This window comes from Hoeflea sp. CAU 1731 (assembly GCF_039888615.1).
In the GTDB taxonomy this organism is placed as follows: Bacteria; Pseudomonadota; Alphaproteobacteria; order Rhizobiales; family Rhizobiaceae; genus Flavimaribacter.
On record NZ_JBDQQS010000006.1, the window covers coordinates 172,707 to 227,370 of the forward strand.

A 54,664-nucleotide genomic window follows, 5' to 3' on the forward strand; every position below is an offset into this window, starting at 1 on the left:
GCCTTGTAGAAGCTCGTTCCGGTCAACCGGCACATGGCGTCGAGAATGGCCCGGTCGAGCAGCGACTGGCCGTAGCTGGCGATCAGAGGATTGAGATCAAACCGGGCGCAATCGGAGACGTGATCGTCATAATTTTCGGCGAAGATGTCAAAGGGAGTCGCGTTTCCGGTCGCAAGATATTTGTCGGCTGCGAGCTCAAGCGCCTTGCGAAGCTGGTGATGATTATCCTCGTCGCTGAGCGCCAGGTTCTTGTCGAACCATTTGGCGCCAAGCGCTTCAGCGGAATAGCCGAATCCCTGCTTGCCGTCATCCACGCGCACGGTCGCCCGCACGATCGCCTGGCGGCCGTGAGTTGCAGTCTTGACGCCGAAACGGAAAGGCATGCGCAGCGTGTACGGACGCTCGAAAGCTTCGAACTCGATCAGGCGGACACGCAAAGCGCTCATGCGATCGCCTGTCGAGGCGTGTCAGCCGACTTTGCCTGGCCGCCGGTCAGCGTGTCATAGATGTCGAGCGTGAGCTTGCCGAACTCCGGCATCGCGCGCGTTTCCATGGCGCGGGGGCGCGGCAGGTCGACATCGACGATTTCGGCGATGCGGCCGGGGCGCGGCGACATCACCACGACACGGTCAGCCAGGAACACAGCCTCCGGTATAGAGTGGGTCACAAACAGGATGGTCTTGCGTCCTTCCTGTCCTCCCGTCTCGCCCCAGACCCGCAGCAGTTCGAGGTTCATGTCGTCGCGCGTCATGGCGTCGAGCGCGCCGAAGGGCTCGTCCATCAGCAGCAGCGGAGGATCGAGAAGCAGCGCCCGACAAAGGGCGGCGCGCTGCTGCATGCCTCCGGAAAGTTCGTTAGGGCTCTTGTTGGTGAAATCGCCGAGGCCGACGAGATCAAGCAGTTCGTGGGCCCGATCGCGATATTTGCGAGGATTGAGGCCGGCGAGCTCCGCCGGCAACAACACGTTGTCGAGAATGCTGCGCCACTTCAAAAGCACAGCCGACTGGAACACCATGCCGACTTTCTGGATCGGTTTCGTGACCGATATTCCATCGACCACCACAGAACCGGACGTCATGGGTCTGAGACCCGCGGTCACCCGCAGCAAGGTTGACTTTCCGCATCCGCTGGGGCCGACGAGGGAGATGAACTCTCCCTCGCGGACCGTCAGCCTGATATCGCGCAGGGCCTCGACCGAGCCGCTTCCGGTCTCGTAGACCATGCCGACCTGGTCGAGTTCGATGATGTTCTTCATCGTGTGCTTCCGATCGTCCTACCGGTCAGTTGGCCGGCATGTCGATTTTGGTGAGGAACTCCGTCGTGAAGACGTCGTCGCAGGAGACTTCCTTGGGCAGGCCCATATAGGTATTCACCGTGTCGACGGAGTTGCACATCTTTTCCTTTTCGATCCAGCCGATGCCGTTTTCCTTGTAACGGTCCGTCTGCATCAGTTGAAGTCCCATCGCCATGTTTGCGCCAAGCAGCTTCTCGTCGATTTCAGGAACGCGCTTCTTGAAGATGGCCATGGCCTCTTCGGGATCGGCCATGACGTCCCGCCAGCCCTTGTAGGAAGCTTCGAGGAACTTCTTCAGAGCTTCAGAACGTTCCGTCATCGTCTTTTCACTGGCGATGATGGACATGGAATACATGTCGAAGCCATTTTCGGCCCACGGCATCATGATGACATTGCCTTCGCCCATCGGCTTTTCGTACAGCGGCAGTCCGGTGGTGTAGTCTGCGACAGCGTCGACGCGCTTTTCTGCGAGGGCCGCGATCTTCGCCGCGGGCTCGACATTCACCCAGGTGACCTTGCTGGAGTCGATGCCATTGGCCTTCGCGAAGGCCGGCCAGACCTGCCGCTGGCTGTCGCCGGGAGGCGCGCCGATCGACTTGCCTTCAAGATCCTTGGGCGTCTTGATCGGATTGTCGGCGCTGGAGAATACGTTCAGCGGGGTCGTGTCGAAGACCATGCCGACGACCTTGATGGTGGTGCCGCGCGCAAGCGAGGCGATAACGACTGCGCTGTCGGCGAGGCCCGCGTCGGCTGCGCCCGTGTCGACCTTGGCGATCGAGTCACCGGAGCCCTTGGAGTTTTCGAGCGTCACATTCAGCCCGGCGTCCGCATAGTAACCCTTGTCGAGCGCAACCCAATAGGCGGCGTGGTCTCCGACGGGAAACCAGTTGAGCGCGAATTTGAAATCCTCCTGTGCGGCGGCAGGCGAGACGAGGACGCCGACGACCGCTGTAATGGCGAGTAGTTTCTTCAGCATTTCAGTTCTCCTTTATTTTAGTTCTCTTGACCTTCGGCCCATGGGGCCAGCACGCGTGACAAAGCTGCAACTGCGCCGTAGAGCACCAGGCCCAGGATTGAGATCCACACCAGCGCCCCGAAGGCGAGCGGCGTGTTGAGGCTGCTCTGGCTGGTGATGATCACGTATCCGAGACCGCTCTGGGAGGCGACGAATTCGCCGACGATGGCGCCGACGACTGCGGCGGTCGCGGTCACCTTGAGGGCGCTCAGGATATAGGGATAGGCGTTCGGGATTCGGATCTTGGCGAACACTTTCCACTTCGGCGCATTGAAGACCCGGCCAAGATCAAGCATCTCGTCATCAATCTGCGACAGACCGACGGCGGTGTTGATAACAACCGGAAAGAAGCCGATCAGCGCTCCGATCAGCATGTTGGGAAATATGCCGTAACCGAACCACAGAAGAAAAAGAGGCGCGACGGCGACTTTCGGCAGGGTGTTGACGAAGACCAGAAACGGCATCAAAGCGCGGCCGACCACATTCGACCACGCGGTGAGCGTGCCAAGCAAAATGCCGCCGACGGCCGCAATAAGAAATGCGCCCAGAATGGCCGTTCCCGTCACGAGAATGTGCTTGCCCCAGGGAATTTCGCTGGACAGCATGGCGTCCACCACCGAGCGCGGGCTGGGCAGCAGATATTCGCGTATGCCGAGGGTCGATACGGCGAGTTGCCAGATGACCAGCACGCCGATGAACATCAGGATAGCCGGAAACCACTCGATAAGCAGTCGCTTGACGGAACTCAACACCAACCCTCACAGTATTTTTGCGAACGCATCATCTAGGCCAGCCACCGTTTAAGGTTCTCCGAAACGAAGTCGTCATCGGCAAGGTCGCCGTGCTGCGTGAGAACGCGGTCGATCTCCTCTGCCTGGCCGGGGCTCAGGCCCTCTTCCGGATCAAGGCACCAGACGCCTTCCAGCAGACCCTGCCGGCGCAAGACCTCATGGCAGCCGGCGATGCAGCCCCGAAACGCATTGGCGACGTCAAAGAAGGCGGCGTTGCAGTCGGTGACGCGGCTATCGAGCGCCAGCAGTTCTGAAGGAACAGCCTCTTCTAACGAAACCGCGCGACAGCGGCGATAGATGTCGACGGCGGACTTCGTCCAGACCGACCAGTGGCCGAGCAGCCCGCCGACAAAGCGCACCGTCACGGGTTTTCCGTCGCGCATCGCCGTGAAGGGCGTCACCAGATCGAGAACGATATGGTCGTCATTGCCGGTATAAAGCGAAATCCTGTTCTCGGCGCCGGCCGCGACAACGCCGCGAACGACGTCGAGCGTGCGATACCGGTTGAACGGGGCGACCTTGATGGCGATCACGTTCGGGATGGCTGCGAAACGCGTCCAGAATTCCGCGTCGAGCTCCATGCCGCCAACCGCCGGCTGGAGATAGAAGCCGACTAGAGGGATTAGCTCCGACACAGCGCGGCAGTGATCGATGAGGGCGTCGGTCTCCTGGTTCTTCATCGCGGCGAGGCTGAGCAATCCGGCATTGTAACCGAGCGACCTGGCGATCCGCGCCTCCGCTGTCGCCTGTTCCGTGCGGCCGACAAGGCCAGCGACCATTGCGAGCGGCCGGTCGCTCCAGTCGGCCGCCGTCTCGGCGGCGAGCGTCAGCACATCTTCGTAAAGGCCAGCCTCACGGATCTCGAACTGCGTCGTGTGTACGCCGACGGCGAGTCCGCCCGCGCCGGCGTCGAGATAATAGCGCGAGAGCGCGCGCTGGCGGCGACGATCAAGCTTGCGATCGGCGTCGAGAGCCAGCGGGTGTGCGGGAATGACAGTTCCCTGACGAATGATCTCAATCGGATCCGGGGCGCCGGCCGGACGTTCGTCAACGGGCGATTGGGAGTGGATCGTCATCAGCCGAACTCCGGACCGGCAACCGAGAAAAGGTGTTTCGGATTTCCAAATGGCTCCGACCGACCCAGCGCCATGCGGGCAAAGCTGCGCTGGATCGTAAAGCCCTGATCGCGAAGCCATGCGCCAATCTTCGACCAGATCTGCGGAACATCGATGAAGACGGTTCCGCGGGTGGTCGCCACCAGGCGTTTCATGAGTTCCAGAGCGCTGGATTCGCTGCGCGCCACCACCGGACCCGCTTGCAGGGCGCGCCGGCCGCGGCGGACAATTGCAAAGCCGTCGGCGCCGTCGGTGATGGCCGAAGACCCCTCGCGCGCAAGGAAATCGCGCATCAGGGCGGACCGTCCGGCGCCGAAAGCTTCGGCGTCGCAATTCAGCAATGCGTTGAGACGGGCGGGTTCCGGCGTCGATGTTTCGACCAGGGACTGGATGTCCGATGATTCTCGCTGCCAGCGATCGAAGCGGAATTGTGGCTGAAAACCCTGGTTGACGTAGACCGTTTCTCCATCCGCTGTGGCGTCGAGAGCCGGCGTGAGATTGCGTGAGCGAAGCACAGCAATGCAACGGTCGACCAGGCGGGTCGCAATACCGCGGCGACGCCAGTCGGCGGTCACCAGCACCATGCCGACGAAGCCAAATGAACCGTCATAGGGCAAGGCGGCGGCGCTCGCGATCAGCCGCCCGTCGGCGTCGCGCACGCCGATGGTCTCGCCCCGTTCGATGAAATGTTTCCAGTCGTCGGCGACCTGGTTCCAGCCTGCCTCTGTCGACAAAGTCATGCCGGCCTCGATGTCTTTGTCGGCAAGACGGACGATGGGCATATTCTCAGAAATCCCCATCGCGGACCTCGAATTTCGTCGGTTTGTTGAGGCTTGGCCGGTCATGGGCCACCCAGTCCGCGACCCAGTCGAGCATCACGCCGACAGGCACGGAGGGGTAACCGAAAAGGCTTGCCGCCTGCGCGCTGTTGGTCAGCCACGCCGTTTCCGATTCGTCGCCGACCAGATTTGGTTTCTTTCCGAGCCGCGCAGACAATTCCTCGACGAGCCACCGCACCGAAAGGGTTTCCGGGCCGCTGATATTGAGCGGCGACGTCGGCGTGGTGCAGTGACGCAGTGCGCGCAGTGTTTGAGCGTTTGCGTCGCCCTGCCAGATCACGTTCACATGACCCATCATGGACAGATCGATTGGAATGTCCTGCTTGACGCGGCTGGCGAGGTCGAAGAGTACGCCATAGCGAAGGTCGATCGCATAATTGAGACGGATCAGCCGACCGGGCGTGTGGTGGCGCCCGGAGAAATATTCGAACATGCGCTCGCGTCCGAGACACGACTGGGCGTATTCGCCCCGCGGTCCGGCCGGCGTATTTTCAAGCGCGCCCTGCTGCATCACATCGACCAGGGGATAGATGTTGCCCGTTGAAAAGGCGACGATCCGTGACTCGCGGAAGACGGAAGCAACGATGCTCGGGCAGTGAACGTTCATCGCCCAGGTCAGCGGCTGATTGCCGCTCGCGCCGAACTTCATGCCGGCCATGAAGATGACATTGCGCATCCTGGGCAGGGCTTCGACCTGTTCCTGGTCGAGCAGATCGGCCTTGATCGTCTCTATGCCGCATTGTTCCAGCGTCTCGCGCTGGCCGGCTTCGCTGAAACGCGCCACGCCGACGATGCGCTTGTCCGGAGCGGCATTGCGGGCAAGGCGGGCGAGCGTCGGTCCCATTTTGCCGGCGACGCCAAGAATCAGAATATCGCCGTCGACCGACGAGAGGTCGTCGATCAGATCCGGGCTTGGTTGCGACAGGAAGGAGTCGAGCTGTTCGACACTGTCGAAGCTCTTCGGAAACGCGCCAGCCTGCGCGGCGTTTTCCATGGAAGCAGGATTGTCCTGCATCTGTGCTGTCCCCTGCATACGCGACCCCACTTTAACCGGGTGTTTCATGTACGCTATCGCGAACCGGGGAAAGTTTCAACCATTTAGTTGAAAATGGTTAAGGAAGCTTCATAATTCTTTTGAAACAAGGCCTTGCAGCCTTCTCAAAGCATCCCGGGTTGCTTTCACAGGGGGCGACAGATGGGGTTCGATGGCGATCGCGCCGGAATATCCGTCTTGTATCAGAGCGGAAATCTGACCCGTCCAGTCGACCTCTCCCGCAGCTGCGATTTCCCATCCGCCATCGGCAAAGCACCGGACATCCTTGTAGTGCACATTTCGGATCACGGACTTTGCTGCCTGGTAGCCGTCGGGAAACGGGGTGTCGCCGTCGATGCGCGCATTCGCCGGATCCCAGTTCAGGCCTATCGGAGCGCGGATGCGTTCAATCAGGTTCGCAGAGCGCAATCCGGTGTCGGCGAAATGACCTTCTTCATTCTCGATCAGCAGTTCGACGCCAGCCGCCGCAGCCGTTTCGGCCGCAAGCGTTAGGGCGTCGACCACGCCCTCCGGGGCAGGGCCTTGCTGCGCGCCGTTGCGCCCGAAGCTGAACGCAATGAGAAAACGCGCGCCGACGGATTGGGCGAAAGCGATGGATTCGGGAAGCAGGTTTTCCAGATGGTCGGCGAGAAGCGCCTGTGCTCTTGCCTGGGCGTTGGCGAATTCCGCATCCATCCAGATCAGGTTGGAATGTTTCCTTTCGGCCGAGGGGAACGGGATCTTGAAGAGGCCGGGCGAGATGGCGGTGATCGTCACGCCGTAACGCTCGATTGCTCCTAGAAGCCGTTGTCTCGCATGGCTGGAGATGCGCGGCACGCGCGTTTCATGGACGCCCCGGAGTTCGAAGCGGGTCACGCCCCATTCAAGGCCGAGCTGGAAGGCCGTTTCCGGATCGCCGGTTAGTTCGTCGGTGACGATGCTGATGTCCATGAAGCCGTGTCCTGCAGAGCCGAAGACGCAGGGTAACGGCAAATCGCTCTATCAATCAACCGGATAGTTGATTATGGTTTTAAACCTTGAAGCGTCAGCGTCACGATGTGGTCGCGATAGGAACTGACCGCTTCCTGGCGCGACAGGTCCCGGCCGAAGATCGCGGACATGGTGAGACCGTTGGCGAAATAGAAAAAGGTCATGCCGGCGATTGAGACATAGAGTTCCAGCGGATCGACGCCTTTGCGAAACGTGCCTTCCGCGACGCCGCGGTCGAGCGTTTCCGCAATCAGATCGAGCAGGGGCGAATTGGTTTTCAGCGCCATTTCAGAGGCGCGGACATGCGGCGCGCCATGAGCGTTTTCATCGGCGAGCATCCGGATGAATTCACGGTGATCATTGAGATAGTCGAGCGAGAAATCGATGAGTTTCACCATCGCTTCGCGCGGCGGCAGGTTGCTGAGGTCGAGTTCGCGTTCGCGCTCGCGGATTTCCGCGTAAGTCGCTTCCAGCGCGGCGCGGTAGAGATCGTCCTTGCTGCCGAAATAATAATAGACGAGCTGCTTGTTGGCCTTTGCGCGGCTGGCGATCTGGTCAACGCGCGCCCCGTCCAGCCCCTTGTTTGCGAACTCCACACGCGCGGCGGCCAGAATCGATGCGCGTGTCGCCTCAGGGTTGCGGCGGTTGCGGCGCGGCTTTCCGGCGGTGGTGTCGGATGCGACGGACATTATGCTCCCGGCAAGGCTATTCGGGGCGTCTGCCTATCAGACCCTTGAGATAGCCGATCGAGCGGGCGGCGCAACTGCATCCGTCCGGTTGATAGATGAAGGGCTCTACTGCAGTCGTCCCCGAATAGTCAAGTTTGCGAAGGGTTTCCACGATGGCTGCGAAATCGGTGGAGCCTTCGCCGGGGCCCCGCTTGTTGTCGTCGTTGAAATGGATATGGGAGACAACGCCGCGGCTGATCCAGCGCTCGAGCGCGCGCGCCACATCCTCGCCGTTGCTCACTGCGGCGTAGCAGTCAATCATCGTTCCAAGCGCCTGCGATCCGGTCGCCTCGATGATGGCGAGCGCTTCTTCGACCGTATTGATGAAATGCGTGTCGTTGCGTGACAGCGGCTCGATGAGATAGCGCAAGCCTGCATCTCCGGCCGCGTCTCCCATGGCGGCGAAATAGTCGAATCCGCGCTGCCGGCTGTCCGCTTCATTGCTGTCTTCAAGAACGCGCTGAAAAGGCGATCCATGGACGAGATATCCGCCGCCAAGTTCTGCGCAGAGTGCAACGAGCCGTCTGCCGAATTCAACCGTTCGCTCCGCTACGGCCGGATCCGTTGAGGTGATCGACAGGCCTTCAGGCGTAGCCATCAACCAGTGCAGGCCGGCGATTTCGACGCCTTCGCCATCCGCGATCTTGCGCAGCGCCGCGATTTTGTCGCTGCTTAGAAGCTGCGGCTCGTCCGACAGGGTGAAAGGCGCGACTTCCAGTCCGTCATAGCCGACTTCCCGGGCGAACCGGCATTGGTCGGCGAAGTCGAGTTCGCGCACCACCTCGCTGCACAGATAGATTTTCAATACCACCTCCTACATGACCTGATGCTGAAGCGGCTCTCCGGCGAGATACCGCTTCATGTTGATTTCGATCGTGTCAGCGACGCGCTGATAACTCGCGTCGCTGCCGCTGCCCGCAATGTGAGGAGTAATCATTATGTTCGGCGCAGACCACAAGGGGTGATCGGAAGGAACCGGTTCAGGCTCGACGACGTCGAGGCCGGCGCCGCCGATATGTCCTGAATGCAGCGCGTCGACCAGCGCATGCGTGTCGACGAGCGCGCCGCGTCCCACGTTGACGATCAATGCGCCGGCCTTGCAGGCCGCGAGCGTCCGACTGTTGAACATATTTCTGGTTTCGTCGTTTAGAGGCAGACTGATCAATACCGCGTCGGCCTGAGCGAGAGCGCGTTCGAGGTTTTCCACTGCGAACATCTCGTCGGCCAGAGCATCAGGCGTCGGCGTGCGTCGAATGCCGAGGACCCGCATGCCGAAAGCCTTCGCGCGGAGCGCTGCTTCGCGGCCGATCGCTCCGAAACCGACAACCGCAATCGTCCGCCCCTCAAGGCTCGTTATCGGCGCCTCGGCTTTCCGCATCCAGAGTTTTGTCGACTGGTTTTGCCAGAAATCCGGCAATCTTCTCGCAAGGGCGAGCAGCAGGGTGATGGCGTGCTCGGCTACCGGCGCGCCGAGGGCGCCGCCATTGTTGGTCACCACCACGCCATCCGGAACGCCATTGATCTCGAGACCATCGTATCCTGCCGAGGTAAGCTGGATCCAGCGAAGTTCCCGCGCGTGTTCGCGCAACATGTCGGCCAGTTCGGCGTCGAAAAAGAACCCGCCTCCCGGCATAATCAGGACTCGCGCGCCCTTGATCGCAGCGACAAGCTCGCTCCTGTCTTCAACGGGGATCACGTCGAATCCGTCGATCTGGCCCAGCCTGCTATTGATCATGTCCTTGGCGGAGAAAGGGTTGGAAACGATACGGACGGGTGTCGCGAACCTGTCGGAGCGCATGAACAAGTTTTCCTGATTGAGCATTCGAGGTGAATTGACGTGACATTCAGCCCGGTTTCTTTACCGCCATCAAGATATGAAGACCAGAGTTTGCTGCCGCATGAACCATGAAATCCATCCAGCGGCAGTAAAATGGCAAGATGAATCGCTTCATGTATTCGCCATAAAAATAATTCTATGTGTTGAATGAAATTTGTGTGTTTTAATGAGATTAAGTAGTAAGAAACCGCATGACGTTGCGTGAGTTTTGGAAAGTTCTTCAAAGTCTGTTCGCAGCCGACGGCGCTGGAGCGCAGAAATTGATGAAACAAGTGAAATAGCGAGTGAAAGCTAGTGAAATGGCGACCAGAATGATTTGCAAATCTGTCGTTGCGGCCGGTATCGTCGGCATAATGGCGACAGTTTCGAATGCGGCCGAGGAGAAGATCGTCATAGGCGTTCCCGCATGGCCATCCGCCGAAGTGACGGCGAACATCATATCGATGACGCTGGAAGACAAGTTCGGAGCAAAGCCGGAACTCGTGCAGCGTGGAACGCTGACAATCCTTAATCAGGTCGGCCGGGACACGATCCAGATCCACCCGGAAGTCTGGCTTCCCAATCTGGAAGCCGCGATGGCTCGCCTCGAAGCCGCCGACGCAACCGTGCATCTGAGCCCGAAAGGCGTTGACGCGGCCCAGAATATTTGCGCCAGCCGCGAAACGCTGGATCAGACTGGCGTAGGCAAAATCGCCGATCTCGCCAAACCCGAAATTGCCGCGCAATTCGACAGTGATGGCGACGGCAAGGGAGAAATCTGGATTGGCGCTCCCTCCTGGTCCTCCACCGCGATCGAAAAAGTGCGCGCCCACAGCTACGGCTATGACCAGACGATGACTCTTCTGGAAATGCCTGAGGACGTCGCCATGGCCGCTGTCGACGTCGCGGCGTCTCTGGGTCGTCCGATCGTATTCTACTGCTACGCGCCCCATCATGTTTTCAAGCTGCATGATATCGTGACCCTGGAAGAGCCCGCCTACGACGAAACGAAATGGAAACTGGCTGACAGCAGCAAGGACGCCAACTGGATTGAGAACTCAATGGCCGCAACGGCCTGGGACCAATCGCATTTTCATGTCGGCTACTCCGCCAGTGTGAAGGACATGCCCGAGATCGCCGGTTTCCTCGACAAGATCGCTTTCAATCCTGACGACATCATTGACATGAGCTATGCCGTCGAGGTCGAGAGAATTCCTGCCGAGGATGTTGCGCGCGCCTGGATCGAAGCCAATCCGGAGCGCATCGGGGAGTGGACAAAGTGAGTTTCAGGAAAAGTTTCATGTTTGACGTATTCGCCCGTATCCGCAGATTTCTGCCTTTGCTGCTCGTGCTGCCGTTGCTTGCCGGAACGGCAATTGCGGTAGCCCAGACGTTCAAGACACAGATCTACGATCCCGAAACACGCAAATGGTATAATTACGACCAGAAGCGGGCCATCAAATATTACCGCAAGCATGGTCAGGCGCCGGCTGATTTCCAGCGTCAGGTCGTGACCTTTCGTACGGCGGAAAAGCCTGGAACCATCATCATAGATGGCGACAAGCACTTCCTTTACTACGTGTTGCCCAACTTTCAGGCGATCCGCTACGGCATTGGCGTCGGTCGCGACGGTTTTGGCTGGGCCGGCATTGTTGAAGTGGGGCGCAAGGCCGAATGGCCGACGTGGACGCCGCCGGCTGAAATGGTCGCCCGCGACCCCAACGCCGCCAAATACGCGAATGGCATGCCGGGCGGCCCGGACAATCCGCTCGGCGCCCGAGCCATGTATCTCTATGTTGGCGGACAGGATTCGATATATCGTATCCACGGCACTACTCAGCCGTGGTCAATCGGACTCAATATTTCGTCTGGATGCATCCGGATGGTGAACGAGGACGTTATCGATCTCTACAACCGTGTTGATGTTGGAGCCCGCGTCATCGTTCTCATGCAGGGCGCTGCGCTCTACAAGGGGGTCTGACCCGGTCCGCAAAGGCTGCAAACCATGAAGGGGGATTGCAAATGACGGAATTCAAGTCTGGTCGGGCCGTTGCGCTCGTCGCGTTGATGGCGCTTGGAGTGGCGGGGTGTACAGCGAGCAAGCCGCAGCCGACTGTGCGAAGCGCCGGAGCAACGGCGCCGGCGGACCTGCAACTGCTCTGCGCTTCGGAAGCCTCGACCCGTTTCGGCGCTAACCGTGACACGATTTTGCCGGTCAGTTCCAGCCAGGAAGGTCCCAATCGTTACCGCGTTGATCTAACCATGGCCGGTGAGAGCGCTGTTTGCGTGATCAGTGACACGGGCATCGTCGAATCCCTGGATAGAGTCTGATCCAGCCGTGCCTGAAGGCTTTGACCAAGCGCGAGTCGTCGCTTTGCAAAGGATGAACGGCGGCTTATAAATGATTCGTCATTGCACGCGTCAGTGACTGCATACGATCATTATTACTCGCATTTGGAAACTGACATGAAACGTCTTGGAATTCTTTCTGTGCTTGTTCTTGCCCTCGGCCTCGCCGCTTGCGCCAATACGATCAAGGGCGCCGGTCGCGATACCGCGAACACTGTGGACGCCACCAAGCAGGCCGGCGAAGAAGTAGTCGACGCGATCGAGTAGGCTTCAGACCGTCACTGGTCATCGCGCCCTGCGAGCGCTGTCAAAAGACGACCGAACCGGGGAACCTTCCTGCGGCATTGGCGTTTCATCGTCATCGCGATTGAACTTGGAGGCTCCCCGTGAAGCAAATTAGCGTAATCATAATTCTTCTATCAGCGCTTGGACTTTCGGCATGTGCAAACACCATTCGCGGCGTCGGCCAGGATGCAGCCAACACGGTCAACGCGACGAAAACGGCCGGTAACGACGTCGCGGCTGCGGTTGAATAGTTTACCGTCGCCGCCATAGCCGGGCAGTGAATGATGAAGCTGTCCGGTCCATATCATCTGCCCCAATTCCTCGACCAGCAGATCGCCGCCTTGTTTCAAGGTGGGGAAATTCCTGCTTTCGATTTCTCGAAACCCGCAGGCGAGCCGGCCCTGGCCCCAGCGTCGTCTGTTTCGTGGGTCGTGTTCAAGAATTCGGTGTCGTTGTTTATCGGCGGCATTGCGGCCGTGATCATGGAATTCGCTTTGCCCGGCGTGCGCAGCGTCGTCTGGGACCACTATTCGGCGGCCAGCGGCAATCCCGGCTTCATACCGATGAAGGGAGAATCCCTCGATCCGACAAAGGCGCCGGACCTGAAGGAAGCCTTCAATATCGGCCTCGAACTGCCGGCTGACGATCCGGAAATCGTCTCCGGCGCGCGATTTAGGGCGCTCAATCTGTGGCCGGAGGCGCCCGGCTTCAAAGACACGATGCTTGATTTCTACAATGCCGTGTGGTCGCTCGGAAAGACGCTGCACAGCGCCTTCGCAACGGAACTCGGTATCGAATCGGACTTTTTCGACGACAAGCTGAGCCGATCACTGGCGACCCTGCGCCTTCTGCGCTATCCGCCGAGACCCGCCGCGCTTGATGAAGGTCAGCTTGGCGCCGGAGAGCACACCGACTATGAATGCGTGACGCTTCTGGCGACCGACGAAGTTGGCGGGCGGGAGGTGCACTCAAGGGACGGACGGTGGCTTGCCGCGCCCTATATCCCGGATACCTTCGTCTGCAATATCGGGGATTGTCTGATGCGCTGGACGAATGACGTCTACGTATCCACGCCGCATCGCGTGGTCAGTCCTCCCAACCGCGAGCGTTATTCGGTCGCGTTCTTCATGGGTCCCAATCCGGAGGCGATCGTGGAATGTCTGCCTGGATGTGCGACGGATGAAACTCCCGCCAAATATACGCCGATCCGTGGCGACGATTATCTCGAAAGCCGCCTCAACCCGACTTACGAGAAGAGCGGCCAGGTTTCGTGACCAAATTCAGGGTCTGGTTTGTCAGGCAAAAGAACCGGACTACCGTTCCCCGCGCTGGAGCCTCATATAGAGTTGCTCGCGTTCCTCAATGAGATTGAGAGCGACGGCGATGCCTGCCCGGTTGACGCCAAGGTCGCGCTGTAGGCGCCAGGCGGTGCGCGTCCTGCGTATGCTGGTCGCCGTAAAACGCCAGGCGGACGGCTCGCGGCCGGTCGGTTCCAGGATGCCTTCCTCAACGAGTTCAATGATCCAGTCCGCCCGAACGCTGCAGGATCTGCACAGTTCCGCCAGGGTCAGCGCTTCGATCAGTTCCGATGGGACGGCTTCCGCCGATTTCTTCGCCATGGTCGGTTAACCTCCCTATTTCGAACGGGGATTGAAGTCGAGTTCACGCGCCATTTTTTCGTAGATTTCACGCGCCTCCGGCGTGTCGGCCGGCGGCGTGACTATCTGCAGGACAGCATAAAGATCACCGGCGGGTTTCGCCGGCAATCCACGCCCCTTCAGACGAAGCTTCTGACCCGAACGCCCATTGCGGGGAATTGACAGTTCAACGGAGCCTGACGGCGTCGGAGCCTTGACCTTGCCGCCCAGCGCCGCCTCCCAGGGCGTGATCGGCAGGTCCATATAGACGTCGCGCCCGTCGATGCTGAACCCGCGCTCCGGCTTGAAGGCGACTTCCAGATACAGATCGCCGGCGCGGCCCTTGCCGATCCCCGGCGTGCCTTGCCCGGCCAACCTGATGTGCTGTCCTGGAAGAATGCCCTTGGGGATCGTGACCTTGATGGTGCGGTCCTTGACGGTGACGTGACCGGCCGGGTCAACCTGCGGCGCATGCAAGCCGATCTGCCGTGTCGCGCCCTCATAGGCGTCCTTCAAGGAGATCTCTATGCGTGCGTGATGATCCTGACCCGGGGCATGGAATTCCCTGCTTCCCTGATACCGCGGCCTGCCCGAGCGGGCCTGGCCGAAGAGGCTCTCGAAGAAATCGCTGAACGCCTCCTGGTCGGCCTCGGTGTATCCGCCGCCCGAGAATTCGAAACCGCTGTCCCAGCCCGGAGGCGGACGGAAGTCCTGACCCGCCTGCCAGTTGGCGCCGAGTTGATCGTAGGCCGCCCGCTTTTCCGGGTCCTTCAAAACTTCATAGGCTTCGCCGGCGTCCTTGAATCTGGATTCGGCGTCGGCCTCCTTGTTGACGTCAGGATGGTACTTGCGCGCCAGCTTGCGATAGGCGCGCTTGATGTCGTCCTGTGTCGCCTCGCGTTCGACGCCGAGAACCTTGTAATAATCCTTGTAATCCATGTGCTCCGTCCGAAGCAGGCCTACGCATTCGCCGCGGCCTTGACTTAGTTGATCCGGCAGCGCGACCATATCCCCTTGCCGGCGCCTGCGGAAGTGTCCGAGGCAAGAATATCCGGGTTCGCTGGATTGTGTCGCACGTCTTATGTAAGTGGAATCGTTGCCTGTTCAACGATTGTTGACAGATCATTCACGATCGGAAAATTCGTCGCCGGCTCCTTGTTATGAACTGGCGCACTGCCTATCTGGGCTGTGGCCGCGATAAAGCTGTCGGACCCCGTCCCTGATTTTGCGGACTGCGGGGCGAGAAGACTATCGCGGAGTTATCCGGACAGCAGGCAAATCGGTTTTCAGCCATTGCCTGAAACCGCTCCGGATAGTCGGTCAGGCGGCGGGTGTAGCCAAAATGCGGCTCATCCGGAAAGGAAAGTGTGTGAACCGGCGCTCTGACGCCTTGGGTTCTGCTTGCGCCTTCGCTGAACCGGCGACACAGGATGAAGGAAAAGCGATATGCACAGTATCAGGGATATTCTCGGTCTGCGGCGCCCGAATGCCGCGAGATCCAACAGGAAAGCGGCCCGAAAGATGCACGGAGGCATGAGCGAACTTTCGCCGCATCTCCTCAAGGACATCGGCGTCACCAAGGGTGTGAACGACAAATATTGGTGCGATTAGCACCTCTGGCAATATTGCAGTGCACCCTCTTGACTATTTGAGGAAGCGCCTGCAAGCTGAGACTCAGGTTTCAACAACAGAAAGGAGGTGGTCCAATGTCTAAAGCGATATTGGAGATTGAAGTCAGGAAAATCGGAGGTAACGGGATCTGAAGGCAGCCCTTCGCCTTTGTGACGTCTGATTGGGTCTTACCCTAACTGACGCATCTCCTTAGAGCTTGGAAAGAGCCGTCTGAAGCTTCGGACGGCTCTTTTTATTTGCTTTGTTTCCGGTCGTCAGCCGCCGAAATCATCGAGCATGATGTCTTCGCGATCAACGCCCAGTTCCAGCAGCATGTTGATGACCGACTGGTTCATAATGGGCGGGCCGCACATATAGTATTCGCAATCTTCCGGCGCCGGGTGGTCCTTCAGATATTCCTGCAGAAGGATGTTGTGGATAAAGCCTGTGTAACCCGTCCAGTTGTCATCCGGCAGCGCATCGGAGAGCGCAACGTGCCATTCGAAATTGTCGTTCTCAGCGGCAAGGCCGTCAAAATCCTCGACATAGAACATCTCGCGCTTCGAGCGCGCGCCGTACCAGAAGCTGATCTTTCGTTTCGATTTTAGCCGTTTGAGCTGATCGAAAATATGGCTGCGCATGGGCGCCATTCCGGCGCCGCCGCCGACAAAAATCATTTCCTTGTCGGTGTCGCGCGCGAAGAATTCTCCGAACGGTCCCGAGATCGTCACCTTGTCGCCGGGCTTGAGATTGAAGATGTAAGACGACATCAGGCCTGCGGGAATGCCTTCGGAGCCGGGCGGCGGCGAAGCAATGCGGACATTCAGCATGATAATGCCCTTTTCTTCGGGGTAGTTCGCCATGGAATATGCGCGTTCGACCGGCTCGTCGACGACCGATTCATACTGCCAAAGATTGAACTTGTCCCAGTCCTCGCGATATTCCTCGCCGACGTCGAATTCCTTGTAGCTGAGCTTGTGTTCCGGCGCCTCGATCTGGATGTAGCCGCCGGCCCGGAAATTCACGTTTTCGCCTTCCGGCAGTTCCAGCACCAGTTCCTTGATGAAGGTCGCGACGTTGTCGTTGGAACGCACCGTGCATTGCCACTTCTTGACGCCGAACACCTCTTCCGGAACTTCGACTTCCATGTCCTGCTTCACCGAAACCTGACAGGACAGCCGGTCGCCATGCGCGGCCTCGCGTTTGGTGATGTGGCTCTCCTCGGTGGGCAGGATGGAGCCGCCGCCGGAAAGCACCCGCACGCGGCATTGCGCGCATGTGCCGCCGCCGCCGCAGGCGGAAGGAACGAAGAGCTTTTCTGCGGACAGTGTCTGCAGAAGCTTGCCGCCGGCGGGAACCGAGATCGTCTTTTCGTGGTTGATCGTGATGTTGACATTACCGGTGGACACAAGCCTCGACCGCGCCAGCATGATGATCGTGACAAGCGCCAGGACGATGATGGTGAAAAGCAGGACGCCTAGTGTGAATGTCTGCATATCGATACGATCCGTCTCAGAGTTTCACGCCGCTGAACGACATGAACGCCATGGCCATAAGCCCGGCGGTGACGAAGGTAATGCCCAGTCCCTGAAGACCGTCGGGTATGTCGGAATATTTCAGTTTCTCGCGCACTCCGGCCATGGCGGTGATCGCCAGCGCCCAGCCAAGTCCCGACGCGACGCCGTAGACAGAAGCCTCGGTGAAATCGTAGTCGCGCTCCACCATGAACAGCGACCCGCCCAGAATGGCGCAATTCACTGTGATAAGCGGCAGGAAGATACCCAGTGCGTTGTAGAGCGGCGGGAAATACTTGTCCAAGACCATCTCGAGGATCTGCACGATGGCCGCGATCACCCCGATGTAACAGATCAGTCCGAGGAAGGTCAGGTCGACATCGGGAAAGCCCGCCCAAGCGAGCGCGCCGGGTTTTAGAAGGTTGGTCAGCAGAAGATTGTTCGCCGGGACCGTGATCGCCTGGACGATCGTGACGGAAATGCCGAGCCCGATGGCCGTCGATATTTTCTTCGACACGGCGAGAAAGGTGCACATGCCGAGGAAGAAGCTCAGGGCCATATTTTCGACGAATATGGCTTTGACGGCGAGGGAAATCAGGGCTTCCATCAATGCGCCTCGACCGTCTGGATGCGGTATTCGCGTTTCTCGACCTGTGCCGGTTTCCAGGTTCTGAATCCCCAGATCAGAAGGCCGATCACAAAGAACGCCGAAGGCGGGAGGAGCAGCAACCCGTTGGGCACATACCAGCCGCCATTATTAACCGTCTGCAATATGGTGACGCCGAACAGGCTGCCTGCGCCGAGCAATTCGCGAACGGTTCCCACCAGCATCAGGATCAGTCCGTAACCAAGTCCGTTTCCGACGCCGTCGACGAAGGATTCGATCGGCGGGTTTTTCATCGCGAACGCTTCGGCGCGGCCCATCACGATGCAATTGGTGATGATGAGGCCAACAAAGACCGACAGGGTTTTCGAGATTTCATAGGCGTAAGCCTTAAGCACCTGATCGACGACGATCACCAACGACGCGATGATGACCATCTGCACGATGATCCGGATCGAACCCGGAATTTGGTTGCGCAAAACAGAAATGAACATCGACGAGAAACCGGTCACCAGCGTAACGGCGATGGCCATGACCATCGAAACCTTCAGAGAGGACGTCACCGCCAACGCCGAACAGATGCCAAGGACCTGCAAGGTGATCGGGTTGTTGTCAACCAGCGGGTCTATCAACAACGTGCGTCTGGTCTGCGCCATCAGATGTCTCCTGCCTTCAGATTTTCAAGGAAAGGTCGGTAGCCCCGTTCGCCAAGCCAGAACCGCACCAGCGCGTCTACGCCGCGCGAGGTAAGCGTTGCACCGGACAACGCGTCGACAAAATATTCCCGCCCGGCCGGAGGCGGGGTTTTCGCTACAGTAATCTGCAGGTCGCCATTTTCATCGGCGAGCTTTTTGCCGCTCCAAAGGGCCTTCCAGCGTGGATTGTCCACCTCCGCTCCAAGCCCCGGCGTTTCCGCATGATCGTAGAATTGCAAGCCGTAGATCGTATTGCCGTCGTTCTCGACTGCGATATATCCGTAGAGCGTTGACCACAGCCCATAGCCGTGAAGCGGCAGAATGACCTTGTCGACGCCGCCGCTGTCGTTGCGCAGGACGTAGACGGTCACATAGCGCGCCTGCCGGCCGATGCCGGCCGGATCGTCGTCCAGTTCCACCGAGGTTTCCGGATCGTCCGCAGCGGCCCGGTCGTCGAACTCAGAGGGATCGAACTTGTCGGTGAAATTCCCCGTATCGAGATCCAGCACATGCGCCTCGAATGCGGCGAAGGCTTCGGCGACGTCTTCGCCAGGCTGATAAATGCCGGCCACCTGCAGGATGTTGACCTGTTTGTCCTTCAGCGCGTTGACTTCCTGAAGCGGCCGGAGCGCAACGGCGGTGGCGGACACGATCATCGACGCGACAAGGCAAAGCGCAACCGCCACGAAGACGGTTTTCGGCGCTGAATCGGGCGACATGTCGAGGAAGCGGCGAATGAGGCCCTTGTGAGTTTCCGGTTGATCAGGCATGGCGTCTGGCCCTCCGGCGGATATTGGCCTGAACGACGAAATAATCGATCAGCGGAGCGAAGACATTGCCAAACAGGATAGCGAGCATCATACCTTCCGGAAAGGCGGGGTTGACCACCCGGATCATGACTACCATGACCCCGATCAATACGCCGTAAATGTAGCGGCCAAGATTGGTATGGGAGCCCGAGACCGGCTCGGTGACCATGAACACCAGGCCGAAGGCGTAGCCGCCGAGCACAAGGTGCCAGTACCAGGGCATCGCGAACATCGGGTTCGTGTCGGAACCGATCACATTGAAAAGCGTCGAAAGGCCGACCATTCCGGCCAGACAACCGACCACCATGCGCCAGTTGGCGATTTTGGTGATCAGCAGGAACACCAGTCCGATGAAGCAGGCGAGCGTCGACGTCTCGCCGATGCTGCCCTGGATGGTGCCGATGAACGCATCAAACCAAGTGACGCCGTGGGTCATCAGCGCCGTGTAGCCGTCTGACGCCGAGACAGACAAGGCGGTCGCGCCTGAAAAGCCGTCCACCGGGGTCCAGATCTGGTCTCCGGACATATAGGCGGGATAGGCGAAATAAAGGAAGGCGCGTCCGACAAGCGCAGGATTGAGAAAGTTCTTCCCCGTTCCGCCGAAGATCTCCTTGCCGATCACCACGCCGAAGGAGATGCCGAGCGCCACCTGCCAGAGCGGGGTGCTTGGCGGCAAAATCAGGGTGTAAAGCATGGAGGTGACGAGGAAGCCCTCATTGACCTCGTGCCTGCGAACCGTTGCGAACAACACTTCCCACAGGCCGCCGACGACCAGGGTGGTGATGTAGATCGGCAGGAAATAGAGGGCTCCGTGCAAGAAATTGGCGATCGGATTGGCCGGGTCGAAACCAATGCCGAGAAATTCGACGATGGACGCGCGCCAGCCGGAAGCGCCATAGACGCCGATCGCGGTGTTGACCTGCAGGCCTACATTGTAAAGCCCCATGATAATCGCCGGGATCGTAGAAAGGACCACATAGGTCATGATCCGCTTCATATCGACATATGAGCGCGCGTGCGGAGCGGCCGTCGTCACGGTTTTGGGCGTGTAGATGAAGCTTTCCACCATCTCGTAGACGGGGAATAACCGCTCCCATTTCCCGCCTTTCAGGAAATTGGGTTCAATTCGGTCGAAGAAATCTCGCAGACCCAAGGCCTCAGCCCTCCTTCTCGATCTTTGTCAGGCAATCACGCAGAGCAAGGCCGTATTCGTATTTGGCGGGGCAGGCGAAGCCTACGAGACCGAGATCTTCTTCATCGAGTTCGAGCGCGCCGAGCGCCTGCGCCTGATCTGAATCCATGACGAGAAGCGCGCGCAGCAATTGCGTCGGCAGGAAATCCTGCGGCATGAGTTGCTCGAAAGTGCCTGTCGGGACCATGGCGCGCCGGCCGCCATTGAGATTGGAGGTCAATGCATACAGTTTCCGCGAAAACGCCGAGCCAAGAACCGGCTGAACGGCGAACTTCGATGGCATGGGCCGGATCCAGCCCATGGGTATCTGCTTGTGATCCTCCTCTATGAGTGTGACCTGTCGCGCATAGCGGCCAAGATAGGCGGCGGGCCCATCGCCGGCCCTTCCGCTCAGGATCGAACCGGATATCATGCGCACGGGGAGGTTTTGTGGCAGTTCACCCTGTGTCAGATCGATCAACGACGCGCCAGCCAATGTGCGGACCAGTCGCGGATTGGCGCAAGCCGGTCCGCAAAGGGCGATCACGCGGGATGCGTCATAACGACCCGTGGCGAGCAATCGTCCGATCACGATTACATCATGGTAGCCGATCGTCCAGACGATCTTTTCGGCGGTCGGCGGCTCGAGGAAATGCATATGCGTGCCAGCAAGCCCGGCAGGATGCGGCCCGCTAAAGATTGCCGGTTCGACGCCCGGAGCGTCGGAACCGGGAAGCGTCGAGCCTGGAGCCTGGCACAGATAGACGGGACCTTCGGTCAATTGGGCGACGGCGCCAAGTCCACGCGCGAAATCGTCGGCGGAGTCGGCGATAGCGACCTCCGGATCGGCGGCCAGGGGTTCGGTGTCCATCGCCGTCACGTAGATGGCGGCTGGACGCGTCGTAGGGTCGGGTACTTTCGAATAGGGCCGCGTTCTGAAAGAGGTCCACAGTCCGGCTGCGCAGAGCTTTACCTCAAGCCCTGCCGCGGTTGTTGCGTCTCCGACGCTGGAGAAATCCACCGGCGGCGCTGCATTATCATCTACTTCGATCTCGACGCTGATAAGCCTGCGGCGCGCGCCGCGATTGATCGCCTTTATTCTCCCGGTTACCGGAGACGTGATGATCGCATCCGGCAAATCCTTGTGGACGAGCACCGGAGATCCCGCGCCGACGACATCGCCTTCCTGGACGGAGAGCCTCGGCTTGAGATCAAGATAGTCGTCTCCCAATATTGCGACAGTTCTGACAAGCGGACCGTTTTCAATGTCCTGAACAGGTGCGCCCAGGACAGGAATGTCGAGACCTTTTCGTAAGGTGAACTGCTGCACGGATGATTGTTTCCCGAGAGTTGAACTGTAAAGACGCCCGCTTATATGCAACGCGGCATCATGGGTCAAAACCGCTTTTGGGCTTTTGGGAAAAAATTTTGACTTGAAACAAATCGAAATGTCGAAGACAACCCATCCGCAAGAAGGGTCATAGACCGATCACCCCATTTTCGAAGGATTTAATCCTTGGCCAACCATATAAAATTCTCGCGACGCTCGTTTCTCCTGATGACGGCTGCTCTGGCCGCCTGCAAGCCAGGTTCATCGATACTCGAATTGTCCGGGCAGACGATGGGAACGACCTACAATCTGGTGGCCGTCGATCATGGCGGAACAGTGGACCTGGTCGAATTGCGCAAGGCCGTCGAAGCATCGCTCGTCGAAGTGAACAACCAGATGTCGAACTGGGACCGTGGGTCAGAGATCTCCCGCTTCAACGCCACGACCTCACAAGCGGCCCCGGTGTCTTCGGCGCTGGCGCAGGTCATCAAGGCTGCACAGGACGTGCACGCCGCCAGTGACGGTCGCTTCGACATAACCGTCGGACCGCTCGTCGACGCGTGGGGATTTGGCTCCGGTCGGGACCGGAGCGACGCACCGTCGGACGCCGAGATCGCAACGGCGCTGAGCCTGTCGGGACAGGACCGCACGCTGTCCTTTGAAAACGGCCGTCTGCGCAAGCTGGAGCCGGGCGTTGAACTCAACCTCGCAGCCATTGGCAAGGGCTACGGGGTCGACCGCGTCGCCGCTTCGATCGAGTCGTTCGGCGTGAGCGACTACATGATTGAAATCGGCGGCGATCTCTACACGTCGGGCAAGAATCCGGATGGTCAAAACTGGAGGATCGGCATTGAAACGCCGGACAGGAGCGGTCGTTCTGTGCTGCAGGTGGTGGAGACTTCCGGCCTCGGCATGGCGACATCCGGCGACTACCGAAACTACTTCGAGCAGGACGGCCAGCGCTATTCCCACGTTATTGACCCGACGACGGGTAGACCGATCACGCACGCCACAACATCTGCTACCGTGCTGACCGAGAACGCAATGCTGGCCGACGCCTGGGCGACAGCCATGCTCGTGCTTGGAAGCGAGCGCGGTCTGGAAATCGCGGACGAACATGGCCTTGCTGTGCTTTTCGTTGATGCTGACGGGGCGGAAAAACCCTATGCCATCAAACCCAGCAAGACGTTCGCCGCCTTGCAGGCGTAGCGGGACGGTCTGCCGTGACAACCTTTCTCTTTGCTTTCGGTCTCCTGATGCTGGTCACGCTGGGCATGTCGCTGGGCGTGATCCTCATGGGGCGCACCATCAAGGGAAGCTGCGGCGGGCTCAACGCGATCGCCGGCGCCGATCATTGCCTGGTCTGCAAGAAGGAAATCGATCCGGACAGCCCTTTGGTCGAGAGGCTTGCCTGTCCCAGGGCGCGGCGAATGCTGGAAAAGGTCGAGGCCGACTGATCCTGATCTGACCGCGTCAGGGTATGACGGGAACGAAGCCGAGGGTCAGAAACGCCGATGCGGCCGCGAGGCCGAACAGCCATAGCTGCCAGGTGGGGCCTTCCGCCTTCCATACCCGGCGATACTGATATCCCGTCACGCAACCCAGGATGAACAACAGCGTCGCCCAGATTGGCGTCAGGGTGAAATCTATCACGAAACAGGGGCTCCCACAGCTTCCCGAACAGGTTTATGGTAGGTGCCACGAAGGCGCACCAGTGTTCAAGGGAGGAACGAGGCAAATGCCGGAATCATATCAACCGCCCCTGCAGAAGGACGACGAGCACGCGACGACGCACAGTCAGTCTCTCGACACCAATATCTCCAAAGAGGCGGCGACCGTTCACAAGATCCTCACCCACAAGGGCGGCGACGTGATCGCCATACGTCCCGACGATACGCTCGGCGACGCAGTGCAGGTGTTGCGGGACAAAGGCATCGGCGCCCTGATCGTCACCGATACGGACGGCGCTTTGCTTGGAATTCTTTCCGAGCGCGACATTGTGCGCAAACTGGCCGACGCACCGGGACGGACGCTGCCGCATCGCGTGGACGAGGTGATGACCAGAAATGTGGAAGTCTGTTCATCCAGCGATGACCTCGTGTCCGTTCTGCGGCGCATGACCGACGGACGTTTTCGCCATATGCCGGTTGTTGAGGAAGGGCGTCTGATTGGCATGGTGACCATAGGCGATGTGGTGAATTACCGGCTTCTGCAGCTGGAATATGAGGCCCTGCAACTCAAGCAATTGATCGTGGGGTAGTCGTCGGCTGCCGCCGCATCGGCGGATATTGGGCTTTTTTTCGCCTGACCCTTTGGGAGTTCGCCGATGACGCGCGATCATATCCTCATCAATCGAGACGTCTGGAATGCAGACGCCGAAAACTGGATCGCCGCGGGCGAGCGCCTCTGGACTGCCGAGACGCCCGTCTGGGGCAGTTGGGGCGTGTCCGACGACACCCTGAAGCTGCTTCCCGAGGATCTGACGGGCAAAGCTGCGATCGAGTTGGGATGCGGCACGGGATATGTCTCCGGCTGGATGGCGCGGCGCGGGGCGCGGGTTACGGCAATCGACGTATCCGCCAATCAGTTGGCCACGGCGCGTCGACTGGCGCATGAACACGGCGCTGATATTACCTTCATCGAGGGAAACGCAGAGGCGACAGGGCTGGAGGACGCCTCCTTCGATTTCGCGATCTCCGAATATGGCGCTGCGATCTGGTGCCTTCCCGAAGCATGGCTGCGGGAAGCCTGGCGCCTGCTGCGCCCGGGAGGGACGCTTGTGTTTCTTGGCAACCATCCGCTGGTGCTGCTTTGCTCTCCTGAAAACGGCGCGCCCTGCGATACGACGCTGCATCGCCCCTATCGCGGAATGTGGGGCGCAGACTGGACAAAGGTCGAGTTCGACCCAAGCGGCGTGTGCTTCAATCTGACGATCTCCGGCTGGATGGAGCTTTTCGCCGCCATCGGTTTCGCCGTGAAAGGCTATCAGGAAGTGTTCGCGCCGGATTCCGTGACCGACACGCGCGCCTTTGTCCCGGCTGAATGGGCGAGGAAGTATCCGGTCGAACAAGTCTGGCGTCTCGAGAAGGGTGGATGACGATTACAGTCTACACCAAAAGCAACCGGCAATATTCACGCTGTATTATTATCGTTCAATGATGCGCCAAGACTGCAGGTGTAAAAAGTATCATTTGTAAAACATTCGGTTATACTGCATATCCATAAATGGTGATGAAGATCACACCGCCAATTTGATTGGTGGAATAAAATGGGTGGCATGTCTGAAGGCGATAGTGAAGACAAAGGCCCGTCAGGGGATTATGCAGGCTATTCCATAGCGCCGGTTACGGTGCAGTATGGACCCGTCAGTTATGTACCCGCGCCGCCTGAAAAACCGCCTGCGAAACGCGCCCGGACAGACAGGTTGAAAAGTCTCGTAGAAGGCGTCGGACGTTTCCGGTCGCTGTTCTTCGACATCCTGTTCATCCTTCTGGTCGCCTTCCTGGCTTTTCTCGCCGTCTATCTAGCGTTCTCAGAACGGAAATTGATCGTCGAGCCCATCAAGGCGCCAGCCATGCTGACGCAGCTCGGTTACTCTGGCGACGTCGCGGCGGACCGTCTCGTGGACGCCATCAATGACGTGGAACAAGCCGCCAAGGTGCGGCGCAACAATCTGGACGTCATTCCCCGGTCCCGAAACGTCGAGATCACGGTGCCGGAAGTCGGCACCCTGTTCGACACAAGCCTTTACTACGTGAAGCAACTGTTTTCGCGGCAGGACATCCAGATTGCCGGCGAGTTCATCTGCAGCACAAGAGAGTGCGACACTGAAGGAATCTATCTGCGTTTGCGGGTGCTCGGCGGCGCCGACGCAACCGTTAACCTGGAGACGATCGGCGACAGCTCGACGTCAGGTTGGGAAGATAAATATTTCCGGTCGGCGGCCATCGATCTTCTGGAGAAAATCGATCCCTACGTCGCCGCGGCCTATTATTACGATCGCAAACCCGATCGCGCAGCGACGATCATCAGGCGCATTCTTCGGGGGTCGCATACCAAGGAAGACATTGCCCTTGCGAATAACCTGCTCGGTGTGATGGACCTGCATTCAGGTCGCTATACAAGCGCTATCGACTATTTCAGCAACGCCATAGAAATCGAGCCGGAGCTGACCGAGGCCTACAGCAACTGGGGCAACGCTCTTCTTTCCCAACACCGGACGGACGAGGCGATCGCCAAATATGAAATGGCGATAAGACTGGACCCGGAGTTCGCCTCCGCGCACGCCAACATCGCCGACGCCCTGATGCGCCTTGGCAATGTTGACGAGGCGATCGAGAAATACCGGACGGCGATCAATATCGATCCCAACATCGCCTACGCCTACGCCAATCTCGGCGACGCCTTTGCGCGAAAGGGAGATGCGCTGACTGCAGTCGGCGATACGCAGAACGCCGAGGTCGCCTACGCTATGGCGTTTGACTATTTCAGGGACGCGATCGACATCGAACCCGCTCTCGTGTTTGCCTATGTGAGTTGGGGCAACGCCCTGATGAAGCAAGGCGCGTATGACGGCGCTCTGAGAAAGATAGAGGAAGGGCTCGACAACGCCACGACGCGCGACATTCCTAACCGCAATGGCACGCTCGCCTATGTGAATGCAAGCCTGGGCGATCTTCATATCCGCATCGACGACGACCCGAAAACCGCCATCAGGCACTATCGCGAAGCGCTGAAATTCCGCCAGGACAATCTGCAGGCGCTCGCCGGTCTCGGCGATGCGCTGAGTAGCCGACGACGCTACGATGAAGCGATCGAGCACTATCAAAAGGCGCTGGAAGCGAAAGAGGATTATGTCCGGGCGGCGGTGGGTCTTGGCGACGCCTGGTATCACAAGGGAAAGTCTTTCCACGAACAGGCCGAAACGGCCTATCGCCAGGCTGTCGAATACCAGGAAGACGCATTCAGGGCCCATGAGGGCCTGGGCAATATAGCGTTCAGCCGCGGTGATTATGTCGAGGCGGAGACCCACTTTGCTGAAGCGGTCAGGCACAACGTCAATGCGGTGCATTCACATGCCGGAATAGGCAACGTCGAATTCCGGCTGGGAAAGTATGCGGAGGCGAGCGATGCTTTTGCAAAAGCGTTGGAGGTAAATCCGGACGTCGCCTATATTCAGGCCGGTTATGCGAGCGCAAATGCGCGTTTGGGCGCCTGCGATACGTCCATACCGAGCTTCGACAAGGCGACGCTGCTTTCACCGACATCCGCGTATATCTATCGCGACTGGCAAGCCACACTCAGGAAATGCGGCAGGGAAATTGAAATACCGGCTGCGCTTCGGCGCTGGGCGGAGGCCAGCCCCGGTTCTGCCGAACCACAGTTTCTCCTGGCTCAAGCCTATCTGGAACTGGGCGTGACGCATGCGGCTGCGCAGCATTGCCGATTGGCGGTCCGGATCAATCCGGAACATACCGACGCGACCATGCTGCTGGCTGAACTGGACGGATCCTACAGACTATCGGGACCGCGATAGGCGCCCTCGTCCCGGACTCCGCGCTCCAGCCGGTGCACGAGGCAGACGTCTTCATCGAACATGCGCCGTCCGACCGGGTGGAAGCCCAAACGCTGATAGAACATATGCGCCCGGACATTCCTTGCGAGCGGGTCGACCAGCACCGCAGTGACGTCCGGATCTGAAAAGCAGCGTTCAAGTGCGAGACGCATCATCCCGGTTCCATAACCGCGACCGAGATCGGCTTCCTCTCCAATCCAGATGTCGATCGCGCGAAGGTTCGGGGCGACATCGCCCCAATAGCGCGTCTCCTCCTCTTTCGGATCGATGATCTGCATGAAGCCGATCGGCCGACCGGCTACCTCCGCGATCAGAAGCTGGCGCCATGGCGGATCCCGAGGGAGTTCGTTAGCCCAGTCGAACGAGTCATCGTCGCCGCCGGCCCAAACGACGTGGGGTTTAGTGTCCCAGTATTCCAGTAGTTGTCGATCTGAAGGAATTGCGGTGCGCAGATGCATTGCTGATCTCCCGATAAACGGCTCGATTTTGATCTAGTGTCGATCGGAATTTACTCAAGATGTTGTTTAGTGGATTTCGGGCGACGCTCGTACTTTCTATGCGGATGAGCGGCAAGATATTCAAATTCCATCAGAATTATTTGTTGCATTGCAATATGTTGGGGCATCTGGGTGAGGTTTTGCACACCGCGACATTTGTGGTTGCAATGTTTAGTAAATGCTGTTTAACTAAACAAACTGCTAAACATTCGCTTTTGAGAAAACAGGCGGATGACTGCGGCGGGCAGGAGGAAAATTCAGGGGTTCGGCCAGGAGGCTGACCTGCAATCGGGAGGAGCACCATGAGTAGAGCACTCAAACTCACACTAGGATTGACGACCGCGCTGTCATTGACAGCGGCAGCGAGCGTATCGGCGAAGGCCGATGAGCTGACGCTTTGCTGGGCGGCGTGGGACCCGGCGAACGCGCTTGTCGAACTGTCGAAGGACTTCGAGGCGCAGACCGGCACGGAAATGAGCTTCGAATTTGTGCCTTGGCCGAATTTCGCAGACCGCATCCTCAACGAACTTAACGCCGGCGGAAAGCTCTGCGATCTTCTCATCGGAGACTCGCAATGGATTGGCGGTTCCGCCGAAAACGGCTACTACGTAAAGCTGAACGATTTCTTTGAAGCCGAAGGCATCTCCATGGATGACTTCGCAGCCGCTGCCGTGAACGCCTATTCCACCTGGCCGAAGGGGACGCCGAATTACTGGGCGCTGCCGGCCATGGGCGACGCCAACGGCTGGTTCTATCGCAAGGACTGGTTCTCGCGCCCCGAACTGCAGGCCGAGTTCAAGGAAAAGTACGGTCGCGATCTGGCGCCGCCCCAGACCTGGGACGAATTGAAGGAAGTCGGTGAATTATTTCAGGGCCGCGAGATCGACGGCAAGACCGTCTACGGCGCGGCGATCTTCACGGAACGCGCATCCGAAGGCATCACGATGGGCGCAACGTCTGCGATGTACCCATACGGCTTCAAATACGAAAACACCCCCGGCAGCTACGACATGGAAGGCGCCGTCAATTCTCCCGAAGCCGTCGCCGGTCTGGAAGCCTACAAGGAGTTGTACAAGTGCTGTACGCCTCCGGGCTACACCGACAGCTACATGACCGAAGGGCTCGACGCCTTCAAGTCCGGTCAGGTGGCGATGGCGATGAACTGGTTCGCCTTTTTCCCCGGTCTTGCGAAAGACGAAAATGTCGGTGGCGACAAGATCGGTTTCTTCGTGAATCCGAAGCAGAACATTGCAGCCTCGACGCTCGGCGGCCAGGGCATATCGGTGATCGCCAATACCGACAACATGGACGGCGCGCTCGCCTATATCAAATGGTTCGCGCAGCCCGACGTTCAGAAAAAATGGTGGGATCTCGGCGGATATTCGGTTCACAACGACGTGCTGAACGACCCGTCGTTCAAGGACTCGCAGCCTTTCGCAGCCGACTTCCTGGTCGCGATGAACCAGGTGCAGGATTTCTGGCAGGAGCCGTCCTACGCCATCCTGCTGCAGGACATGCAGAAGCGATTGCATGACTATGTTGTCGCCGACAAGGGAACGGCCAAGGAAGCGCTCGATCAGTTGATTGAGGACTGGACCGAGACCTTCGAGGACGACGGCAAGATCAATAATTGACCGCGCGCCTCCCGGCCGTCTCGGCGTTCGCGCCGGGGCGGCATTTCGTATCTGTAGTCCGTAATGTATTTCAGGCGATCACATCGTGAACGAACGTTTCTTGACAACTCTGGAAGGAACAGCCGACGCTGCGGCGCGCTCGACGCCGCCGGCTGTGGCGCGGCGGCTCCGGGGCCTGTCCGACCGGGCGATCGCCTGGATATTCATCTCGCCGACAATCATATTGCTGCTCGCCATCAATATTTTTCCGCTCTGTTGGGCGATCTATCTGTCCTTCACCAACTACCGGGCAAACCGGCCGAACGCCGAGGTCAAAGGCGTGGGCTTGCGCAACTTCGAACGCGTGCTGACCGACGGCGACACCTGGCTCGCCATGCAGGCGACCGCGCATTTCGTGTTCTGGACGATCGTGTTGCAGACGCTGATCGGATTTACGCTGGCCTATCTGATCGACCGCAAGTTTCGCGGCCACGCTTTCTGGACGACCGTCATCCTCATTCCGATGATGCTGTCGCCTGCGGTGGTCGGCAATTTTTGGCGCTTTCTCTATCAGCCGCAGATCGGGCTTTTCAATTATATCGTCTCGTTCTTCTCCGGCGTCGAGCCGTCCTCCTTTCAGATGCTCGGCGACGTGACGCTGGCGCCCTGGGCGATCATCATCGTCGACACCTGGATGTGGACGCCCTACGTCATGTTGATTTGTCTGGCCGGACTGCGATCGATTCCGGACTATATCTATGAAGCGGCCGAGGTTGATCGCGCGTCGCCCTGGCGACAGTTCTGGTCCATCACCATTCCGATGGCGCTGCCCTTCATCATGCTGGCGGTTCTCTTTCGAGGCATCGAGAACTTCAAGATGTTCGACATGGTGGTGTTGCTCACCGGCGGCGGACCCGGATCGACAACCGAGCTGGCCTCCATCACGCTGAAGCGCGAGGCGTTTGAAAGCTGGCGAACGGGCAGGGCCTCGGCCTTCGCCATTATCCTGTTCGTCGCGGTCTTCGGTCTCGCCAACATCTACGTCAAGGCGCTGAACAGGGTGAAGCAACGATGAGCACGACCGCACATTCCGTCGTTTCGCCGGGCAGGCTTTCGAAATCGATCGCCGGAGCCGTCGTCATCATCTATGCGCTGGTGACGATGATTCCGCTGGCCTGGATCCTTCTGACGAGCTTGAAGTCGCCGCCCGATTCCATCAGCTATCCGCCGAAGGTCATCTTCGAGCCGACGGCCGAAGGCTACTGCAATCTCTTCACCACGCGCAGCCGGCAGACGGACGAATATATCGAGAGCCTTGGGCCGCCCCAGGGCATCTGCGACGAGATCACCCGCAAGCGAAACATGGTGATCGTGGGCGAGAGCAATTACTGGCCGCGATTCATGAACTCGCTGATCATCGGATTCGGGTCGACCGTGCTTGCGGTGTTTTTCGGCACGCTTGCGGCCTACGGATTCTCGCGCTTCCGGGTGCCGCTCGCCGATGACCTCCTGTTTTTCATATTGTCGACCCGCATGATGCCGCCGATCGCGGTCGCGATCCCGATTTATCTCATGTATCGCGAACTCGGTTTGTCCGACACGGCGGTGGGCATGATCCTGCTTTACACCGCCGTCAACGTGTCGCTCGCCGTATGGCTGCTGAAAGGCTTCATCGACGAAATTCCCCGCGAGTATGAAGAAGCCGCCATGATCGACGGATACAGCCGTATGCAGGCTTTCTTCAAGGTGGTGTTGCCGCAGGCGACCACCGGCATCGCGGCCACCGCGATCTTCTGTCTAATCTTTGCGTGGAACGAATACGCATTCGCCGTTCTCCTGACGTCAGGCGAAGCCCAGACGGCGCCGCCGTTCATTCCGACCATTATCGGCGAGGGCGGCCAGGACTGGCCGGCGGTCGCAGCAGGAACCACGATCTTCCTCGTGCCGATCCTCGTTTTCACCATCCTGCTGCGCAAGCAACTGTTGCGCGGGATCACATTCGGAGCGGTCAGAAAATGAGCGTGGATAGAAATGGCAACGAGTCACGCAGCGCCTGGCCCGGTTTCCTGAGGCGGGGTCCGATGGAAATGCTGGCGATGATCCTTATCGGCCTGGGTTTCCTGATGATGTTCCAGCCGTTCGCCGAAATCCTATACACATATTCCTTTGTCACGCTGCTGACGGGAACCGTCATGTTCATCATCGTCTCGAAGTTTCCGGAGTAGTCATGTCGGAGATCCGCGTTGAAAACGTTCGCAAGGTCTTCGGCGATTTCGTCGCCGTCCAGGCGTCGAGTTTTGTTGTCGAGGATGGTGAATTCCTGGCGTTGCTCGGCCCATCTGGTTGCGGCAAGACCACGACGCTGCGCATGATTGCGGGTCTAGAATTGCCGACAGACGGCAAGATTCTGCTCGACGGCGAGGATGTGACCTTCAATCGGGCGCGCGAACGCGACATCGCATTCGTCTTTCAGCTCTTCGCGCTCTACCCGCATATGAATGTGCGCAAGAATATCGGATTTCCGCTGAAGTCCCAGGGCATGAGTCGCGCCGAGATGCGGACAAGAGTCGAGGAAACGGCGAAACTGCTGCGCATAGACCACATTCTGGATCGCCCGGTGTCGGGTCTCGCCGGAGGCGACAGGCAGCGCGTCGCGCTAGGCCGCGCGATTGTTCGACGGCCGAAGTGCTTTCTGATGGATGAGCCGCTGGGCACGCTTGACGCGGAATTCCGCAGCATCATGATCCGGGAGTTGCGCGAGCTCCACAATCGTATCAGCGCCACCACGATCTATGTGACGCACGACCAACTCGAGGCGATGGCCATGGCCGACAAGATCGCTGTCATGAACCATGGCGTTATCGAGCAGTTCGGTCCGCCCCAGGAAATCTACGATCGCCCGGCGTCGATGTATGTGGCGGATTTCATCGGGTCGCCGCCGATGAATTTCATCGGCTTCAACAGCGGACTGAAGAAGGGCGGCAACGAGATCGCCATCGATCACGTCAATATTCGCCTGCCGGACCTTGCCGAGGACGTGGCGCCTGGCGAAATGGCGCTCGGCGTTCGTCCCGAACATATCCGTCTGCGTGACGAAGGCGGCCTGCGCGGCTCGGTCTACGAGACGGAATACCTGGGCACCAACCAGATTGTGTCGATCGCCACGGTGGACGGGATAGTCAAGGCGCGTGTGCCGGCCGATCGCGCCTTTTCACACGGGCAGAACGTCGGCCTTGAACTCGACAGCGATCGTCTGTCGGTGTTTGTCAAGGAAACGGGACGGTCTGTCCGGACGCGAGCAGCGGGGCCCGCCCATGGCTGAAGTTCGGCTTGAATCCGTAACCAGACGTTTCGGCGACGCCGTCGCCGTGGACCATGTCGACCTGGTTATTGCTGACGGCGAGTTCGTCGTGCTTCTCGGTCCGACCGGCGCCGGAAAGACGACGACGCTTCGACTGATCGCCGGTCTGGAAAAGCCGGATGGTGGACGGGTCGTCATTGGCGGCGAAGACGTCAGTGATCGCGCGCCGTCGGAACGCGACGTGGCTTTCGTGTTCCAACAATACTCGCTCTATCCGCATCTGACGGTATTCGAGAACCTCGCTTTCCCGCTCAAGTCACCGGCGCGTCGTATGCCCAAGGACGAGATCGCCGCCCGCGTCAACAAGGTCGCGGCCATGGTGCGCATCGATCACAAGCTTGCCAATCGTTCCACGGCGCTTTCCGGCGGTGAAATGCAGAGAGTGGCGATCGGCCGGGCGCTGGTGCGCGAACCGTCGATCTTTCTCATGGATGAGCCGCTTTCCTCGCTCGACGCAAAGCTGCGCGCCGAACTGCGGGTGGAGCTCAAGCGCATTCAGAACGAGATCGGTGCGACGCTTCTTTACGTGACTCACGACCAGGTCGAGGCGATGACGATGGCGGACCGGATCGGCATCCTCGCCGAGGGCAAGTTGCTGCAGATCGGCACGCCGCGTGAAATCTATACGGATCCCGTCAATCTGCATGTGGCCGCCCGTCTTGGGCATCCACATATCAATCTGCTGAAGCCGGGACTGCTGCCCTGCGAGAGCGTTCCAGGCGACGCGCGAACGATCGGAGCACGCACCGAGCATCTCGAAATCCGGCCATCCGCGACGAACGACGCCAACGCCAGGGTTGACTGGATCGAACATCTGGGCGACCAGAACCATCTCCATATCAGTTCGGACGGCGAAAAAATCATTACCCTGGCCGATCCCTACGCCGGCATCAATCCGGGCGACACGATTAGCCTGAGCCTGAAGAATCCGTTGTTTTTCGACGAAAACGGTCACCGGATCACATGACCGAAAGAGCTTTGACATGAGCAAGCCGATGACGCGACTGACGAGCGAGGACATGAAGGCCCTGATTGGGGCCATGCAGGCGGCGATCGCGGACAATGCCGAGCACCTGACGGCGCTCGACCAGGCGATCGGCGACGGCGATCACGGAATCAACATGAAACGCGGCTTTGAAGCGATCGCGGCGGACGCCGACGCCATTTGCGACAAGCCGGCGCCACAGGCGCTGAGCGCGGCCGGCATGAAGCTCGTCATGTCGGTTGGCGGGGCTTCCGGGCCGCTGTTCGGAACGCTGTTCATGACGCTTGGAAAATCGCTCCCGGAGGATTTCGATCGAAGTGATTTCGCTGGCGCCTTCAAAAACGCGGTCGACGCGGTCGCTGCTCGCGGCAAGTCGTCGGTCGGTCAGAAAACCATGCTGGATGTGCTCTATCCGGTGGGTGACGCAATTGCCGCCGGCAAGGGCGCCCAGGAGATAGCGACGGTTGCGACCGAGGCGGCCGAAGCGACAGTCCCGATGGAAGCCAAACGCGGCCGGGCGTCCTTTCTGGGTGAGCGGTCAATTGGTCACATGGACCCGGGATCTTGTTCCTGCAGTCTGTTGATCAACACGGTCGCCGCATGGATAAACGCAAAGGAACATGCGGCATGAATGTCAGTATCGTCATTGTTTCCCACTCACCCCTGGTGGCTGAAGGCACCACACAGATGGTGCGCCAGATGGTCGGCGACGAGGTGCGGCTTGCATGGTGTGGCGGCGATCCCGATGGCGGGTTAGGCACCAGTGTGCAAGCCATCATCGACGCCATGGAATCGGTCTGGTCTGACGCCGGCGTCGCCGTCCTCGTGGATCTGGGCGGCGCCGAATCCAATTCGGAAATGGCCATGGAGGTTATTGGCGAACCGCGCTCGGCCAAGATCAGGATCTGCAATGCGCCGATTGTCGAGGGCGCGGTGATGGCGGCGACGGAAGCCGCGGGCGGTTCATCGCTCGCAACAGTGGTCGCGACGGCCGAAGAACTGTCGCCCCTGTGAACGTGAAGAAGGAAGCCTGAGTTGAACGGCGAAGCCACAGAGGAAGTCATCATTACCCACAAGGTCGGGCTGCATGCACGGCCTTCGGTCAAGTTCACCAAGCTTGCCAAGACTTTCCCCTGCGTCATTGAGATAGCCACAAGTCCTGATGGTCCCTGGATCGACGCCAAGAGTATCGTCAAGGTGATGGCGGCGCGCGCGCCGGAGGGAACGCGCCTGTTGATGAGGGCGAACGGCGAAACAAGTCTGGAAGCTCTGGCTGCACTGAAAGGCCTTGTCGAACGGGATTTCGACGAGGCGCACAGCGATGCCAGTCTCGGCTAGCGTCAAGGGGCGTCCGGCGAGCCCCGGATACGCCAAAGGACGCATCCATCTGGCGCGGGATCCGGGCGACAGCGAATATGTTCCGGCTTCATCGGCTGAGGGCGAGATCGAGGCCCTGAAGACGGCGATCGCCATGGCGATCAGCGGATTGCAGACCCTTGTCGACAACGCGGAGGGCGACGCCGTCGACATCCTGGAATTCCAGCTCGCCATGCTCGCTGACGACACGTTTTTCGAGGTGGCCAGCGGCAAGATCGGGGAGGGCGTCCAGGCCGATAGCGCCTGGCGTGACGCGCTGGACGAGGAAATCGCGGGTTATCTCGCCTCCGACGATGAATATTTCAAAGCGCGATCGGCCGACCTGACGGATATACGCGACCGGGTTCTGGGAGCGCTTACCGGCGCTGGCGAGGCCGTCGTCCCTGCAGGATCGATCTATGTCGGCGATGACCTGACGCCCTCGGCCTTTCTTTCGCACGACTGGCGGGGAGGCGGTATTGCGCTGCGACGGGGCAGCGCGACCAGCCATGTGGCAATGCTGGCGCGGGCCGCTGGCGTTCCGTCAATCATCGGCATCGGAGCCGTGGGGCTGGAAGATGGCGCCAGCGCTCTGCTCGATGCAGAAGAGGCTATGTTGATCGCCGATCCGGACGCCAATGAGCGCGCCGAATTTCAGGCAGCGCATGAGCGCTATCTCAAGACCATCCGCGACGCCGATCGCAATGCGGTCCAGCCGGCCCTTACCGCGGATGGCGAAAGGGTGGACATCTTCGTCAACATCGCCGATCCCTCCGAGGTCGACGCGATTGATGCCGCGACGGTCGACGGCGTCGGATTGATGCGGACAGAATTCCTGTTCGGCGGCGACCACGGTCTGCCGGACGAAGACGAACAATACGCGGCCTATCGCAAGGTGCTGGAATGGGCTGGCGGCAAACCGGTCATCATTCGCACGGCCGACATCGGGGGCGACAAGCCGATTGAAGGCTATAGCGTCGTGGAAGACAATTCATTTCTCGGTGTGCGCGGCATTCGCCTGTCGTTGCAGCGAACGGCGGTTTTTCGCCAGCAGATAAGGGCGCTACTGCGTGCGGCGGGCTTTGGCAAGCTCAAGGTGATGTTGCCGATGGTGTCCGTTCCGATGGAGATCGACCGCGCCATCGCTCTTTTTGAGGAGGAAGCGCGTCTGCTGGCGGAAGAGGGCGTCGATCACGCCATGCCGGAAATCGGCATCATGGTGGAAGTCCCTTCCGTCGCTGTCCTGCCGGCGCGTTTTGCAAGGGCTGCATTCTTCTCGATTGGTTCCAATGACTTGACCCAGTATGTGCTTGCTGTCTCGCGCGACAATGCGGATCTGTCCGAACTTGCGGACCCGGCGGACCCGTCTGTCCTTGCTCTGATCGAGAATATTGTTGAAGCCGCGCGTGCGCAGGATCGGGAGGTGAGCCTGTGCGGCGACGCGGCCAGCGACACCCGTCTTGTCCCCTTGCTTCTACAGACCGGATTGCGCAAGCTCTCGGTCGCGGCGTCCCGCATCGGATTGGTCAAGGAAGTCGTACGCGAATGGCGCAAGGCGGAACCGGCGCCGGGCTTGCGGCATACGGCGTGAACGGGGACTTTTGGTGGCGAGCGATACGGAAGACGCAATCCGGGATTACAAGACCTTGTTGGGCGCGCTCATCGACCGGCGTCCTTCGGGAACGCGGCAACGGCTTGCAGACGCGCTCGGCAAGAATCGCAGTTTCGTGACGCAGATCACCAGCGCCTCCTACGCCACGCCGCTCCCGGCCCGACATCTCGCGACGATTTTTTCGGTCTGCCATATGGGGGCGGCCGAGCAGCAGCAGTTTCTGGACGTATACAACAAGGCGCATCCTGGCCGGTTGAAAAGGGCGGGCCACGGCAAGCGGTTGCGTCATTTATCTATTCTGGCGCCGGACTTCGGCGATGAAGAACAGAACAGACTATTCGATCAGGCGATCACGGAGTTCGCACACAGGATGGCGGCCCTTGCCAGCCGGAAGGACGACTGAGACGCAATTCACCCCCGGGGAGGAAATCATGAAAAAGTTCATCAACGATCCGTCAACGGCGTTGCAGGAGAGCCTGGCTGGCTTCGTTGCAGCCCACGCGGACATCGTCGCGCTTGCGCCCTCTGGCAAGTTCGTTCGCCGCAAGGAACTAAAAGAGGGCAAGGTCGCGCTGATCTCTGGCGGCGGATCCGGACATGAGCCTTTGCATGCCGGCTTTGTCGGCCAGGGCATGCTGGACGCCGCCTGTCCCGGTGAGGTCTTCACGTCGCCCACGCCCGACCAGATGGTGGAAGCCGTGCAGGACGTTGATACTGGCGCGGGCTGTCTTTTCATCGTCAAGAACTATGAAGGCGATGTCATGAACTTCGATATGGCGGCGGAAATGGCTTCCGAAATGGGCGGCGCGAAGGTTCTTCAGGTTGTCACAAATGACGACATGGCGGTTGAGGATTCGACCTATACGACCGGACGTCGCGGGGTCGCCGGCACGCTGGTGGTCGAGAAAATCGTCGGCGCCGCGGCTGAAAGCGGGATGGATCTCGAGGCGCTGCAGGAACTCGGAAAACGGGTCAACGCCAATACACGTTCCTTTGGCGTGGCGCTGACAAGCTGCACTGTGCCGGCAGCGGGAAAACCCACTTTCGACATCGGCGAAGACGAAATGGAATTCGGAGTCGGCATTCACGGGGAGCCCGGTCGGCGTCGCGGAAAGCTTGTTTCGGCCGACGAGATCGCCGAAGAAATCTGCGAAGGCATCGTCAGGGAAATGGGAGCGGCCAAAAGCAAGCCTGTTCTGTTGTTCGTCAACGGCTTCGGCGCCACGCCCCTGATGGAGCTTTATCTCATGCACAACAGCGCGCGGAAGGTGCTTGAAAAACAGGGTGTGAATATAGCGCGCTCGCTGACCGGTTCCTTTGTGACATCCCTTGACATGGCCGGCTGTTCCGTCACTGTGACGGCACTTGAGGAGGAGATGCTCACACTGTGGAATGCGCCGGTCCATACCGCGGCGTTTCGCATGGGGATATGAGCAGCAAACGAGGAGGAAATACATGGCAACGAATATCAAGGGGCCGGCGCTATTCCTGGCCCAGTTCGCGGACGATGCGGCGCCGTTCAATTCGCTTCCGGCGATAGCAAAATGGGCCGCCTCTCTGGGTTACAAGGGCGTACAGATTCCGACCTGGGACGGTCGACTCTTCGATCTGGAAAAGGCTGCTTCTTCGACGGATTATTGCGACGAAGTGAAAGGCGTCTGTGACGATGCAGGTGTGGAAATTACGGAGCTTTCAACGCATCTGCAGGGGCAACTGGTCGCCGTGCATCCTGCCTATGACAGCGCGTTCGACGCCTTTGCGCCGGAAGCCGTTCACAACAATCCAGCCGCGCGCCAGCAATGGGCGGTCAAGCAGATGCAGCATGCCGCGAAAGCCTCTCGCAATCTTGGCCTGGACGTTTCCGTTTCCTTTACCGGCGCGTTGGCGTTTCCCTATCTCTATCCATGGCCGCAACGGCCCGCCGGGCTGATCGAGGAGGCTTTCGCCGAACTCGCGCGTCGGTGGAAACCGATCCTCGACGTCTACGATGAGAATGGAGTCGATGTCGGGTATGAAATCCACCCGGGCGAAGACGTATTTGACGGCGCGACCTTCGAGATGTTCCTCGATGCGCTCGATGGGCACAAGCGTTGCACGATCAACTACGACCCATCGCATTTCCTGCTGCAGCAACTCGACTATCTGGCTTTCATCGACATCTATCACGAGCGGATTTCCGCCTTCCACGTCAAGGACGCGGAGTTTAATCCGGATGGCCGGCAGGGCGTCTATTCCGGCTATCAGGGCTGGGTCGGGCGGGCTGGCCGCTTCCGGTCGCTGGGCGACGGTCAGGTGGATTTCTCCGGTATCTTTTCAAAGCTCGCCCAGTACGATTACGACAGTTGGGCGGTTCTTGAATGGGAATGCTGCCTCAAGCATCCCGAGCAAGGCGCTGCCGAAGGCGCTCCTTTCATCGCCGACCACATCATCCGCGTGACGGAAAAGGCGTTCGACGATTTTGCCGGCGGCGAGACCGATCAGGCGCAAATCCGCAAGATGCTGGGTATTTAGGGGGGACGACATGGTCAGTGCTGCCAAAACAACAAGTGAAGCGAGTCCCATTCGCCTCGGCATGGTGGGTGGCGGGCAAGGCGCATTTATCGGCGCCGTTCATCGCATAGCTTCACGTATCGACGGCCACTACGAACTGGTGGCGGGAGCTTTGTCTTCCGATCCCGATCGGGCGGCGGCGTCGGCCGCCGAACTCGGCATCGACCCGGAGCGCTCCTATGGCAATTTCGCGGAAATGGCGAAAGCGGAAGCAGCGCGCGAGGACGGTATCGAGGCAGTGTCGATCGTCACGCCTAATCACGTTCACTATCCGGCCGCGAAAGCGTTTCTTGACGCTGGTATCCACGTGATTTGCGACAAGCCGCTGACGTCGAATCTGGCCGACGCAAAGAAACTCGCCAAACTGGTGGACAAGACCGGTAAACTGTTCGTCCTCACCCACAATTACACCGGCTATCCGATGATCCGTCAGGCCCGTGAAATGGTGGAAAAGGGCGTGCTAGGCGATATCCGTCTTGTTCATGCAGAATATCCGCAGGACTGGCTGACCGAGAAGGTGGAAGACACCGGCGCCAAGCAGGCCGTGTGGCGCACCGATCCCAAACAATCGGGCGACGGCGGCTCGATCGGCGATATTGGCACCCATGCCTGGAATCTCGCCAGTTTTGTTTCCGGCCTCGAAACGGACAGTCTTGCAGCCGATCTCGACAGTTTCGTCGAGGGGCGCCCGCTCGACGATAACGCCCACATCATGCTGCGATTCAAGGCAAAGGGGAAAGAGAAGCCCGCAAAGGGCATGGTCTGGTGCAGCCAGGTGGCGCCTGGAAACGAGAACGGGCTGAAATTGCGGATTTACGGGACGAAAGGCGGCCTCGAGTGGACGCAGGCCGATCCGAACTATCTCTGGTATACGCCCTTCGGTAAGCCGAAGCAGTTGATTACGCGCGGCGGAGCGGGTTCAGGACCGGCGGCCGGGCGGATGACGCGCGTCCCGCCAGGCCATCCGGAAGGGTATCTGGAAGGCTTCGCCAATATCTACAGCGAAGCGGCGATCGCGATCCGGGCCCTGCGTCGCAAGAAGGGCAAGGTTCCCAAGGACGTAGTCTTCCCGACGGTTGAGGACGGCGTCCTGGGCATGCGCTTCATTGAGGCGTGTGTGAAGTCATCGAAGAAGAACGGCGTCTGGGTCAAGGTCTGACCGGCTTCACGACCCCGCCCAAGGGCCGTGGAAGCTGCCTTCGCGATCAATGCGTTCGAAGGAATGCAGTCCGAAAAAATCCCGCTGCGCCTGGATCATGTTGGCCGTGCCGCGCTTCATCCGCATCATGTCGAAATAGGAAAGCGCGGAGGAGAGCGCCGGGACCGGCAGCGCCGCCGCTGCGGCTTTCGCGACAAGCGACCGCAGCGACTCCTCATTCTTTTTCAAAAGCGGGACGAAGCGCGACGCGAACATCAGGTTCGTATCGGGCTCTTCGGTAAAGGCGGACGCCATGTCGTTGAGCATCGAGGACCGAATGATGCAGCCTGCGCGCCAGACCCGCGCGACATCGGGCAATGACAGGTTCCAGTCAAAGCTGTCGCTGGCGGCTTTCAGGAGATCGAAGCCCTGTGCATAGCACAGAATCTTGCCGGCGATCAGCGCGCGCTCAAGAAGATCGAGATAGAATGTTCCCGCGTCGTGGGATGGCTCGCCATAAATGTCGCCGCCGATCTCTCGCGCGGCGATCCGGGCCGAAATATTGCGGGTCGCGACCGCTGCTTCGATGGACGGGATCGGCGCGCCGAGATGCTGCGCCTCGATCGCCGTCCAGCGGCCCGTGCCCTTCTGGCCGGCCTTGTCGAGAATTATATCGAGCAGGGGCTTGCCCGTTTCCGGATCGACGGCGCGGGAGACCTCTCCCGAGATTTCAATCAGATAGGATTGCAGCGGCCCTTCGTTCCAGCGCGTGAATACATCCGCGATGTCGGCCGACTGCATCGCCATTCCATCGCGCATGACGCCATAGATTTCGGCGATCATCTGCATGTCCGCATATTCGATACCGTTGTGGACGGTCTTGACGAAGTGTCCGGTGCCGGCTTCGCCAAGCCAGGTGGCGCAAGGCGCGCCTTCGTATTTGGCGGAGATTGCTTCAAGGATCGGTGCAACGCGCCGCCAGGAAGCCTGCGAACCGCCGCCCATGATCGCCGGCCCGTGACGGGCGCCTTCCTCGCCGCCGGAGACGCCGATGCCGAGAAAAGGATGGTTCTCAGCCTCAGCCTCGGCGACGCGTCTGTTGGTATCGTGGAAATTGGCGTTGCCGGCGTCGATGATCAGATCGTCATCGGCAAGCAACGGGCGCAAGGCGGCGATCTGCTGGTCCACCGGGTCGCCGGCTGGCACCATCAGGATTATCGCGCGGGGTGGCCGGATCGACGCGACAAGGCTTTCGAGAGTATCGCAAGGAACGATTTTTGCTGCGAGTTCGCCGGCGTTTTGGTGAAAAGCATGCGTAGTCGCGACCGTGCGGTTGAAGACCGCCACGCCGAAGCCCTTTTCAGCGATATTCAGGGAGAGGGCGGCCCCCATTGTTCCCAGCCCGATCAAGCCGATTTCGGCCGGCGTCTCGTTGCTCACGATTTGTGTTTCCTCTGTATGGTTCAATCAAATGAGGCTTTATAATTTGCAGGATTGAGAATGAGGCTGTTCTCTAGCGGAGGTGCTATCTCAAATGCTCTTGGTTTGCTTGCAAAATCAAATAATCTGACGATTCTGGACCGATTTGGATTTTCCTCGCAAAACAATTTCTCGTTGCTCGAAATGAAGAAGGGAGTTTTGTTGCCTCCCATGGTCGTTTTGACCTCCAGAAATCGTTTCTCGCCATTACGAGCATCGAAGGAAAGGATGTCATAACCGGCGCCATCTCCCAGCTCTTGCGAGACCCATTGCATTTTTCTGGCCAAGTCAGATCGATCAAGCGCTCGGAGCCTGGCTTGCTCCGACAAAAACACGTGCTCCTCACCTTTCAGTCCCAATTCCCTGTTTTTGCTATCACGAACAGCAGGATCGAATTTCCTTATCAGTCGGGAAAGGGCGCGCGGCGTCTCGTGTTGCGTCAGATTAGGAGGAGGATCGTAGTACAGTGCTTCTCCCTCTTCAAAAGCGTGCTTGTCGATATAAGTATTGAGAAAATACTCTGTGTTTTGATCAAGGTACCTTTCGACACCGTCAATGAGGGCTCCCTGAAAATTATACCTCGGTTTGTAACCTTTTATTTGTGGCTTACCCAACGTATCTAGGACGGCGCTGATATTCTGGTGTTTGAATTCGATCGAACCTTTGGAACGACCGATCAATTTCTGAAGCGCTTCGTTACGCTTTGACTTGACGTAAGACTGGCCAGCGAGTTCGAGATGGAGCATCGCAAAGTAATCTGCGACGATCAGATCGATCTCCCAATCATTCCAGTCTTTTCCTGATATGTCTTCGTTTGCCATCAGTCCACACCTAGGACCAGAATGACATTATTTGTCTTGGTGTCCTACAATAAATTCAACTCACATTCTCCGCGCTAGTCACGACCGAGTGGGCGAAGGATCCGGCGGATGAACGCGCCGACATCAGCAGGAAGGAATGCTCATCGTCACGGTGAATGATCACGCCGAGATGTTCCATCACGGTGCGGGCGACGGCGCCGACGGTGAATATGTCCTGATGCAGGTCGAGCATGCAGATCCGCTCGAGCGCCGCGCGGGATCGGGGGCCGGAGACGCGCAAGAGCGCCCAGCCGTCCGATTGATCCGTGACGCAACCATGATCGCCTGCAATTTCCGCAATCTCGAGATCCGGCCGATAACCGGTCTGCGGGAACAGCACGAAGATCTGGTCGGATTGCAGGCTGAGAACCAGGAGATCCCTTGTTTCTACCCTGGCCGTGTTCCCGACAAAGGGAAGAGTCAGATCCAGATTTGTCCGCATTGCCTGTTCGAGGCCGGCCCGGTCGGAAAAGGCGACCGAAACGACGGCGCGACCGGAGACTTCCTCGACGGCGATGTGTTCAAATGTCCGTCGAAGGCCGTTGAGGGGCGATTCCGGAATAAGGTCGAATTCAGCCACGGAGCCGCTCCCCTTCCGGATCGACGAAATACGGCGAGACAATCTCGACTTCAATCGACCTTTCGCGCAAGGGGTCGGCGGCGATCACGGTTTCGCCCATGCGGCTGTCGCCGCTTTCAATGAAGCCGAGACCGATGGATGTCTGCAGGTTGGGAGACCATGCGACGGAAGTCATCCAGCCCTCGTCGTTTTCCGTGGTCATCTCTTTGCCTTTAGCTATGAAGTGTGCGCCGGCCTTCAACTCCTGTTTTTCGTCCACCGGCTTGAAGCCGACAAGTTTCAGACCGTTTTCCCGAACGAGGTGCTCGCGCTGCGAGAGTACGCGGCCGATATAGTCTTTCCTGTCGGACATCATGCGGCCAAGACCGAGATCGCGCGCAGATGTCTGTCCATTCAGTTCGTTGCCGGTGGCATGACCCTTTTCGATCCGCATGACGTTCAGCGCCTCAACGCCGTATGGCGTTGTTCCGAACTCCTCGCCGGCCTTCATCAACGCATCCATGAGGGAATTTCCGTAGCGCGCCGGAACAGCGATCTCATAGGCGAGTTCGCCGGAGAACGAAATCCGGAAGAGACGGGCGGGAACGCCTCCGCAGACGGAGATTTTTCCGCAGGCCATGAACGGGAAGGCGTCGTTGGAAATGTCATGGTCAGGGTCGACGAGTTTTTCCAGAAGCTTGCGCGCATGGGGCCCCGCAACGGCTGCTTGCGCCCATTGTTCCGTCACAGAGATCAGGTGCACGTCGAGACCCGGCCAAAGGCACTGGCGGCAGAATTCGAGATGTTTGAAGATAGGCGCCGCATTGGCGGTTGTCGTCGTCATGACGAAGTGTTTTTCGCCGAGCCGCGCCGTTGTGCCGTCATCCATGACGAGGCCGTCCTCGCGCAGCATCAGTCCGTAGCGGCACTTGCCGACCGGCAGTTTTGCAAAGCCGTTGCTGTAGACGCGATTGACGAACTCGACGGCGTCACGGCCCTGGATATCGATCTTGCCAAGCGTGGTCACGTCGCAAATGCCGACCGAGGATCTTGTTTGCAAGACTTCCCGGTCGCAGCTCTGACGCCAGTGCGTTTCGCCTTCGCGGGCGAACCATTGCGCGCGCATCCACAAACCGGATTCGACAAAGTCGGCGCCGTTTTCCTCGGCCCAGCGATGGCCGGGCGTCTTGCGGACCGGACGGAATTCCTTGCCGCGGCTGCGCCCTGCGATCGCGCCGATTGCGACCGGCGTGTAAGGTGGGCGGAAGATGGTCGTCCCGGTTTCAGGAATGGACTTGCCGGACGCCTGCGCCAGGATGGCGAGGCCAAGCACGTTGGCGGTGCGTCCCTGATCCGTCGCCATGCCCAGCGTCGTATAGCGCTTGAGATGCTCGACAGATCGGAAGCCTTCCTGGTGAGACAGGCGGATATCCTTCACCGTCACGTCATTCTGCAGATCGACAAATGCGCGACCCTTGCGGTCCCGCACATGCCAGAAGGCCGAGATTGACGCTGCTTCCTCATCGGCTGTCTGTGCGTCATTGGCCGGTGGATTGAGGCCAAAATTTTCAAGGATCTCAACCGCGGTTTCGCGGCCGTCAGCAAGGCAGTTTTGGAGGGAGAAAATCCCGTTCACTGCACCGGCGACGCGCATGCCGACAGGCATGTCGCCTCCCGGCGTGAAGGCGGCGATGTTCTCGTTCCATTGCGGACGGCCGCGCTGATGGCACGTCAAATGCACGTTCGGGCTCCAGCCGCCGGAAACGGCCAAACAGTCGCATTCTATCGTTTGCCCGCCCGCGAGAGTGACAGAGCGAACGCCGTGTCGACCTTTGGTTCCGGTGACGCGTCCCCCCATGACGACGGCGGCTCCCCGCGGCGCTGCAAGCGGTGAGATCTCGCGGGTGTCGATGATCGCAGCGATTGAAATGCCTTTGGCCGAGAGGTCGGAAGCCGTGCGCCATCCCGTGTCATTGTTGGTGAAAATCGCTACGGATCCGCCGGATCCGACGGCAAAACGGTTTGCATAGGCGCGGACGCCGCCGGCAAGCATCACGCCTGGCCGGTCGTTGTCGGGAAAGGCGATCGACCGCTCCGTGGCGCCGGCGCATACGATTGCGCGTCTCGTGTAGATACGCCAGAGAACTTGTCGTGGTTTGCCACTGCTGTGTGGCAGGTGATCTGTCTGGCGTTCGATTGCGCCGTAGATCCCGTGATCATAGGCGCCAAAGACAGTTGTCCGCGTCATGACGCGCACATTGTCCATTGCGGCGAGTTCGGCGTACGCCGCGTCGGCCCATTCACTGCCCGCCATGCCATTGACGCCTAGCGTTTCCGCGTTCAACCGTCCGCCGACGCGGAAATCTTCATCCGCAAGGATCACCCGCACGCCCGCGCGTCCAGCGGTCAACGCTGCCGCAAGACCGCTCGGGCCGGCGCCGATAATCAGGATATCGCAATGCAGATACCCCTTGTCGTAAGCGTCTGGATCGGGCTCGCGCGACAATCGGCCCAGCCCCGCGGCGGCCCTGATGGCAGGCTCGTAGAGCTTCTCCCAGAAGGATTTCGGCCACATGAAAGTCTTGTAGTAGAATCCGGCCGAGAGGAATGGCGAGAACAGGTCGTTGACCGCCAAAAGATCGCATTTGAGCGTGCCGCGATAATTCTGGCTGCGCGCGTCAAGCCCGCCAAAAAGTTCCGCCATGGTCGCGCGCGTATTCGGCTCCTGTCGTACGCCCCGACGAAGTTCGACGAGCGCGTTGGGCTCTTCGGAGCCGGCCGAGAAGACGCCGCGAGGCCGGTGATACTTGAAGGAGCGGCCGACCATGCGCACGCCGTTGGCAAGCAGCGCCGACGCCAGTGTGTCGCCGCCGTGTCCGCCATAGGCGGCGCCGTCGAAGCGGAATTCGAGCGTTTGCGATCTGTCGATCAGACCACCTTTAGCGAGCCGGAAAGCCTGCGTCATCGGCGGCGCCCTCTGGCTATCGCCACGTCCTTGGCCAGTTCCACCCGGGTGATTTCGTGGGTGAGCGTATTGCGCGTCACCACCAGCCAGGAGCGGTCGCCGTGCTCGTGAAACCACAGCTCGCGATGTTCGCCGGCGGGATTGTCGCGCAGATAGACATAGTCGTGAAACTCTTTCACTGCGTCTTCCGCCTCAGGGTCCGGGCGATCGATCAGCGATGCGTCCCCCAGATAGGAGAATTCGGACGCGTCGCGCGGGCCAAGCAGGGGGTGATTGATGATCATGGTCTGACGCGATCTCAGTGAAGATTGGGTTGCGGGCCGCGGCCCGTCTCGTCGAGCATGCGCCCGCAGATTGACCGGTCGAGGCGCATTTGCGCCGCCGTGGGATGCGGTTCGTCGCGGGCGATGAGATGGGCGTAGCAATAGCCGGACGCAGGGGTCGCCTTGAACCCGCCATAACACCAGCCCCCATTGAAATAGAGACCGTCGACGCCTGTCTTGTCGATGAAAGGTGAGCCGTCCATGGACATGTCCATCACGCCGCCCCAGCTTCTGAGCAGGCGCGCCCGGCCGATCATCGGCATCATCGCCATGCCGCCCTCGCATACGTGCTCCACAGTAGGCAGATTACCCCGCTGGGCGTAGGTGTTGTAGCCGTCGAGATCACCGCCGAAGACCAGACCTCCCTTGTCGGACTGGGAGACATAGAAATGTCCGGCGCCGTAGGTGAGTACGCCGGGGATAACCGGCTTGAGGCCTTCAGTGACGAAGGCCTGGAGAACGTGGCTTTCGATCGGCAGGCGCATGCCGGCGAGCGCCATGACGCGACTTGATGATCCTGCGACGCAGACGGCGATCTTTTTCGCGCCGATCACGCCGCGCGTCGTCTCGACCCCGGTGCACACGCCGGCGTCGATCCGGAATCCGGTGACCTCGCAGTTCTGGATCAGATCTACTCCGCGACTGTCGGCGCCGCGCGCATAGCCCCAGGCGACTGCGTCATGCCGGGCCGTGCCGCCGCGCTTCTGCCTCAGGCCGCCCTGGATCGGAAAACGCGCATTCTCGAAGTCCAGGAACGGGCAAATGCGCCGCAACTGTTTCCAGTCGAGGAGATCGGCGTCGACGCCGGCAAGCCGCATCGCATTGCCGCGGCGCGCATAGGCGTCGCGCTGGCTGTCCGAATGGTAGAGATTGATGACGCTGCGCTGCGAGACCATGGCGTTGTAGTTGAAGTCCTGCTCCAGGCCTTCCCAAAGCTTCATCGAAAGTTCGTAGAAATGCTCATTGCCTGGCAGAAGATAATTCGACCGAATGATCGTTGTGTTGCGGCCGATATTGCCGGATCCCAGCCATCCCTTATCGAGAACCGCGACATTGCATACGCCGAACTCCTTTGCCAGGTAATATGCGGTCGAAAGACCGTGTCCGCCGCCGCCAACGATCACGACGTCGTATTCCTGTTTCGGATCGGGATCACGCCAGACCGGTTTCCAGCCGCGGTTACCGGTCAGACCTTCCAGGAAAACCTTCAATCCCGAATAGTGCATGGCGCCATCTCCATCTGGCTGCATCGTCTTGCGTTCGGCCTCACTTGACTTGTTTCAAAGAGACAATTTTATTCAGAAAATGGACATGGCTATAGAAAATCGGGAGCCTTTTCGCGTCGGCTTTTTGCTTATCGACGGCTTTGCCCTGATGTCATACGCATCGGCGCTCGAACCGCTGCGCGTGGCGAACCTCAAGGCAGGTGCGGAGCTCTACCGGATCGACCACATCGGACTTTCGCCAGCGTCGAGTTCCGCCGGTGTTATGGTCGGCCAGACTATGGGCTTTGACGATACGCCAGATCTGGACATGGTGCTTGTCGTGGCGGGCGGCGATCCCATGCGATATGACAACAGGCGGACTTTTCGCTGGTTGCGGCGCGTCGCCCGGCGCCCAATCATCGTCGGCGGCGTTTCAGGTGGGCCGGTCATCCTTGCAAAATCCGGAATCATGAATGGCCGCCGGATGACGGTTCACTGGGAACACGCCGCCCCGCTGTCCGAGGCCGTTCCGTCTGTGATCGTGGAACGGACGCTTTATGTGGTGGAAAAGGATCGCATGACGTGCGCCGGGGGAACCGCGCCTCTCGACATGATGCACGCCTTTCTCAGCGACCGTCACGGGGCGGGTTTTGCTCGCGCTGTCAGCGACTGGCTGCTTCACACGGAAACGCGTCGTTCCTTCGATCCGCAGCGCGCCGGTCTGACCGAACGTTACGGCACGACGAGCGAACCGGTTATAGAGGCGATTGAGGCCATGGAAAGCCACATCTCGGATCCGCTGACGCTGGAGCAGTTGTCGGCCATCGCCAGAGTCGGTCAGCGCCATCTCAACCGTCTGTTTCGTGAAAAACTCGGACGTCCGACCATGAACTTCTATCGCGACTTGCGGCTGGAGGCGGCGCAGGATCTGCTTCGACAATCAACACTGACGGTAACGGAAATCGCACTCGCCACCGGCTTTGCCGGATCGGCGCACTTCTCGCAATCATTCAAGTCGCTGTATGGCGTTTCACCTTCGGCGGCGCGCCGCCGTCCCGTCTCTTGACGGTTGAACTGGCGGACCTACTCCGCCGCCTGACTGGCGCGGTGGGCTACGATCGACGACACGTTTTCCTCAATCCAGTCGACAAGCGATTCCACGCGTTTCGCCACCTCCACGCCGGATGGCGTGAGGCTGTATTCAACATGCGGTGGAACGACGGGCAGCGAATTGCGTAGCACAAAGCCGTCGCCTTCCAGGTTCTGAAGCGTTTGCGCAAGCATCTTTTCGCTGACGCCGCCAATGCGCCTGCGCAGCTGGCTGAAGCGCAGCGTTCCGTCCAGCAGCGCCACCAGAGCGAGGACGCCCCAGCGTGAGACGACATGGTTGAGGATGTCGCGTGACGGGCATTGCCCAGAGAACACAACGCCGCGGCGCAGGCCTTCCGCCAGGCTGCCCGTGACGGGTGTTTCCGTACGGTGTTTCGCAGACATTTACACTAACCTTTTTGTGCGTACTTACTTTTAGTTAGTAGATACCTAAATCGTCTTCATCACCCTTTCAAGTATGGAGACATGATCATGATTGCAGTAACCGGAGCGAGCGGACAACTGGGACGGCTGGTCGTCGAAGCGTTGTTGAAGTCCAAAACAGAAACCAGGATAGCTGCGCTTGTTCGGGATCCGGCCAAGGTGGCGGAATTCAACGAAAAAGGCGTGGTCGTCCGCAAAGCTGACTACGACGCACCGGAAACCCTGGCGGCGTCGCTGGAGGGCGTGGAGCGCCTTTTGCTGATATCCTCAAGCGAGGTTGGTCAAAGAACCCGGCAACACAAGGCGGTTATTGACGCTGCGAAAGCCGCCGGCGTCAAGCTGATCGCCTATACGAGTATTCTCGACGCCGATGGTTCTCCACTCGCCCTTGCAGACGAGCACCGCGAAACGGAAGCCTATCTCAAGGAAACAGGCGTTCCTTATGCTCTGCTGCGTCATGGCTGGTATACTGAAAACTATATGGGCGCGATCCCCGCTGCCGTTGAAAACGGCGCGGTCTATGGTTGCGCTGGCGATGGTCGCTTTTCGTTCGCGACCCGGCAAGACTATGCGGAGGCTGACGCCGCTGTCCTTCTGAAGGAGAGGCAGGCGGGAAAAGTTTATGAGCTTGCGGGCGCGCGGGGCTATACTCTGTCTGAGCTTGCAGCGGAGATCTCCGCCCATGCCAACAAGACAATACCTTACGTGAACATCCCCGAGGCGGCTTATTGCGACGCTCTCGTGAAGGCTGGAATTCCGGCGCCCTTTGCGGCTGTGCTCGCAAACTCGGAATCCGGGGCGGCCAGCGGCGCGCTCTTCACGAAAAGTCACGACCTGCAGGATCTGATTGGCAGGTCATCGACGACGCTTGCGGAAAGCGTCGCAGTCGCAATGCAGAACTGAGGTTCGCTAATTTTGCAGGTGTGGCTTGCAGAACGAGGGAGTTGACGGCGCCTATAAGTAAGATAGACTTACTATCAGTTTACCATACAAAAAGTTGGTCCCTTGAAACGCGGTATCGATCCCGAGAACATTTCCTTTTTGCTGTTCGACATTTCGCGGCTGATGCGCGGCGAATTCGAACAGCGCGTGGCTGAGGCGGGTCTTGGCGTGACACCAGCCGAGGCGCGTGTTCTTGCTCATGTTGCGCGATGTCAGCCGATCCGCCAGCATCTGCTCGCTTATCGGCTTGGCATCGCCCGCATGAGCATCACGACCTTCATCGACCGGCTTGAGGGCGCAGGCTTGCTGGAACGCGTCGCCGACCCGGAAGACCGCCGCGCCAAATTCGTGTCGCTGACTGACGATGCGTTTCCGATCATGAGCAAGTTGGAAGACATCGGCGAAGCGGTGCGGCTCGCCGCGCGCGGCGCCATTCCCGCCGAGGAATGGGAACTCTTCCGCAAGACAGCTCTCGCCGTACGCGGAAATCTTGCGGCAGTGCGGCAGCAGGTAAAGGAAATGGCGCAATGAACGCCACCGGCCGCACATTTGCGCCTGTGATGAGTGAGCGCAAGGTCAGTTTCATCGGCGCACTCTTTGTCGCCATCGGCCCGGTGACTTTGGCGCTCTATACACCGGCGATGACGCAGATCATCGACGCGCTGAACACTACCCAGGCGATGGTCAATCTGACCATGACCATCTATTTTGGCGGCTTCGCCACGGCGCAGCTCATCGCAGGTCCGATCTCTGACGCGCTCGGCAGGAAACCCGTCACCTTCGTATTCATGGGCATTTTTCTGCTCGCCACGCTCGTTGCGCTTGTCGCGCCAACGATCGAGGTGTTGATCGCTGCACGGTTCGTTCAGGGCATTGGCGCTTCCGCCGGTATAGCGATATCACGGGCGATTGTTCGTGATCTTTATCGCGGAGACACGTCCGCACGCATCATGAACCTGATCGGCATCATTCTGGCTGTGGGGCCGGCCTTCGCACCGACCCTTGGCGGCGCGATGCTGCAATTATTCGGCTGGCGCTCGATCTTCTTCTTCATGGCGCTCATGGGCGTGGCGGTGGTTTTGGTCACGGCCTTTTCGCTCAAGGAAACGGTTATCGCCGACAGATCACGATTCAATGTGGCGACTCTCCTGGGTTCCTACCGGCAATTGATGACCAACGCGCATTTCATGGCGACGACGATGACGCTGGCGGGCGCAATCGGCGCAGTCTACACTATGATGACCTTCCTGCCATTCATACTCATGGGTCAGGTCGGCATGTCGCCCACCGAATACGGGCTCGGCATGCTGCTGCAGACCGGCTGCTTCTTCATCGGCTCACTGATCGTTCGTCATCTGATCGGACGTTACAGCGCATATAGCCTGGTGTTGCCGGGTCTTGTTTTCATTTTTCTGGGCAGCATCGCCAGCATGGCGCTGTTCTTTGTCGAGCCCAGTTATCTCCGGGTGATCCTTCCCATAGGCGTCTACTCCGCGGGCATAGCCTTCGTGATGCCGGCCATGACGACAGCGGCGCTTGCGCCGTTTCCCCGCATTGCCGGAGCGGCGGCGTCACTGATGGGTTTTCTGCAGATGGGAACCGGTCTTGTCATGGGAACAATCGGCGGTCTTTTCGCCAATCCCGCGATTGCCATGGCGACGCTGATTCCGGTTCTCGGGCTTGTGTCCTGCGTGTCCTACCTAGTCTATCGGCGGCACCCGCACCTTGCTGAACTCGAACCACGCACGGACGTCATGGCAAGTCTGCCTGTCGGCCGCACCCAGATGCCGGACTGAAGGCGTCCGGTCTTATTTCCAGAATGGTTGCGCAAGGGCACGCGGCGCGATCTGCCGTCCGACGAGCCCCGCGACCGCGAGCAGCGCCAGCAGATAGGGCATCATGATAAGCAGCGCATTCGGCAATTGGACGCCAATCGCCGGCAATTGGAACTGCAACGCCGTCGCCGCGCCGAAAAGCAGACAGGCAAGGACAATACGCCAAATTTTCCAGTTGCCGAAAATCACGGCCACAATCGCCAGATAACCGGCTCCCCGGGTCATGCCTTCCGTGAATGTATGAATTTCCGCAATCGACAGGAAAGCGCCGCCCAGCGCCGCCATCAGGCCTGTAAAAAGTACGGCCCCGTGCCTCAGGGTGATCACCGGAACCCCGGAGATCGCCACGGCGTGCGGATCCTCGCCGGCGGCCCGCAACGCGACGCCCGCGCCAGTGCGGGACATGAACCAGGCCAGGGCAATGATGATGGCGACGGCCAGATAGGCGAGACCAGCCTGATGAAATATCGGTCCGATCACTGGCAGGTCTCCCAGAAACGGAGGAGACCACGCATTGAAACCGGTGATCATTTCGCGGGAACGGTTCCCGAAAAACTGTCTGTAGCCAAGCGTTGTCAGCCCCAGAACCAGGATATTGATTCCGATTCCCGTTACGACCTGGTTGGCGCGCAGCGTGTTCGTCAAAACGCTTTGCAGCAGCGCGACCGGAAGAACAATAACGACAGCGAAGAGCAATCCGAAATAGGGAGAGCCGGTCATCGCCGTACCGAGCGCGCCTCCGAAGGCGCCTGTCAGCATCATTCCTTCGACGCTCATATTGACGATGCCGGCCCGTTCACTGACATACTCGCCCGTTGCGGCAAAGAGCAGCGGGATGGCAAGTCGGACGGAAGAGGCCAGGAAAACCACGAACAATTCCATTGTCATCGCGCGGACCTCCGGTCGAGAAAATAGGCTGCTCCAGCGATCGACACCACGATCAGGCCCTGGATAATGCCGACGAGGGCGGAGGGCACCGAGGCCATCATTTCCATGGAGATGCCGCCCGAGCGCATGAAGCCAAAGAGCACTGCGCCAGCGATAACGCCCGTAATCGAGTTCCGAGCGAGCAGGCCGACGACAAGTCCGTCGAAACCGTAATTCGAGGAGAAGCCGGCTTTCAGCGAGTATTGCTCGCCTTGCAGCATCAGAGCGCCGGCAAGACCACCAAGCGCGCCTGCGACGAACAATGCGGTGACGACGCCTGCGCCGACCGCAATGCCTGCGCGGGCGGCTGCGACCGGATTGAAGCCGATGGCCTTCAGATTGAAGCCGAAGACGGAGCGGGAGAGAATGATCGCCGCGGCAATCGCGATCACAATCGTCAGCGGCAAACCCCAGGTGACAGGCGAGGTGTATGAGCCGGTCAGCAGGGGAACTTGGGTGGATGCGGGAATGGAAAGGGATTCCGGCAGCGTTGCGGATGACGTCATGGGCTGACGCAGCAGATTTTCAGACTGGACAGACCAGTAAAGCAGCCAGATCGCGATGAAAGACAAAAGTAAGGTCGTGATGACCTCGTTGGCGCCGGCGCGCACCTTGAGAAAACCGGCGATCGCGCCCCAGACGCCGCCTGCAATCGCTCCTCCGACAAGCGGAATGATGAAGGACAAGCCAAACGGCAATTCCGCTATGCCTGGAGCCAGACACAACGCCGTGGCGAATACGCCGCCCATTGCGATCTGACCTTCGCCGCCGACATTCGTCAGCCCTGCGCGGGCGGCGATGACGAAACCGATCCCGACAAGCGCGAGCGAAATAGACCGGTTGAGCGAGGCGGAAATCGAATAGGCCGAACCGAAAGCGCCATTGATGAACGCCGAAACCGCCCGATCGAGCGGCACGCCCATGGCCATGACCGCGACAAGACCGACCAGGAACGCGGCGACAACTGCAATCACCGGGATGGCTATCCTCCCGAGAATGTCACTGTAGGCTGCGGACGGAATGCCCGGCAATTGATACGGGATATCCGTCATGGCGTCTTTCCGGACATCAGCGAACCAATGTCATCCCTGTTGTCGATTTTGGCTGCCCGCTCTCCGATGATGCGGCCGCGGTAGAAAACGACGATGCGGTCGGCGACGGCGAGCAATTCATCCAGCTCTGAGGAAATCAGCAGAACGCCGGTTTCCTGGTCGGCGGCCTGTCGAATATACGTGTAGACAGCTTCGATAGCGCCGATATCCAGTCCGCGCGTCGGATGCGCTGCCAGAAGGAAGCGCAAATTCGACGTCGTCAGTTCACGCGCGAGCACCGCCTTCTGCTGGTTGCCTCCGGAAAGCGTCGAGAATGCCGATTGGCTGTCGGGCGCGCGTACGTCGAAACGCTGCATCAGCGTGCGCGCTTCTTCGCGTTGGCGCTTGCGGTCGATAAGGCCGTATCGGGCAAATCCCTGCATGCGACCAAGCTGCAGATTGTCGGCGAGCGACAACTGTCCGATTGACGCAACCAGATGCCGATCTTCAGGAATGACGCCCACGCCCGCCGCCGTAATCTGGCGCGGTTTCGCTGTCGTCAATTCATGACCCGCCGCAAACCATCGGCCGCTCGTCGCATGGGACAGTCCTGCCAGGATGGATCCAAGCTCGCTCTGTCCGTTTCCTTCCACACCGGCGACGCCGACAATTTCGCCTTCCGCGATTGTCAG

61 protein-coding genes (2 of these 61 only partly in view) are annotated in these 54,664 nt (G+C 59.5%); 30 read left to right on the top strand and 31 right to left on the bottom strand.

Annotated features, from left to right (window positions below):
* From AAFN47_RS11875 to AAFN47_RS11925, 11 genes are all read right to left on the bottom strand, one after another.
* Window positions 1-446, bottom strand: the beginning of a protein-coding gene (locus tag AAFN47_RS11875) for an enolase-like domain-containing protein (RefSeq protein ID WP_499809445.1). 991 nt of this gene lie to the left of the window's left edge; the window shows 446 of its 1,437 coding nt (coding positions 1-446); its start codon is at window positions 444-446; the stop codon falls past the left edge of the window.
* On the bottom strand, window positions 443-1,255 hold the full coding sequence (locus AAFN47_RS11880) for an ABC transporter ATP-binding protein (protein WP_499809446.1): 813 nt from the start codon (window positions 1,253-1,255) through the stop codon (window positions 443-445). Before AAFN47_RS11880 ends, AAFN47_RS11875 begins: the two co-directional genes overlap by 4 nt.
* A gap of 25 nt (window positions 1,256-1,280) precedes the next feature.
* Entirely contained in the window at window positions 1,281-2,270 is a 990-nt protein-coding gene (locus AAFN47_RS11885; protein WP_499809447.1) for an ABC transporter substrate-binding protein, read from the bottom strand.
* A gap of 17 nt (window positions 2,271-2,287) precedes the next feature.
* The gene (locus tag AAFN47_RS11890; protein ID WP_499809448.1) at window positions 2,288-3,058 is read right to left on the bottom strand and encodes an ABC transporter permease; all 771 of its coding nucleotides are present in this window, start codon (window positions 3,056-3,058) and stop codon (window positions 2,288-2,290) included.
* Between the two features lie 35 nt (window positions 3,059-3,093).
* The gene (locus tag AAFN47_RS11895) at window positions 3,094-4,176 is read right to left on the bottom strand and encodes a dihydrodipicolinate synthase family protein (protein ID WP_499809449.1); all 1,083 of its coding nucleotides are present in this window, start codon (window positions 4,174-4,176) and stop codon (window positions 3,094-3,096) included.
* A complete protein-coding gene (locus tag AAFN47_RS11900; RefSeq protein ID WP_499809450.1) occupies window positions 4,176-4,997 on the bottom strand; it encodes a GNAT family N-acetyltransferase in 822 nt (273 codons plus the stop codon). The genes AAFN47_RS11895 and AAFN47_RS11900 overlap by 1 nt, the downstream gene beginning before the upstream one ends.
* A 4-nt stretch (window positions 4,998-5,001) precedes the next feature.
* A complete protein-coding gene (locus tag AAFN47_RS11905; RefSeq protein ID WP_499809451.1) occupies window positions 5,002-6,069 on the bottom strand; it encodes an NAD-dependent epimerase/dehydratase family protein in 1,068 nt (355 codons plus the stop codon).
* A gap of 108 nt (window positions 6,070-6,177) precedes the next feature.
* Window positions 6,178-7,038 (bottom strand): sugar phosphate isomerase/epimerase family protein, encoded by an 861-nt coding sequence (locus AAFN47_RS11910; RefSeq protein WP_499809452.1) that lies wholly within the window; start codon window positions 7,036-7,038, stop codon window positions 6,178-6,180.
* Between the two features lie 71 nt (window positions 7,039-7,109).
* Window positions 7,110-7,766 carry a TetR/AcrR family transcriptional regulator gene (locus tag AAFN47_RS11915; RefSeq protein WP_499809453.1) on the bottom strand — a complete coding sequence of 219 codons (657 nt, stop codon included), beginning with the start codon at window positions 7,764-7,766 and terminating at the stop codon, window positions 7,110-7,112.
* A 16-nt stretch (window positions 7,767-7,782) separates the two neighbouring features.
* Window positions 7,783-8,610: a sugar phosphate isomerase/epimerase family protein gene (locus tag AAFN47_RS11920; protein ID WP_499809454.1), complete on the bottom strand. Its 828-nt coding sequence runs from the start codon at window positions 8,608-8,610 to the stop codon at window positions 7,783-7,785.
* Window positions 8,611-8,619: 9 nt separating this feature from the next.
* The gene (locus AAFN47_RS11925) at window positions 8,620-9,603 is read right to left on the bottom strand and encodes a D-2-hydroxyacid dehydrogenase (RefSeq protein WP_499809455.1); all 984 of its coding nucleotides are present in this window, start codon (window positions 9,601-9,603) and stop codon (window positions 8,620-8,622) included.
* A gap of 350 nt (window positions 9,604-9,953) precedes the next feature.
* On the opposite strand from AAFN47_RS11925, the gene AAFN47_RS11930 reads away from it, so the two are divergent.
* The 6 genes from AAFN47_RS11930 (at window position 9,954) to AAFN47_RS11955 (ending at window position 13,529) form a co-directional block, all read left to right on the top strand.
* The gene (locus AAFN47_RS11930) at window positions 9,954-10,904 is read left to right on the top strand and encodes an ABC transporter substrate-binding protein (protein ID WP_499809456.1); all 951 of its coding nucleotides are present in this window, start codon (window positions 9,954-9,956) and stop codon (window positions 10,902-10,904) included.
* 17 nt (window positions 10,905-10,921) lie between these two features.
* Window positions 10,922-11,602: a L,D-transpeptidase gene (locus AAFN47_RS11935; RefSeq protein ID WP_499809457.1), complete on the top strand. Its 681-nt coding sequence runs from the start codon at window positions 10,922-10,924 to the stop codon at window positions 11,600-11,602.
* A gap of 41 nt (window positions 11,603-11,643) precedes the next feature.
* Window positions 11,644-11,952, top strand: a complete 309-nt coding sequence (locus tag AAFN47_RS11940) for a hypothetical protein (RefSeq protein WP_499809458.1) — start codon at window positions 11,644-11,646, stop codon at window positions 11,950-11,952.
* 135 nt (window positions 11,953-12,087) lie between these two features.
* Complete coding sequence (locus AAFN47_RS11945) at window positions 12,088-12,237, top strand: entericidin domain-containing protein (protein WP_499809459.1); 150 nt, start codon at window positions 12,088-12,090, stop codon at window positions 12,235-12,237.
* 128 nt (window positions 12,238-12,365) lie between these two features.
* Window positions 12,366-12,506 carry an entericidin domain-containing protein gene (locus tag AAFN47_RS11950; protein ID WP_499809577.1) on the top strand — a complete coding sequence of 47 codons (141 nt, stop codon included), beginning with the start codon at window positions 12,366-12,368 and terminating at the stop codon, window positions 12,504-12,506.
* Between the two features lie 30 nt (window positions 12,507-12,536).
* On the top strand, window positions 12,537-13,529 hold the full coding sequence (locus tag AAFN47_RS11955) for an isopenicillin N synthase family dioxygenase (protein ID WP_499809460.1): 993 nt from the start codon (window positions 12,537-12,539) through the stop codon (window positions 13,527-13,529).
* A 39-nt stretch (window positions 13,530-13,568) separates the two neighbouring features.
* Here the strand turns inward: AAFN47_RS11955 and AAFN47_RS11960 are convergent, their stop codons facing one another.
* Together AAFN47_RS11960 and AAFN47_RS11965 are read right to left on the bottom strand one after the other, a co-directional pair.
* Complete coding sequence (locus AAFN47_RS11960) at window positions 13,569-13,874, bottom strand: chaperone modulator CbpM (RefSeq protein WP_499809461.1); 306 nt, start codon at window positions 13,872-13,874, stop codon at window positions 13,569-13,571.
* A gap of 15 nt (window positions 13,875-13,889) precedes the next feature.
* Window positions 13,890-14,831, bottom strand: coding sequence for a DnaJ C-terminal domain-containing protein (locus AAFN47_RS11965; RefSeq protein ID WP_499809462.1), 942 nt, complete (start codon window positions 14,829-14,831; stop codon window positions 13,890-13,892).
* A 507-nt stretch (window positions 14,832-15,338) separates the two neighbouring features.
* Here AAFN47_RS11965 and AAFN47_RS11970 point away from each other — a divergent pair.
* On the top strand, window positions 15,339-15,503 hold the full coding sequence (locus tag AAFN47_RS11970; RefSeq protein WP_499809463.1) for a hypothetical protein: 165 nt from the start codon (window positions 15,339-15,341) through the stop codon (window positions 15,501-15,503).
* A 275-nt stretch (window positions 15,504-15,778) separates the two neighbouring features.
* Here the strand turns inward: AAFN47_RS11970 and nqrF are convergent, their stop codons facing one another.
* The 6 genes from nqrF to AAFN47_RS12000 are packed head-to-tail and all read right to left on the bottom strand — an operon-like array spanning window position 15,779 to window position 21,626.
* Window positions 15,779-16,999: an NADH:ubiquinone reductase (Na(+)-transporting) subunit F gene (nqrF, locus tag AAFN47_RS11975; RefSeq protein ID WP_499809464.1), complete on the bottom strand. Its 1,221-nt coding sequence runs from the start codon at window positions 16,997-16,999 to the stop codon at window positions 15,779-15,781.
* Window positions 17,000-17,015: 16 nt separating this feature from the next.
* Window positions 17,016-17,624, bottom strand: coding sequence for an NADH:ubiquinone reductase (Na(+)-transporting) subunit E (nqrE, locus tag AAFN47_RS11980; RefSeq protein ID WP_220227954.1), 609 nt, complete (start codon window positions 17,622-17,624; stop codon window positions 17,016-17,018).
* Window positions 17,624-18,277, bottom strand: coding sequence for an NADH:ubiquinone reductase (Na(+)-transporting) subunit D (locus AAFN47_RS11985; RefSeq protein WP_499809465.1), 654 nt, complete (start codon window positions 18,275-18,277; stop codon window positions 17,624-17,626). Before AAFN47_RS11985 ends, nqrE begins: the two co-directional genes overlap by 1 nt.
* A complete protein-coding gene (locus tag AAFN47_RS11990; protein ID WP_499809466.1) occupies window positions 18,277-19,086 on the bottom strand; it encodes a Na(+)-translocating NADH-quinone reductase subunit C in 810 nt (269 codons plus the stop codon). The genes AAFN47_RS11985 and AAFN47_RS11990 overlap by 1 nt, the downstream gene beginning before the upstream one ends.
* Window positions 19,079-20,278 (bottom strand): NADH:ubiquinone reductase (Na(+)-transporting) subunit B, encoded by a 1,200-nt coding sequence (locus AAFN47_RS11995; protein WP_499809467.1) that lies wholly within the window; start codon window positions 20,276-20,278, stop codon window positions 19,079-19,081. Before AAFN47_RS11995 ends, AAFN47_RS11990 begins: the two co-directional genes overlap by 8 nt.
* A 4-nt stretch (window positions 20,279-20,282) precedes the next feature.
* Window positions 20,283-21,626 (bottom strand): Na(+)-translocating NADH-quinone reductase subunit A, encoded by a 1,344-nt coding sequence (locus AAFN47_RS12000; protein WP_499809468.1) that lies wholly within the window; start codon window positions 21,624-21,626, stop codon window positions 20,283-20,285.
* 186 nt (window positions 21,627-21,812) lie between these two features.
* Here AAFN47_RS12000 and AAFN47_RS12005 point away from each other — a divergent pair, with 186 nt between their 5' ends.
* Together AAFN47_RS12005 and nqrM are read left to right on the top strand one after the other, a co-directional pair.
* Entirely contained in the window at window positions 21,813-22,835 is a 1,023-nt protein-coding gene (locus AAFN47_RS12005) for an FAD:protein FMN transferase (protein WP_499809469.1), read from the top strand.
* A 14-nt stretch (window positions 22,836-22,849) separates the two neighbouring features.
* A complete protein-coding gene (gene nqrM, locus AAFN47_RS12010; RefSeq protein WP_220227949.1) occupies window positions 22,850-23,083 on the top strand; it encodes a (Na+)-NQR maturation NqrM in 234 nt (77 codons plus the stop codon).
* 16 nt (window positions 23,084-23,099) lie between these two features.
* On the opposite strand, the gene AAFN47_RS12015 is transcribed toward nqrM, so the two are convergent.
* Window positions 23,100-23,279 (bottom strand): hypothetical protein, encoded by a 180-nt coding sequence (locus tag AAFN47_RS12015; protein ID WP_499809470.1) that lies wholly within the window; start codon window positions 23,277-23,279, stop codon window positions 23,100-23,102.
* An 85-nt stretch (window positions 23,280-23,364) separates the two neighbouring features.
* Here AAFN47_RS12015 and AAFN47_RS12020 point away from each other — a divergent pair, with 85 nt between their 5' ends.
* From AAFN47_RS12020 to AAFN47_RS12030, 3 genes are all read left to right on the top strand, one after another.
* On the top strand, window positions 23,365-23,886 hold the full coding sequence (locus AAFN47_RS12020; RefSeq protein WP_499809471.1) for a CBS domain-containing protein: 522 nt from the start codon (window positions 23,365-23,367) through the stop codon (window positions 23,884-23,886).
* Window positions 23,887-23,952: 66 nt separating this feature from the next.
* Window positions 23,953-24,723: a class I SAM-dependent methyltransferase gene (locus AAFN47_RS12025; RefSeq protein WP_499809472.1), complete on the top strand. Its 771-nt coding sequence runs from the start codon at window positions 23,953-23,955 to the stop codon at window positions 24,721-24,723.
* A 171-nt stretch (window positions 24,724-24,894) separates the two neighbouring features.
* Window positions 24,895-27,162: a tetratricopeptide repeat protein gene (locus AAFN47_RS12030; RefSeq protein WP_499809473.1), complete on the top strand. Its 2,268-nt coding sequence runs from the start codon at window positions 24,895-24,897 to the stop codon at window positions 27,160-27,162.
* Here AAFN47_RS12030 and AAFN47_RS12035 read toward each other — a convergent pair.
* A complete protein-coding gene (locus tag AAFN47_RS12035) occupies window positions 27,138-27,659 on the bottom strand; it encodes a GNAT family N-acetyltransferase (RefSeq protein WP_499809474.1) in 522 nt (173 codons plus the stop codon). The genes AAFN47_RS12030 and AAFN47_RS12035 overlap by 25 nt on opposite strands.
* Window positions 27,660-28,000: 341 nt before the next feature.
* On the opposite strand from AAFN47_RS12035, the gene AAFN47_RS12040 reads away from it, so the two are divergent.
* From AAFN47_RS12040 to AAFN47_RS12105, 14 genes are all read left to right on the top strand, one after another.
* On the top strand, window positions 28,001-29,332 hold the full coding sequence (locus AAFN47_RS12040; RefSeq protein ID WP_499809475.1) for an ABC transporter substrate-binding protein: 1,332 nt from the start codon (window positions 28,001-28,003) through the stop codon (window positions 29,330-29,332).
* Between the two features lie 85 nt (window positions 29,333-29,417).
* Window positions 29,418-30,386 carry a carbohydrate ABC transporter permease gene (locus tag AAFN47_RS12045; protein WP_499809476.1) on the top strand — a complete coding sequence of 323 codons (969 nt, stop codon included), beginning with the start codon at window positions 29,418-29,420 and terminating at the stop codon, window positions 30,384-30,386.
* Complete coding sequence (locus tag AAFN47_RS12050; RefSeq protein ID WP_499809477.1) at window positions 30,383-31,330, top strand: carbohydrate ABC transporter permease; 948 nt, start codon at window positions 30,383-30,385, stop codon at window positions 31,328-31,330. The genes AAFN47_RS12045 and AAFN47_RS12050 overlap by 4 nt, the downstream gene beginning before the upstream one ends.
* Window positions 31,327-31,536, top strand: a complete 210-nt coding sequence (locus AAFN47_RS12055) for a hypothetical protein (protein ID WP_499809478.1) — start codon at window positions 31,327-31,329, stop codon at window positions 31,534-31,536. Before AAFN47_RS12050 ends, AAFN47_RS12055 begins: the two co-directional genes overlap by 4 nt.
* A 2-nt stretch (window positions 31,537-31,538) precedes the next feature.
* The gene (locus tag AAFN47_RS12060) at window positions 31,539-32,633 is read left to right on the top strand and encodes an ABC transporter ATP-binding protein (protein ID WP_499809479.1); all 1,095 of its coding nucleotides are present in this window, start codon (window positions 31,539-31,541) and stop codon (window positions 32,631-32,633) included.
* Window positions 32,626-33,639: an ABC transporter ATP-binding protein gene (locus AAFN47_RS12065; RefSeq protein ID WP_499809480.1), complete on the top strand. Its 1,014-nt coding sequence runs from the start codon at window positions 32,626-32,628 to the stop codon at window positions 33,637-33,639. Before AAFN47_RS12060 ends, AAFN47_RS12065 begins: the two co-directional genes overlap by 8 nt.
* A 16-nt stretch (window positions 33,640-33,655) precedes the next feature.
* Window positions 33,656-34,288, top strand: coding sequence for a dihydroxyacetone kinase subunit DhaL (gene dhaL / locus AAFN47_RS12070; RefSeq protein ID WP_499809481.1), 633 nt, complete (start codon window positions 33,656-33,658; stop codon window positions 34,286-34,288).
* The gene (dhaM, locus tag AAFN47_RS12075; RefSeq protein ID WP_499809482.1) at window positions 34,285-34,671 is read left to right on the top strand and encodes a dihydroxyacetone kinase phosphoryl donor subunit DhaM; all 387 of its coding nucleotides are present in this window, start codon (window positions 34,285-34,287) and stop codon (window positions 34,669-34,671) included. Before dhaL ends, dhaM begins: the two co-directional genes overlap by 4 nt.
* A gap of 21 nt (window positions 34,672-34,692) precedes the next feature.
* A complete protein-coding gene (locus tag AAFN47_RS12080) occupies window positions 34,693-34,995 on the top strand; it encodes an HPr family phosphocarrier protein (RefSeq protein ID WP_499809483.1) in 303 nt (100 codons plus the stop codon).
* Window positions 34,979-36,604, top strand: a complete 1,626-nt coding sequence (gene ptsP / locus AAFN47_RS12085; protein WP_499809484.1) for a phosphoenolpyruvate--protein phosphotransferase — start codon at window positions 34,979-34,981, stop codon at window positions 36,602-36,604. The genes AAFN47_RS12080 and ptsP overlap by 17 nt, the downstream gene beginning before the upstream one ends.
* Before the next feature lie 10 nt (window positions 36,605-36,614).
* The gene (locus tag AAFN47_RS12090; protein ID WP_499809485.1) at window positions 36,615-37,028 is read left to right on the top strand and encodes a hypothetical protein; all 414 of its coding nucleotides are present in this window, start codon (window positions 36,615-36,617) and stop codon (window positions 37,026-37,028) included.
* Between the two features lie 28 nt (window positions 37,029-37,056).
* Window positions 37,057-38,058: a dihydroxyacetone kinase subunit DhaK gene (gene dhaK, locus AAFN47_RS12095; RefSeq protein ID WP_499809486.1), complete on the top strand. Its 1,002-nt coding sequence runs from the start codon at window positions 37,057-37,059 to the stop codon at window positions 38,056-38,058.
* A gap of 22 nt (window positions 38,059-38,080) precedes the next feature.
* Window positions 38,081-39,136, top strand: coding sequence for a sugar phosphate isomerase/epimerase family protein (locus tag AAFN47_RS12100; RefSeq protein WP_499809487.1), 1,056 nt, complete (start codon window positions 38,081-38,083; stop codon window positions 39,134-39,136).
* A 10-nt stretch (window positions 39,137-39,146) separates the two neighbouring features.
* The gene (locus AAFN47_RS12105; RefSeq protein ID WP_499809488.1) at window positions 39,147-40,334 is read left to right on the top strand and encodes a Gfo/Idh/MocA family protein; all 1,188 of its coding nucleotides are present in this window, start codon (window positions 39,147-39,149) and stop codon (window positions 40,332-40,334) included.
* Between the two features lie 6 nt (window positions 40,335-40,340).
* On the opposite strand, the gene gnd is transcribed toward AAFN47_RS12105, so the two are convergent.
* From gnd to AAFN47_RS12135, 6 genes are read right to left on the bottom strand one after another with little or no spacing between them, the layout of a single operon-like run.
* Window positions 40,341-41,753 (bottom strand): NADP-dependent phosphogluconate dehydrogenase, encoded by a 1,413-nt coding sequence (gene gnd, locus AAFN47_RS12110; RefSeq protein WP_499809489.1) that lies wholly within the window; start codon window positions 41,751-41,753, stop codon window positions 40,341-40,343.
* 23 nt (window positions 41,754-41,776) lie between these two features.
* On the bottom strand, window positions 41,777-42,613 hold the full coding sequence (locus AAFN47_RS12115; RefSeq protein WP_499809490.1) for a protein NO VEIN domain-containing protein: 837 nt from the start codon (window positions 42,611-42,613) through the stop codon (window positions 41,777-41,779).
* A gap of 55 nt (window positions 42,614-42,668) precedes the next feature.
* A complete protein-coding gene (locus tag AAFN47_RS12120) occupies window positions 42,669-43,232 on the bottom strand; it encodes a sarcosine oxidase subunit gamma (RefSeq protein WP_499809491.1) in 564 nt (187 codons plus the stop codon).
* On the bottom strand, window positions 43,225-46,176 hold the full coding sequence (locus tag AAFN47_RS12125; protein WP_499809492.1) for a sarcosine oxidase subunit alpha family protein: 2,952 nt from the start codon (window positions 46,174-46,176) through the stop codon (window positions 43,225-43,227). Before AAFN47_RS12125 ends, AAFN47_RS12120 begins: the two co-directional genes overlap by 8 nt.
* On the bottom strand, window positions 46,173-46,460 hold the full coding sequence (locus tag AAFN47_RS12130; protein ID WP_499809493.1) for a sarcosine oxidase subunit delta: 288 nt from the start codon (window positions 46,458-46,460) through the stop codon (window positions 46,173-46,175). The genes AAFN47_RS12125 and AAFN47_RS12130 overlap by 4 nt, the downstream gene beginning before the upstream one ends.
* 14 nt (window positions 46,461-46,474) lie before the next feature.
* Window positions 46,475-47,725 (bottom strand): sarcosine oxidase subunit beta family protein, encoded by a 1,251-nt coding sequence (locus AAFN47_RS12135; RefSeq protein ID WP_499809494.1) that lies wholly within the window; start codon window positions 47,723-47,725, stop codon window positions 46,475-46,477.
* Between the two features lie 85 nt (window positions 47,726-47,810).
* On the opposite strand from AAFN47_RS12135, the gene AAFN47_RS12140 reads away from it, so the two are divergent.
* Window positions 47,811-48,770 carry a GlxA family transcriptional regulator gene (locus tag AAFN47_RS12140; RefSeq protein ID WP_499809495.1) on the top strand — a complete coding sequence of 320 codons (960 nt, stop codon included), beginning with the start codon at window positions 47,811-47,813 and terminating at the stop codon, window positions 48,768-48,770.
* A gap of 17 nt (window positions 48,771-48,787) precedes the next feature.
* On the opposite strand, the gene AAFN47_RS12145 is transcribed toward AAFN47_RS12140, so the two are convergent.
* Window positions 48,788-49,198, bottom strand: a complete 411-nt coding sequence (locus AAFN47_RS12145; protein ID WP_499809496.1) for a winged helix-turn-helix transcriptional regulator — start codon at window positions 49,196-49,198, stop codon at window positions 48,788-48,790.
* An 87-nt stretch (window positions 49,199-49,285) separates the two neighbouring features.
* On the opposite strand from AAFN47_RS12145, the gene AAFN47_RS12150 reads away from it, so the two are divergent.
* From AAFN47_RS12150 to AAFN47_RS12160, 3 genes are all read left to right on the top strand, one after another.
* A complete protein-coding gene (locus tag AAFN47_RS12150) occupies window positions 49,286-50,140 on the top strand; it encodes an SDR family oxidoreductase (protein WP_499809497.1) in 855 nt (284 codons plus the stop codon).
* 102 nt (window positions 50,141-50,242) lie between these two features.
* Window positions 50,243-50,710: a MarR family winged helix-turn-helix transcriptional regulator gene (locus AAFN47_RS12155; RefSeq protein ID WP_499809498.1), complete on the top strand. Its 468-nt coding sequence runs from the start codon at window positions 50,243-50,245 to the stop codon at window positions 50,708-50,710.
* The gene (locus AAFN47_RS12160; RefSeq protein WP_499809499.1) at window positions 50,707-51,975 is read left to right on the top strand and encodes a multidrug effflux MFS transporter; all 1,269 of its coding nucleotides are present in this window, start codon (window positions 50,707-50,709) and stop codon (window positions 51,973-51,975) included. Before AAFN47_RS12155 ends, AAFN47_RS12160 begins: the two co-directional genes overlap by 4 nt.
* A gap of 12 nt (window positions 51,976-51,987) precedes the next feature.
* Here the strand turns inward: AAFN47_RS12160 and AAFN47_RS12165 are convergent, their stop codons facing one another.
* The 3 genes in view from AAFN47_RS12165 to AAFN47_RS12175 are tightly spaced (each overlapping or abutting the next) and all read right to left on the bottom strand, a layout consistent with a single transcriptional unit that may run on beyond the window.
* Entirely contained in the window at window positions 51,988-52,902 is a 915-nt protein-coding gene (locus AAFN47_RS12165) for an ABC transporter permease (RefSeq protein ID WP_499809500.1), read from the bottom strand.
* The gene (locus tag AAFN47_RS12170) at window positions 52,899-53,993 is read right to left on the bottom strand and encodes an ABC transporter permease (protein ID WP_499809501.1); all 1,095 of its coding nucleotides are present in this window, start codon (window positions 53,991-53,993) and stop codon (window positions 52,899-52,901) included. The genes AAFN47_RS12165 and AAFN47_RS12170 overlap by 4 nt, the downstream gene beginning before the upstream one ends.
* On the bottom strand, window positions 53,990-54,664 hold the final stretch of the coding sequence (locus AAFN47_RS12175; RefSeq protein WP_499809502.1) for an ABC transporter ATP-binding protein. Its footprint extends 915 nt past the window's final position; the window shows 675 of its 1,590 coding nt (coding positions 916-1,590); its start codon lies beyond the right edge, outside the window — the gene reads right to left on this strand; the stop codon is at window positions 53,990-53,992. Before AAFN47_RS12175 ends, AAFN47_RS12170 begins: the two co-directional genes overlap by 4 nt.

What these genes read in the sequence shown, in the direction of transcription:
- AAFN47_RS12170 (WP_499809501.1), bottom strand. Translation starts at nt 53,993, where the DNA reads ATGACGGATATCCCGTATCAATTGCCGGGCATTCCGTCCGCAGCCTAC.
- AAFN47_RS12060 (WP_499809479.1), top strand. Translation starts at nt 31,539, where the DNA reads ATGTCGGAGATCCGCGTTGAAAACGTTCGCAAGGTCTTCGGCGATTTC.
- AAFN47_RS11915 (WP_499809453.1), bottom strand. Translation starts at nt 7,766, where the DNA reads ATGTCCGTCGCATCCGACACCACCGCCGGAAAGCCGCGCCGCAACCGC.
- AAFN47_RS12115 (WP_499809490.1), bottom strand. Translation starts at nt 42,613, where the DNA reads ATGGCAAACGAAGACATATCAGGAAAAGACTGGAATGATTGGGAGATC.
- AAFN47_RS12165 (WP_499809500.1), bottom strand. Translation starts at nt 52,902, where the DNA reads ATGACAATGGAATTGTTCGTGGTTTTCCTGGCCTCTTCCGTCCGACTT.
- AAFN47_RS11970 (WP_499809463.1), top strand. Translation starts at nt 15,339, where the DNA reads ATGCACAGTATCAGGGATATTCTCGGTCTGCGGCGCCCGAATGCCGCG.
- AAFN47_RS11945 (WP_499809459.1), top strand. Translation starts at nt 12,088, where the DNA reads ATGAAACGTCTTGGAATTCTTTCTGTGCTTGTTCTTGCCCTCGGCCTC.
- AAFN47_RS11985 (WP_499809465.1), bottom strand. Translation starts at nt 18,277, where the DNA reads ATGGCGCAGACCAGACGCACGTTGTTGATAGACCCGCTGGTTGACAAC.
- AAFN47_RS12020 (WP_499809471.1), top strand. Translation starts at nt 23,365, where the DNA reads ATGCCGGAATCATATCAACCGCCCCTGCAGAAGGACGACGAGCACGCG.
- AAFN47_RS11880 (WP_499809446.1), bottom strand. Translation starts at nt 1,255, where the DNA reads ATGAAGAACATCATCGAACTCGACCAGGTCGGCATGGTCTACGAGACC.
- AAFN47_RS11965 (WP_499809462.1), bottom strand. Translation starts at nt 14,831, where the DNA reads ATGGATTACAAGGATTATTACAAGGTTCTCGGCGTCGAACGCGAGGCG.
- AAFN47_RS11895 (WP_499809449.1), bottom strand. Translation starts at nt 4,176, where the DNA reads ATGACGATCCACTCCCAATCGCCCGTTGACGAACGTCCGGCCGGCGCC.
- AAFN47_RS12040 (WP_499809475.1), top strand. Translation starts at nt 28,001, where the DNA reads ATGAGTAGAGCACTCAAACTCACACTAGGATTGACGACCGCGCTGTCA.
- AAFN47_RS12105 (WP_499809488.1), top strand. Translation starts at nt 39,147, where the DNA reads ATGGTCAGTGCTGCCAAAACAACAAGTGAAGCGAGTCCCATTCGCCTC.
- AAFN47_RS12055 (WP_499809478.1), top strand. Translation starts at nt 31,327, where the DNA reads ATGAGCGTGGATAGAAATGGCAACGAGTCACGCAGCGCCTGGCCCGGT.
- AAFN47_RS12140 (WP_499809495.1), top strand. Translation starts at nt 47,811, where the DNA reads ATGGCTATAGAAAATCGGGAGCCTTTTCGCGTCGGCTTTTTGCTTATC.
- AAFN47_RS11990 (WP_499809466.1), bottom strand. Translation starts at nt 19,086, where the DNA reads ATGCCTGATCAACCGGAAACTCACAAGGGCCTCATTCGCCGCTTCCTC.
- AAFN47_RS11900 (WP_499809450.1), bottom strand. Translation starts at nt 4,997, where the DNA reads ATGCCCATCGTCCGTCTTGCCGACAAAGACATCGAGGCCGGCATGACT.
- AAFN47_RS11960 (WP_499809461.1), bottom strand. Translation starts at nt 13,874, where the DNA reads ATGGCGAAGAAATCGGCGGAAGCCGTCCCATCGGAACTGATCGAAGCG.
- AAFN47_RS11905 (WP_499809451.1), bottom strand. Translation starts at nt 6,069, where the DNA reads ATGCAGGACAATCCTGCTTCCATGGAAAACGCCGCGCAGGCTGGCGCG.
- AAFN47_RS12135 (WP_499809494.1), bottom strand. Translation starts at nt 47,725, where the DNA reads ATGCACTATTCGGGATTGAAGGTTTTCCTGGAAGGTCTGACCGGTAAC.
- ptsP (WP_499809484.1), top strand. Translation starts at nt 34,979, where the DNA reads ATGCCAGTCTCGGCTAGCGTCAAGGGGCGTCCGGCGAGCCCCGGATAC.
- AAFN47_RS12145 (WP_499809496.1), bottom strand. Translation starts at nt 49,198, where the DNA reads ATGTCTGCGAAACACCGTACGGAAACACCCGTCACGGGCAGCCTGGCG.
- AAFN47_RS12025 (WP_499809472.1), top strand. Translation starts at nt 23,953, where the DNA reads ATGACGCGCGATCATATCCTCATCAATCGAGACGTCTGGAATGCAGAC.
- AAFN47_RS11940 (WP_499809458.1), top strand. Translation starts at nt 11,644, where the DNA reads ATGACGGAATTCAAGTCTGGTCGGGCCGTTGCGCTCGTCGCGTTGATG.
- AAFN47_RS11925 (WP_499809455.1), bottom strand. Translation starts at nt 9,603, where the DNA reads ATGCGCTCCGACAGGTTCGCGACACCCGTCCGTATCGTTTCCAACCCT.
- AAFN47_RS11910 (WP_499809452.1), bottom strand. Translation starts at nt 7,038, where the DNA reads ATGGACATCAGCATCGTCACCGACGAACTAACCGGCGATCCGGAAACG.
- AAFN47_RS12065 (WP_499809480.1), top strand. Translation starts at nt 32,626, where the DNA reads ATGGCTGAAGTTCGGCTTGAATCCGTAACCAGACGTTTCGGCGACGCC.
- AAFN47_RS11930 (WP_499809456.1), top strand. Translation starts at nt 9,954, where the DNA reads ATGATTTGCAAATCTGTCGTTGCGGCCGGTATCGTCGGCATAATGGCG.
- AAFN47_RS12130 (WP_499809493.1), bottom strand. Translation starts at nt 46,460, where the DNA reads ATGATCATCAATCACCCCCTGCTTGGCCCGCGCGACGCGTCCGAATTC.
- AAFN47_RS11955 (WP_499809460.1), top strand. Translation starts at nt 12,537, where the DNA reads ATGATGAAGCTGTCCGGTCCATATCATCTGCCCCAATTCCTCGACCAG.
- AAFN47_RS12160 (WP_499809499.1), top strand. Translation starts at nt 50,707, where the DNA reads ATGAACGCCACCGGCCGCACATTTGCGCCTGTGATGAGTGAGCGCAAG.
- AAFN47_RS12050 (WP_499809477.1), top strand. Translation starts at nt 30,383, where the DNA reads ATGAGCACGACCGCACATTCCGTCGTTTCGCCGGGCAGGCTTTCGAAA.
- dhaM (WP_499809482.1), top strand. Translation starts at nt 34,285, where the DNA reads ATGAATGTCAGTATCGTCATTGTTTCCCACTCACCCCTGGTGGCTGAA.
- dhaL (WP_499809481.1), top strand. Translation starts at nt 33,656, where the DNA reads ATGAGCAAGCCGATGACGCGACTGACGAGCGAGGACATGAAGGCCCTG.
- nqrE (WP_220227954.1), bottom strand. Translation starts at nt 17,624, where the DNA reads ATGGAAGCCCTGATTTCCCTCGCCGTCAAAGCCATATTCGTCGAAAAT.
- AAFN47_RS12030 (WP_499809473.1), top strand. Translation starts at nt 24,895, where the DNA reads ATGGGTGGCATGTCTGAAGGCGATAGTGAAGACAAAGGCCCGTCAGGG.
- nqrF (WP_499809464.1), bottom strand. Translation starts at nt 16,999, where the DNA reads ATGCAGACATTCACACTAGGCGTCCTGCTTTTCACCATCATCGTCCTG.
- AAFN47_RS12035 (WP_499809474.1), bottom strand. Translation starts at nt 27,659, where the DNA reads ATGCATCTGCGCACCGCAATTCCTTCAGATCGACAACTACTGGAATAC.
- AAFN47_RS12150 (WP_499809497.1), top strand. Translation starts at nt 49,286, where the DNA reads ATGATTGCAGTAACCGGAGCGAGCGGACAACTGGGACGGCTGGTCGTC.
- dhaK (WP_499809486.1), top strand. Translation starts at nt 37,057, where the DNA reads ATGAAAAAGTTCATCAACGATCCGTCAACGGCGTTGCAGGAGAGCCTG.
- AAFN47_RS12125 (WP_499809492.1), bottom strand. Translation starts at nt 46,176, where the DNA reads ATGACGCAGGCTTTCCGGCTCGCTAAAGGTGGTCTGATCGACAGATCG.
- AAFN47_RS11935 (WP_499809457.1), top strand. Translation starts at nt 10,922, where the DNA reads ATGTTTGACGTATTCGCCCGTATCCGCAGATTTCTGCCTTTGCTGCTC.
- AAFN47_RS12100 (WP_499809487.1), top strand. Translation starts at nt 38,081, where the DNA reads ATGGCAACGAATATCAAGGGGCCGGCGCTATTCCTGGCCCAGTTCGCG.
- AAFN47_RS11885 (WP_499809447.1), bottom strand. Translation starts at nt 2,270, where the DNA reads ATGCTGAAGAAACTACTCGCCATTACAGCGGTCGTCGGCGTCCTCGTC.